Origin of the sequence: Pseudoramibacter alactolyticus ATCC 23263 (genome assembly GCF_000185505.1) — a bacterium.
Classification (GTDB): Bacteria; Bacillota; Clostridia; order Eubacteriales; family Eubacteriaceae; genus Pseudoramibacter; species Pseudoramibacter alactolyticus.
Genome location: NZ_GL622359.1, coordinates 365453 through 423123 on the forward strand (window position 1 = coordinate 365453; position 57671 = coordinate 423123).

Consider the following 57671-nt stretch of genomic DNA (forward strand, 5'->3'; position numbering starts at 1 on the left):
ATAAAATTGTCGAATTAGAGGCAGCGGCGGAAGCGGCTTACCAGAATTTGAAGCTGACCACAGATCTCGCGGAAGCCGTTAAAGATGTCGATTTGATCATCGAAAGTATGGCGGAAAACCCGGAAGCAAAACAAGACTTCTATAAAAAACTCTCGCCGTTATTAGCGGATAAAACCATTGTGGCCACTAACTCTTCCTCGATGGTGCCCAGTCAATTCAGAGATTTTGTGAAAAATCCCCAGCGCTATTTGGCCATTCACTTTGCCAACAATATCTGGCGCAGCAATACGGCAGAAATTATGGGGCATGACGGAACCAATCAGGCCGCCTTTGATGCAGCGGTTGACTTTGCAGAGGCGATCAACATGGTGCCGCTAAAGGTGTTAAAAGAGCAGCCGGGCTATATTCTGAATTCCATGCTGATCCCCTTCCTGAATGCCGGTGAAAGCTTGCTGGCCAACGGTGTGAGCGATCCTGAAACGATTGATTTGGCTTGGCGTTTGGGAACGGGCAGCCCTCTCGGGCCTTTTCAGATTTTGGATATCATCGGTTTGACAACAGCCTACAATGTGATGATGAACTATCCGGATGCCTCGGATCCGCAGTCGACCCATGGGAAGATCGTTGCCATCCTTAAATCGTATATCGACGAAGGTAAGCTCGGCATCAATGCCGGCGAAGGTTTCTATCAATATCGCTAAAAAATTATAAAATAATCGTAAATATGGAGGATAAAAAATGAGTATTGTTGATGCAGTGAAAAAACGGCGCTCCGTTTATGATCTGAATAAAAAACTGCCGGTGCTGGAAGACCAGATAGTGAAGCTGATCTGCGATTTAACCGAATTGGTTCCGGATGCCTTTAATATGAAAAGTCAGCAGGTGGTCGTGGCGCTTAGCGACAAACAAAACGCCCTGTGGGACACGATTGATGATGCGTTTGGCGGCAAGGTCGCCAGAGAAAAGATCGACGGCTTCAAGGCCGCTGCCGGCACCGTGCTCTATTTCTATGATGAAGCCGTCGTGAAAAAATACCAGGAAGATTTTCCGCTTTATGCTGTGAACTTTCCGATTTGGGCGCAGCAATCCAATGGGATGCTGCAGTTTTCGATCTGGGCAGGACTTCGAGAATTAGGCATCGGCGCCAATGTGCAGCATTATAATCCGGTGATTGACAACGCCGTGAAAAAATTGTTCAATGTGCCGGAAAATTTCGTACTGGTTGCCCAAATGCCCTTTGGCGGCATCAGCTCTGAACCGGCTCCAAAAGAAAAAGAAGATATCGGGAAACGGGTTAAATTAGCATAAGATGATTTCCCTTCCGCTAAAAATAAAATAACAATCAAACAAAAATGCCGGTTGGATTTCGAACTGAATTTCCAACCGGCATTTTTTCTGATTAATGAGAGGCATTTATGGCGGCTCGTTAAAAGCTTCGCACGTCGTGGAATGGGTGAAGATCATATCCCGCAGCGTGGTGTAAGGCAGATGCGCATCCGTCATGATCTTGATAATATTGATGATTTCGTGATATTCGGCGCAGAAGAGGTGGGTTCCGAGAATCTGATCGTCATTCGCTTGCCCTTGGGAATGGCAGCGGCCGGCAAGGTCATCACGCGGATGTGATATCCTTTGAATCTGGCCTGTGCCTCGCTGTCGCCGATGCGGGAGAAAGGCGGATCGAGGAAAGTGGTGTAGGGAATGGCGCCGCGATTTTCGGTGGTGCGGTTGCCATTGCCGTTTAGATGACCGAAGACAATACGAAAATCATCCAGGGAAAGATAGGTGAACTGCATACCGCCGCGGCATCGTCGACTGCATAGCTATGGGCAACGTTGGTTTGCAGATGTGCGTTCATCATGATGGCACCGCGCGTCGGTTTGAACGCCAGTGTTTTCGAGGGTGCGTCCATCGGTATTAGGCCGGCGTCCGGTAGCAATCAAAATGGCATCGGCAGAAAGCTCGGAAGTCCCATCAGGTATCGAAAGGTTTAACGCGGCGGCCGCCTCGCGGTCGTGAATAGCCAGCACATCCATGCTTTCAAGAAGGGCAAAACGGCCGTGGATGCCGTCGGCGATTTCCCGGTCTTCCCGGGGCAGAAAAGTATCACCGCGTTGAATGATCGTCGAAATTGGTGAAAATGGACGCGAATTCCAAACCGATATAACCGATGATGACGATAATCGGGTGCTTGGGCAGGACCGCCAGATCCAGCAGGGCATCGCTGGTGAAAACGCGGTTGCTTTCAGCAAGGCCCGGAATCGGCGGCACGACAGACTGGGATCCGGTGTTGATCACAATGGTCTCCCCGAAAATACGTTTTTCCTGACCATCAGCAAAGCGCAGGACGAACATGTTCATCTTCAAAGGATGCCTGGGCGTGAATGATATCATCACCGGCACCGGTCATTTTGTCGTGGTTTTTCTGACGCGGGGCACGGATCGGTTGATCTTTATCGGTGATAGTCTTTTGATAAAAAGCCGGGGGATCCTGTTCAGTGGCAGAATGAGCATGGTTTTCAAGAAATTTCGTGGGAATACAGGCGACATTGATACCAGGTGTCGCCGTCGCGGCGATCGTCTTTTTCAATTAAAGCAACGGACTGACCGGCTGATGCCGATTTGGCGGTTAAGGTTTTGCCGGCCCAATTGCAATAAGTTTTTATCTTGTCATAATCCTTCGGAAATAGCAATTAAAAGCATATTAGAATGCTTTTAATATGAGATTTAAGCAAAATAAGCACGCCGAAGAGCGTGCTGCAAGTTAAATTTAAATTGAATTGGAAAATACAGGCGATTGGAGAAGGTTAAAGTGGATTTTATATTGCGGTTGCACCGTCGGCAAAATCAATCGCGTAGAGATAATCGAGGGGAACGGCGTCTTTTCCGTCGAGCGTTATGGTGTGCTGAACAGGATCAATGGCGGCGAGTTTTCCGGTTTGTTCTGCTGTTATTCCGCGATCGGGCAAATCCGAATCGGGAATAAAGTAGATAAGTTTTAATATCGGGGATTGCCCGTCGCTTAAAAGTGAACAAAGGTGCTGCAAACGGCGATTGATGGTCAGGCGTTCCTCATCGGCGAGCAAGCGCAGCGGTGCTGTGCGCCCTTTTTTGTGCGCCAGTGCCTGATCGTAGCCTTTTAAAGCGGCAAAAGGAGCGAAAATCTTGGCGCGACGGCAGATGGTCATCGGCGGATGACGGCGGGAAAAAGCATCGCTGTCATGTCGGGGACGGGTAGCCTCTAAAGGATAAATGCCGGTGTGAGATGCTTTTTTCATGCGTGGTGGCCTCCGATTTCTGCATTGCGCGCCAAAGTGGTGGCGTGCTTTTGAAGATCCATGGCTTTAAAAACAGCACTTTTGCCATATCGTCTGCGAAGGGTGTTCAGGGTTTTTTGCAATTTTAGATCCTGGGAATCATTGTCGGGATCGTCAAAAAAGCTAAGCTGATGAGGGGTAGTCTTGGCCTGAGAAACGCGATTGGCGGTGACCATTAATCGTTTAATGGTTAAGTCGGGATTGGCGATGCGTTCGTACAAAGCGAGGGTTTGACGGATGATCAGATCGGAACGGCAGGTTGGCGATGCAAAGTGGGTCGTACCATGTGCGTGCTTAGGAACACGCCGGCCATAACGATCGATATGGATTTCCCCGCGATAGCGCCCAGAGTCAACCGATTCCCGGTCATATCCCAAATCGATGGTAACGCCTTCTGCTAAAAGTGATTGATCCACAAGGTCGAGCACCAAAGCTTCCGCCATTTCCCGAAGGATCAGGGCGGCTTCTTCATAGCGATAGGGATGCTGGAGTACCTGACCGGAGCCAAGGGAACGGCTCGTTGGGTGATAGTGTTTGATATCGGACAAGGTACAGGGTTCAATGCCCCAAGCGTGATCGATGAGAATTTCCGCGTCGATGCCGAAATGCCGGTAGAGGGATTCCTCGTCGGTGAAGGAACGCGCGGCAATATCCCCCATGGTGAATAATCGTTGGGATTGGAGTTTCTGAAGCGTCCCGGGACCAATGCGCCAGAAATCGGTCAGCGGCTGATAATCCCATAATTTTTCGCGGTAACTGCGCTCATCTAAAGCTGCGATGCGCACGCCATCGCCATTCGGTGAAACATGCTTGGCCACGATATCCATCGCGATCTTTGCCAGATAAAGGTTGGTGCCGATACCGGCGGTGGCGGTGATACCGGTGGTCTGCAGGATATCGCGGATGATGCGCATGGCCAGTTCACGAGCTGTTAAACCGTAAGTTTTTAAATAAGGCGTCACGTCGATAAAAACTTCATTAATCGAATAAACGTGGATATCCTCCGGCGCGATATACTGAAGATAAATGGCATAAATATCAGCGGAGACCTGGATATAATGGGCCATCTGCGGCGGTTCAATGATAAAGGGAATGGCCCGGCCAGTGCGCCGGGAAAGGCGATCTAACCGCTGACGCACCTCGAAGAGACGGGGGCGTCCGGGAACGCCGAGGGCCTCTAATGCCGGTGAAACGGCCAGACAAATTGTTTTGTCGGTCCGGTTTTTGTTGGCGACCACCAATCTCGTTTTGAGCGGATCAAGGCCTCGGTCCACACAGGCGACCGAGGCATAAAAGGATTTAAGATCGATGCAAAGGTATTGTGGCTGTGTTGTCATGGCATCCCCCCCCAATAAAGTTCTTTATATAGAAATATATTATCATAAAAAATAATAAAAAGAAAAAATATTTTTGAATTTTAGTTTGGTGTGCAGTGGAAATCCGAATGCGCGTCGGGGGATGGATGAATCGCTTAAAAGAAATCGGAAAGGAACGAACGAATCGCCACGGCGGTTTAGAAAATAAGCCATAAAAAATCCACCTTGAAAGTGGATTGCCATGGTTAAAATTATTTCATGTTGGCAAAGCGTTCCACGGCTTTGGCAAAACTGGCAATGGTTTTGTCCGCATCGCCATGTTCGATGCCATCGCGCACGCAATGATGAAGATGCCCTTCCAAAACAACCTGACCGACCTTGTGTGTGGCAGATTTGACTGCGTTGATCTGGGCAAGGATGTCTTCGCAAGGGATGTCTTCGTCAATCATGCGGTCGATGGCCTGAACCTGACCGATAATTTTTTTTAAACGTCTGTGCAAATTTTCGGAGTCCATGCACTGTTTCATGTTATCACCACCATATCTCGTCAATGTTTTGAATTATTATATCATTTAAGGGAAAGGATGCAAGCACCGGGATTTAAGGCTTGGGATTAAAAGTTGTCGCGGTATTTGGCGCATGCTATAATAAATAATAAATTGGCTGAAAGGCTGAGAGGAAAAATGAAAATGCACATGACGATTCGGGAGATGGCAGCAGATGACAAACCCAGAGAAAAAATGATGGCGCATGGCGCGAAGACCATGAGCAGCGCAGAGCTTATCGCCATCATTATCGGTTCAGGCGAGCGTCGGGTGACCGCGGTGGATCTGGCGCGGAAATTGCTCCATGCCTATGACGATGATTTGAATCGTTTGTATCAGGCGTCGGTTTCAGAATTGTGCAACGATCAGGTGCTCAAGGGTATTGGCGTGGCTAAGGCCTGTAAAATCAAAGCAGCTCTGGAATTGGGGCACCGTATTCAGCGCCGACCTGATCATTTTCCCGTGGTTAAGAATCCGGACGATGTCGCCGCGTTTTTAAATGAGGTCATTTGGGACATCAGACGAGAACATTTTTTTGTTTTATTGCTGGACACCAAGCATAAAATTTTTAAAGCCGAGGAAGTCTCTGTCGGGACGCTCAATAGTTCTCTGGTGCATCCGCGGGAAGTTTTTTATCCGGCGATACGTCAAAGCGCTTCTGCAATTATTTTGGCGCACAATCACCCATCCGGGGATGTGACGCCGAGCGAGGAAGATCTGGCGCTGACGAATCGGTTAGTTCAGGTCGGCGAGATCATGGGCATTCCGATTCTTGATCATTTTATCGTTGGAGGTACGGTTTCTGCCGATTATTTTAGTTTTAAGCAAACCGGTTATATGGCATGAGTAGTTTTAATTTTTTTTGAAAATGAATTGATTTAACCGAGGCTTTACCATAAAATTAAATACTGTGAATAATAAAGGAATTAATTACTATCATTACGAAAACCAATGTGAAGAAGTAATGCCGCTGCGCGTTTATCTGCAGAAAATTCAGGGATACTCTAGTCGCATTTTGCGCCGAATCATTCGAGACGGCCGACTAATGATCAATGGAAAAGACCGCTGGCTTGTGGATGATGTTCACCGTGGCGACACGATAGAAGTGATGCTTCCAAGGGAATCTGTCGATGTGCGGCCGGTTCGGGGGATCGTGGATATTATCTACGAGGATGATGAAATTCTGGCAGTGAATAAGGATGCCGGATTGGTCACCCATCCGACCAAAAGTCATCAGTTGGATACGCTGGGGAATTTAGTGGCCGGTTATTTTGAATCGACTGGGCAGTACGCAAAAGTGCGGTTTGTGACACGGCTTGACAGTGATACCTCCGGGGTGATTGTGATTGCAAAGAACAAATATATTCATCATTATTTGCAATCTCACCAGTTAATTCCAAAACCGGAGAAGCGCTATCTTGCTTTTGTTAATGGTTGCCCGGAGGAAATGGTCGGCACCATTGATTTGCCCATCGGCAGGGCAGAAGATGGTATCCATCGCTGTGTCATGCCGGAGGGGAAACCTTCAATCACACATTACCGTGTGGTCGAGACCTTTCCCGAACAAAAGGCTTCGGCGATTGCGCTGCGATTAGAGACAGGAAGAACCCATCAGATTCGGGTGCATCTGGCCACAATAGGCTGCCCGATTATTGGCGATTCGCTTTACAATACGACGGCGGACGGGGCTTACGGCATTCGACGGACGGCTTTACATGCGCGATCGATTGCATTATCCCTTCCGAAAACCGGGCAGCATATTTTATATGCGCCTTTAAAATCAGATTTGGTTAACCTGCAGCACCAATTGCGGGGCAATTGTGAATAAGAGAAGAAAATAGAAGGATGAGCAAATGGATGAAGAAAAAACTAAGCGCGGAATAACGAACCAGCCGGAGGGCAGTAGAGGTCTGCCCAAACGGGGAGATGGCCAAACGCCCAAACATTTTTCTTTTAGTTCTTTTAAAGGGAAGGTGCCGTCAAACGACGAGGTGACAGCGGAAGAAACATCCCGGATGGCAGAGCCATTGACGCCTGAAATGACGGCAGACAACGATGTGATACCGAATGCTTCTGACAGTGAACCTTGGGAAAAGCAAGTTGAGCAAATGGATAATGTCGATGCACCGGAAGTAGGGGCCGCCATTGAAAATTTAAATGCGGCAGCAGGGAAAAAAGATGAATCGAAAGCGCCAAAGCGCCAAGGGTTGCCCAGAAGAAATGCAAGACAGGCATCAAGATCAATGCCGGAGCAGACAGCAGAAAAACAAGATGACACAACAATGAGCGAAACAGCAAAGAAAAAAACAGAAGCCAAGCGATCGACCGGGAAGGGGCGAAAAGCCAATTCGGGTAAAACGGTTAAAGCGAAGAAAAAACGCAAAGGCAGCAGCGATGGAAAAACACCGATGGGTTTGCCGAGCAAAAAGAAAAAGAAAAAAGGCATGCGGACCTGGATGAAAGTTTTGATTGTGCTGCTGATTCTGGCCTTGGCAGGCATTGCGGCCGTTGTCGGACTCTATCAATATAATCGCCAAGATATTTCCGATTATAAATATTCTCAGAAGCAAAAGACACAGATCATTTCAGCAGATAATCAAACTATTGGATCGCTGTTTTCAGAGAATAGAACGTATGTTTCTTTAAATCAAATTCCGGACAATATGAAAAATGCATTGATTTCGATTGAAGACAGTCGGTTTTACGATCATGGCGGCGTGGATTATTTTGGGATTGCGCGTTCCATGGTGTCCAATATGGTCAGCCGCAATGCAACCAATCAGGGGGCCAGCACCATTACTCAGCAATTAGCGAGACTGTTGTTCTTGCCGGATATTTCGACAGAACAGACGCTGGGCGACTCCATTAATCGTAAATTCAAAGAAATTTCCATTGCCTGGCAGCTCGAAGATAAATATTCTAAGAATCAAATTCTGGAAATGTATCTGAACGAATATTATTTTGGGTCATCAGCATATGGGATTGAAGAAGCGGCCAAGACCTATTTTGGCAAGGATATTTGGAGTTGCAATTTGGCAGAGTGCGCCATGCTGGCAGGATTGCCGCAGGCACCGTCTGCCTACGCGCCAAACGCCCACTATTCAGCAGCAAAGCATCGACAGGAACAGGTATTGGATCGGATGACCAAACTGGGTTATATCACCGAAAAGGAAGCGAAGGCAGCTAAAGCGACACAGATTAATGTTGCAAAATTTGATTCCAGTTCACTGAACAATCAAGTGAGATCGGGGTACGAAAAGTTTGTCAATCGAGCGTTGCAGCAATATGCAGAGGCACAGGCACCTTCTGTGATGAAAACTCAGGGAATTTCCAGAAGTGAAGCCATTAAATACACTCGCAAAAAAGTGGCGAGCGGCGGGTATAAAATTTACACGACGGTTAACACAGGCATGCAGCAGCAGGCACAGTCGATTTCGCAGAGCAGGTATCCGACGGGCAGCAGTGTGACGAACGCGATTGTGACGATGGATTTGGATGGCTCTGTCCGCGCCTATTATGGTGGCAACACGCAGATTGATATGGCCAATACCGCCAGACAGCCGGGCTCTAACATTAAACCGCTCTATTATAGCGGCGCGATCGATAAAGGATTGTTTACGGCTGGTTCAACCTTGCCCAATCATTTCAGTCTGGGCAACTGGACGCCGGCGTCCCATGGGAAAGGGGCATCGGTATCGCTGACCACGGCCATCGTGCAATCACTCAACGCGCCTTCGGCCTATGTGATGTATCGGATGGGTGTTAAAACTTCCATCGAGTGGATGAAAACCATGGGCATCACCACTTTCACCGATAATGATTATAATGTGGCGACTTCCCTTGGTGGGATGAGCAATGGGATTAAACCGATTGAAATGGCGGCAGCCTTTAACGTTTTTAATAATAGCGGGGTTTATAATCAGCCGAAGTTTATCACAAAAGTGGAAAATGACAATGGCACGACGATTTTTAAAGCGTCAGATCTGAATCTCGATTCGCATCAGGTGATGAAACAGTCGACGGCAACGACGATGAAGAGCATTTTGCGCCAGGTTGTTACCAGCGGGACAGGGACCGCAGCCAATGTTTATTCGACGGCTGGAAAAACGGGAACCACTGACGCTGGGAAGGATTTGTGGTTCACCGGGATTACTGGGAATCTCACCACTACTATTTGGGTCGGTAATTTGAATAATGTGGCCCTTGGCGGATATGGGAGTCTTTCTGCCGGTATTTATGGAACCTATATGAGCCGATTGGGCGCAAACGCCCTGATCACGGGCCTTAATTAAAAATCAATAGAATAGTAAAAGAGAGTAACAGCGAAAAAAGATCCTTGCGGGTTTCCGCAGGGATCTTTTTACAGGCTTAAACTTAATTGAGAGGAGACCAAATGAATCGGGCTGAAAGAGAAAAAGTTTTAGAGTTGCTTCAGGAACATTATGGGGATCAAAAATGCGGTCTGGATCATACGAGCCCTTTTGAACTGCTGATTGCCACCATGCTCTCGGCACAATGCACGGATGTGCGTGTTAATATTGTGACCGCCGAATTATATAAGGAACACAATACGCCGGAAACGATTTTGTCTTTGGGGGAAGCGGGGCTGTTGGAAAGAATCAAGACCTGTGGCTTAGCCAATACCAAGGCGAAAAATATCATCAAAACCTGTCATAGGCTGCTGGAAAATTTTGACGGCAAAGTGCCAAAAACCATGGCGGAACTGACCTCTCTTCCCGGCGTTGGGCGAAAAACGGCCAATGTGGTGATGAGCAATGCCTTTGGCATTCCGGCAATCGCCGTGGATACCCATGTATTTCGGGTATCCAATCGTCTGGGATTGGGAAAAGGAAAGAATGTGACAGAAGTCGAGCGGGCATTGCAGAAGAATATCCCGAAGTCGCGCTGGTCGGCTGCCCATCATCAGTTGATTTGGCATGGCCGCAAGATTTGCTCGGCACGCAATCCCAAATGTGATATCTGTCCTCTGGCGGACTATTGCGATATGCGCAAACACGATTTGAAGGCGATGCGAAAAACGCAGGCGGCCGAGGATGCCGCATCGGTTCTAAATATAGAAGAAAAATAAGTTTGAGAATCGCTGTTTTTTCGGCAAAACTGGCAAAGATTCAGGCTTGATTGAAAAAAATAGCTATGATATACTTTAAAAATTGAAAAGCCATAAATATTGTTGTTGGAGGATATAATGACAGCTAAGATTTTAAAGAATGAAAAAAACGTCGTGACTTTGGAAATGTCCATTCCGAAGGATGATTTTCAAAAGGCGATGGATCAGTCTTACAAAAAGAACAAAAAACACTTTACCGTTCAGGGGTTTCGTAAGGGAAAAGCGCCAAGAAAGGTGATCGAAGCGCACTATGGCAAGGGTGTTTTTCTGGAAGACGCCATTGAATTTGCTTTTCCGGAAGCTTATCAAAATGCTATTGAAGAAACCAAGATTGAACCGGTGACCCGCCCGGCGCTCGATAAAGTGGATGATGTCAGCGATGATGGTGCTGTTTTCGTGGTGAGCGTCGCGGTTAAGCCGGAAGTGACCCTGGGCGACTACAAAGGGGCAGAAATCCCGGTGCTTGAGCCCGCGGTTGAAGATACCGATATTGAAGAACGCCTGAAGAAAATGCAGGATCAGAATTCCCGTTTGGTGACTGATGACGAAGCGGAAGCCGCTAACGGCGATACCGTTGTGATCGATTATGAAGGCTTTGTCGACGGCGAAACTTTTGACGGCGGCAAGGACGAAGGCTACAGCCTTGAATTGGGCAGCAGCACCTTTATTCCGGGATTTGAAGACCAGCTGGTCGGAGTAAAATCCGGCGATGACAAAGAAGTCAATGTGACGTTCCCGGAAAACTACCATTCGGCAGATCTTCAGGGTAAAGATGCGACATTTAAAGTGCACGTGGTTGAAGTCCAGCGCAAAGAGCTGCCGGAACTCGATGACGAATTTGCCAAAGACGTCAGTGAATTTGACACCTTAGACGAAGTGAAGGACGATTTGCGCAGCAAAATTGCGGAAGAAAAGAAAAACGCACAACTCAACGTGGCACGCACGCAGGCGCTTGAACACGCCGTCGAAACCGCCGAAATTGACGTGCCGGATATGATGGTGGAGGAAGAAGTCGACCGCCAGTTTGACAATATGCGCCAGCAAATGAGCGGACAAGGGCTCTCCATGGATGACTATTTTAAATTCACCGGTCAGAGCCGCGAAGTCTTTAAAGAATCCATCGCACCGGATGCCGTCAAGAACATCAAGGCAGACCTAGTGCTTGAAGCCATCGGCAAAGCGGAAGGCATTGAACCGACCGAAGAAGAAACCGACGATGAAATCAAAGAATATGCCCAGGCTTTTAATCAGGAATTTGATAAATACAAAGAATCCCTGGATGACCGCATGAAGGAATATATTGTCGATTCCATCAGGCGCCGGAAGACGTTGGATATGCTGGTAGACACTGCCAAACAGGTTGAAAATTTTAAAGAAAAGCAGCAGGCTGAAGCAGCGCCGGCAGACGCCGAATAATTGAGGCTATCGATATTATGAATTTAGTGCCAATGGTGATTGAACAAACGGGGAGAGGCGAAAGATCTTTCGATATTTATTCCCGCTTGCTCAAAGAAAGAATTGTTTTCTTGGACGGTGAAATCACCGACGAGACAGCGAGTCTCGTGGTGGCGCAACTGGTGTTTTTGGAGGCAGAAAATCCGGATGAGGATATTTTTATGTATATCAACAGTCCGGGCGGCTCTGTTACGGCCGGCTTCGCCATTATGGACACGATGAATTTCATCAAGTGTGACGTATCGACCCTGTGTTATGGGATGGCTGCCTCCATGGGCGCATTTTTGCTGGCGGCCGGCGCCAAGGGCAAGCGTCAGGCACTGCCGAATGCAGAAATCATGATTCACCAGCCGCTGGGCGGTGCACAGGGGCAGAGCTCCGACGTAGAAATCCATGCGCGTCATCTGCTTGAAACCAAGGAAAAACTGAATCGGATTTTGAGTGAAAATTCCGGTCAGAGTTTCGAAACAATTGTGAAAGATACGGATCGCGATCATTTTATGAGTGCAGAAGAAGCCAAAACCTATGGCCTAATAGACCAAGTAATCACATCCCGTGATTAAAGGCGCAGCTGAAAAGGAGAAGAATAGCGATGTCAGATTACGATCATTCCGACGGCATTAACCAGGTTCGCTGTTCATTTTGCGGGAAAACGCAGGCGCAGGTCAAGCGAATGGTCGCAGGACCAGGTGTTTATATCTGTGATGAATGTGTATCGCTGTGTCAGGAAATTATCGACAGCGAAAGCGAATCAGAACCGATCCTTTATACGGAGGTGCCGACGCCGAAGGAAATTAAAGCGGCATTAGATACCTATGTTATCGGCCAGGATGAAGCTAAAAAAGCGCTGTCGGTTGCTGTGTATAACCACTATAAACGCATCAATGCGGCGGAAACCGATGACGATGATGTTGAAATTCAAAAAAGCAATATTTTATTGATTGGCCCGACGGGCTCGGGTAAAACGTTGCTGGCTCAGACCTTGGCCAGAATTTTGGACGTGCCCTTTGCCATTGCTGACGCCACGACTTTAACGGAAGCCGGCTATGTCGGTGAAGACGTCGAAAATATTTTGCTCAAGCTTTTGCAGGCAGCCGATATGGATATTGAACGTGCCGAAAAGGGCATTATCTATATCGATGAGATTGATAAAATCTCCAGGAAGAGTGAAAATCCGTCGATTACCCGCGATGTGAGCGGTGAAGGCGTGCAGCAGGCTCTGCTCAAGATTTTGGAGGGGACGGTTGCCAATGTGCCGCCGCAAGGCGGGCGCAAGCATCCCCAGCAGGAATTCATCCAGCTGGATACGAAGGATATTTTGTTTATCTGCGGCGGTGCTTTTGACGGTATTGAAGAAGTTATTGCAAAGCGGCTTGAAAAAGGGTCGATTGGCTTTGATGCCACCATTCGAAGCCGTGTCGAAAAAGAAGACGACGCGATGATGGAAAAAATCGTTCCTCACGATATTTTGAAATACGGCTTGATTCCTGAATTTATCGGGCGGATTCCCGTCATTGCGACGCTCAAGCATTTGGATGAAGAGGCGCTGATTAATATCCTGACAGAGCCTAAAAACGCGTTGGTCAAGCAATTTCAAAAGCTTCTCAGACTCGAAGATGTCGATTTGACATTTGAGCCGGAAGCCTTGTCTGAAATTGCAAAAAAAGCCATGGCGACAAAAACCGGTGCCCGGGGATTGCGCGGAATTATCGAAAGGGTCATGATGGATTTAATGTATGAAGTGCCCTCAGAGTCGGATATTTCACACATCACCATTACCAAAGACATGATCATTGATCAAGGCGGACCGATGATTGAACGCAATCGTGCGACGGAAAAAGAGGATGCCGAAACCATTGAATCGGCGACGGATTCCCATGTGTCTTAATTAATTTCATCTCGATCGAAAAGGCAATCACCATGATTGCCTTTTTTCGCATCGCGAAATAACCAGACAGGTGGCAGATGGACGAGGAGCAAATATATGAATTTAGAAAAGATAAATGCATCTGAAGACAATGTGATTCCGCCTTCAGAACTGTTGATGGTTGGCCCGGATGACGACCAATTATCTTTACCGCTAATTCCAGTGCGCGGAATGGGCGTGTTTCCAGGTATGGTTTTGCATTTTGATGTGAACCGGCCGAAATCCATGGCGGCTTTGGAAGCAGCGATGGAAGCCAATCAGGTGGTTTTTTTAGCAGAGCAGAAGAATCCAGAGACCGAATCACCCGAAATTGACGATTTGTATGACGCGGGTTGTGTGACGCGGATCAAGCAAATGCTCAAGATGCCGGGACACGCTGCTCGCGTATTGGTGGAAGTTGTGGCCCGCGGTGCCATTGAGGCCTATCTTCAGACGGATCCTTATTTCGCGGTACAGTTTCACTATCTGGTCTCCGAATTTGAAATGACCCAGGAAAGTGAAGCCTTGCAAACGCTGGTGAAGTCGACTTTTGTGCGTTATATGCAGGAAACGCATAAGCTCCCCAATGATTTTGATGAGGCGTTAAGCATGAGCGACGATCCGGATCATCTGATTGATCTGATCTGCTCCAATTTGACGTTGGATTTGTCGGCGGCTCAGGAAATCCTGCGGGAGACGAACGGTGAACAACGTTTGATGCTGGTTTATCGGACTTTGGTCAGTGATTTATCAATGATTCAGATTGAGCGCGGCATCACGGAAAAGGTTCGAGACGAGATCGATAAAAATCAGCGGGAATATATCTTGCGAGAGCAAATTAAAGTGCTGCAAGACGAGCTGAACGGCGGCGAGGCCGGAGAAGATCTGATCGACCAGTACCGGCGGCGTGTGGCAGATAAAAATCTCAGTGAAGAAGTGCAGGCCAAGGCTGAAAATGAAATCAGTCGCCTGGAAAAGATCCAGGAGGGCTCTCCGGAAGCGGGTGTTATCCAGGATTACCTCGATTGGATTTTAGATTTGCCCTGGAATGACGCTTCGGAAGACCGCATTGATGTGAGCGTGGCGCGGAAGATTCTAAATCAGGACCACTACGCGCTGGATAAAGTGAAGGAACGAATTCTGGAATATATTTCCGTATTGCAACTGACGGGGACGATGAAGGCCCCCATTCTTTGCCTGGTGGGACCGCCGGGGGTCGGTAAAACATCTATTGCCAAATCCATTGCCAGGGCATTGGGCCGCAAATATGTGCGGATGTCTTTGGGCGGTGTGGGGGATGAAGCGGAAATCCGCGGGCATCGCCGGACCTATGTGGGGGCGATCCCCGGCCGGATCCTCTACCATCTCAAGCAGGCCGGAACCAATAATCCGCTGTTTTTGTTGGATGAGATTGATAAAATAAGTCAGAATTTTCGAGGAGATCCGGCGGCGGCGTTGCTTGAAGTGCTCGATCCGGAACAGAACAGCACCTTTACCGATCATTATCTGGAGCTGCCCTTTGATTTATCCCATGTGCTCTTTTTAACGACGGCCAATTCGCTTTCGACGATTCCGCGGCCGCTTTTGGATCGGATGGAAGTGATCGAGGTTAATGGTTATGTCGAAGAGGAAAAGCAGGAAATCGCCCGGCGTTATCTCGTGCCAAAACAATTGGAAGCCCACGGCCTGACCAAACAGCAGGTGAGCATGAGTAAGGGCGCGATCAAAGACATTGTTAATTATTATACGAGAGAATCCGGTGTACGCGAGCTGGAACGGGAAATCGCAAAGGTCTGCCGCGTCGCGGCCCGGGATATCGTCGAGAATCATAAGGATAAAATCGCGGTGTCTGTGCGCAATTTAGAAACATTTTTAGGCAGTCACCGCTACAGCTACGAGAAGATTCAAAAAGGAACGATTATCGGTTTGGTCAACGGTCTCGCCTGGACGGCCGTCGGCGGGGTCACCCTTGAAATCGAGGTGCTGGCGGTTGACGGCAGCGGCAAGACGATGATCACCGGCAAACTCGGCGACGTGATGCAGGAATCCATTAAGGCCGCAATGGGCTTTATTCGTTCGCGCGCCGAAGCTCTGGGGATTCAGCCGGACTTCTTTGCGAAAAAGGACATCCATCTGCACGTGCCGGAGGGAGCGGTGCCCAAAGACGGCCCGTCGGCCGGGATCACCATGGCGACGGCGCTTATCTCGGCACTGACCGGGCGGCCGGTGCCGCAAAATCTCGCGATGACCGGCGAGATCACGCTGTTGGGACGGGTATTGCCCATCGGCGGTCTGCGGGAAAAACTGACGGCGGCTCACCGTGCCGGGATTACCGAGGTAATCATTCCCGAAGAAAATCAAAAAGATTTGGAAGAAGTGCCGGATTCTGTTTTATCAGCGCTTGATATCCATCCTGTCAGCAAGATGGATGAGGTTATCGACTTGGTTTTTGGAGCGGCAAAATGAATGTCACGAAAGCGGAAATCATCATCAGTGCGGTTTCATCAAAGCAATACCCTCAGGATCACCTGCCGGAATTGGTGCTGCTCGGCCGCTCCAATGTCGGCAAGTCTTCGTTTGTGAACACGTTGATTCGGCGTAGAAATCTGGCCCGCACCAGCTCTCAGCCCGGGAAAACCCAAACGATGAATTTTTACCAGATCAACGATCTGTTTCGTTTCGTGGATATGCCCGGCTATGGTTACGCGCGGGTCTCAAAAAAATCCCGGGAAAAATGGGGCGCCATGATTGAGACCTATCTGCAGAAACGGGAAAACCTCGCCGGTGTATTTTTGCTGGTGGATTCCCGGCATGAGCCCAGCGAAGATGACGAACTGATGTTTAACTGGCTGACCTATTATGGCCTGGTGCCAATGGTGGTGATGACAAAATTTGACAAGCTTAATGCCATGCGCAAGCGCAAGGCACTTAACAATATCGCAGCGACTTTTCATTTGCCCACCAAGGATGTGATCCCCTTTTCTTCGGTGGAAAAAGACGGCTATGACACGGCTTGGGAGCGCATTGAAACGGCACTTGAGGCTTATTGCGCCCGAAACGAAGGCCGGAATCAATCGCAAGATCCGTCAGGCTATGTGTAAACGCATATTGGCAATTGTCGACGAGGCGCAGATTCGCGCCCTGGCCAGAACTTTAAATATTCCGCTGATCGGGATAACCGATCCGACGCCTTTAAACAATTTTTTGCCGCGGCTTCAAGCGCGACAAGGGGCTAACGGCAGAACCATCCCGTTTGTGCGTACTGAAGCGGAAAAACGCATTGATTTTCGCTCGGTCATGCCGACCGTTCAAACGGTGATTGTGATTGGCGTGCCCTATCCGCTTTTCCCGGAAAGAGCCGCCGTGCCGGGCGAGGGACGCATTGCGTCTGTGGCTTGCGGCGAAGATTATCATCGGGTGGTGGGGAGAAAGATGGCTGCTTTGGTGGCGGCACTGAAAGATTTGAGCCCGGAGCCTCATGCTTTTCAAACCTATGTCGACAACAGCTGCCTGATTGATAAAGCTTCGGCCTGGCGTGCGGGACTGGGTTTTTTCGGGAAAAATAATCTGCTGATTCATCCAGATTATGGGTCGGCTTTTAACATCGGTCAAATCTTGACCGATCTGCCGGTGGCTTTTACCAAGGCGGCGCCGATGCCTTGCCGGTGCGGTGATTGTGATCGTTGCTTGAAGGCCTGCCCGACGGGAGCATTGGGGGAAGGCTTTGCCTTGGATTACACGCGTTGCCTTTCCAATTTGACCCAGCAAAAGCGATTGTTGCCCGAAGAGGCAACACACATCCAAACTTTTGTTTATGGCTGTGACTATTGTCAGTGGAGCTGTCCTTTCAATCGAAAAGCGGCGACCATTTCCGCGACGCAGGCTTATGGTGACTTGGAAATGCTTTCAGAGATAGCCGAAGCGGATTTCGAAACAAATTTCGGTGAACGATCCCTTGCCTGGCGGGGGGCAGCCGTCCTCAGGCGCAATGCACGCTTGGTAAAGGCTAAAAATACGAAAAAATAATCAATTCGGTTGTATTAATGTTATAATAATGGCCTAATAAAATTTGAAATGTGATGAAGGAGTGGTTTGACGATGGTACGCGTTCGCTTTGCGCCGAGCCCGACGGGCAATGTCCATGTCGGGAGTCTTCGAACAGCGCTTTATAATTATTTATTTGCCAAACAAAATAATGGGCAGTTTTTGCTGCGTTTAGAAGATACGGATCGAACCCGCTATGAAGAAGGGTCAGTCGGAAATTTGCTGGATGCGCTTTACACCACCGGTGTTGTACCGGACGAAGGTTTGATGCTCGAAGACGGCAAGCCGGTTCAAAAAGGGGATTGCGGGCCCTATATCCAGTCGGAGCGGCTGTCGATTTATCAAAAATATATTCGACAGCTGCTGGACGAAGGCAAGGCTTATTATTGTTTTTGCACTAGGGAAAGACTGGACGATCTGCGGAAAAAACAAAAATCGGCCGGGGAAACCCCTCGCTACGATGGCCGCTGCAAACATCTTACGCCGGAAGAAATCCAGACACGCATCGATGCCGGTGAGCCCTATGTGATTCGCCTCAAGCTGCCTGAAGACACCGAAATCACTTTTGACGATATGGTCCGCGGGACGATTGCCATTAATACCAAAGAGTTGGACGATCAGGTGCTGATCAAAGCAGACGGTTTCCCGACCTATCACTTTGCCGTCGTGGTAGACGACCATCTGATGGGCATTACCCATGTGATTCGCGGGGAAGAATGGCTGCCTTCGACACCGAAGCATATCTATTTATATCAATGCTTCGGGTGGGAGCAGCCTCAATATGTGCATCTGCCGAATATTCTAAATGCGGATCACAAAAAGTTGAGCAAGCGCCAGGGAGATGTATCCGTCGAAGATTTTTTGCAAAAGGGATATTTGCCGGAAGCGCTGGTTAATTTCCTGGCGCTCCTGGGATGGAGCCCGGAGAGCGATCAGGAGATTTTCACGATGGACGAACTGGTGACCGTGTTTGACACATCGCGAATCAATAAGGCCGGAGCGGTTTTCGATCGGGAAAAACTCAACTGGATGAACGGCCAGTATCTGAAGAATTTGCCGGATGAAACGATCGCAAAAGGCATTGCCCCCTTTTTGATTCAGGCGGGGGTTATGGATGAAAAAACCGCTGCCGAAAAACAGGATTGGCTGGTTAAAGTGGCAGCGCTGCTGAAAGAACGTATTGCCTATTACGCCCAGGCGCCGGAGGCGTTGTCGGCTTTCCTCAATTCGGATTTTGTTATGGACGATTCTGAAGAGGCGCGGGCCATCATGTCGGCGGACACCGTGCCGATTCTTTATGACGCGCTGGTCGAAAAAATTCAAAAGGCGGATATCTGGTCGGCAGAAACCATTCAGCAGTCGGTCATCAAAGCCATTCAAAAAGAACATAAGGCTGAAAGAATTAAAGGCAAAGCTCTTTACATGCCCATTCGGCTGATGATCACCGGTGTGATGCACGGCCCCGATCTGGCGTTGATGATGGAAGTGCTCGGCCGGACGGAATGTCTGGCGCGGCTTGAGAAGTATCAGTTTTTGCGAAATGCGTAGTGCAAGGGGGAGAGGATGACAAAGAAAAAGATCAATGGAAAATATGCCGTTGGGTTTGCTGTTTTTATTGCGGCACTGGCCTTTTGTGTTTATGTGTTGTTTCACGGCATTACCGTCGGCATTTACGACATTGGCAATATCAACAACCATATGAGCTATGGGTTGGATTTGACCGGCGGTGTTAACGTGGTGCTGCAGGCCAAGCCGACTAAAGGCAGCAAGTTGACTAACGAGAAGATGGAAAGCACGGTGGCGGCGCTTAAAAACCGCGTCGACACGCTGGGCGTTTCTGAAGCGACAGTGACGAAGCAGGGCACTAATCGCATTCGTGTGCAGATTCCGTCTATTTCGGATCAGCAGGAAGCCCTGGATATGATCGGCAAGACTGCTCAGCTGAAGTTTAAAGATCCCAATGGCAAAACCATTTTGACCGGGAATCACGTTACCGCGGCGAAGGCGGTTAACCAAAAGAATAACAGCGGCGTGACTCAGGCTGTCGTCTCCCTTAAGTTTGACAAAAAAGGAACCAAGGCCTTTGCAAATGCCACGCGGAAATACCTGGGGCAGACCATCACAATTAAACTGGACGGCGAAACCATTTCGGCGCCGAAGGTGAATGCGGCGATCACCAATGGCGAAGCGGTGATTGAAGGCATGAAGAATATGGACGAAGCGTCCAACCTGGCGGAGCTGATCCGCGGGGGTGCGCTGCCGGTCAAGCTGACAACGGTGCAGGCGACGACCGTCGGTCCGACCTTAGGTGCTAATTCTCTGGAACAAAGCATCAAAGCCGGAGCCATCGGGATTCTGGCAGTGCTGGTGTTTATGCTCGTATTTTACCGTGGACTCGGCATCATTGCGGACTTAGCATTGATTATTTTTGTCATGCTGGATCTGCTCTTCATGTCGGCGATGAAAGTGACGCTTACCTTGCCCGGGATAGCTGGTATGATTTTAACCGTTGGGATGGCCGTTGACGCCAATGTCATTATTTTTGAGCGCATCAAAGAGGAAGCGCGTGGCGGCGGATCGCTGCAGTCTGCTGTGAATGCCGGCTTTAAAAATGCGATGCGGTCGATTCTTGATTCGAACATCACGACGCTCATCGCCGGGTTTGTGCTCTTTTTTATGGGGACCGGCTCGGCCCAAGGATTTGCGCTGACCCTGGTCGTTGGGATTATTTTGTCGATGTTAACGGCTGTGGTGATTACCCGGCAATTGATTAAACTGGTGCTGGGTTCTAACCTCATCGGCACTTCAGCATTTTATGGTATTTAAGGAGGCAGTCATGGCGAAAGAACAAAAGCAAAAGCGAATCCTTCCTTTTATTGAGCATACCAAAATCTGGCTGTCCATTTCCCTGATTTTAGTGATTATCGCCGTCGGGGCGCTGGGCGTCCGCGGGCTGAACTTCGGCATTGACTTTGCCGGCGGGACGACGGTGACGGTCAATTTGCACCAAGCCTTCAAAACAGAAGACATTCGAAGTATCACCAAGACGTTTGATAAGAATGCAGATATCACGTATTCGGGAAATGCCAAGCAAAGCGCTGTGATCAGCACCAAGGTGAGCCTGAACAACTTGCAGCAGAAAAAGCTGCTGGGGGATTTTCAGAAACGCTACCCGAAGGTTCAACAAAAAGACGTATCGGTGGATCGCATTACAGCCAGTGTCGGGCGAGAAACCACGCGCAACACAATTTTGGCATCTTTGGCAGCCATCGCGCTGATCTTGGTTTACGTGACAATCCGGTTTGAATTTTTCTTTGGCTTGGCGTCGGTCATTGCCCTGTTTCACGATATCATCGTGGTGATCGGGGTGTATGCCCTTTTCCAGATTCAGGTCAATTCGCCGTTTATCGCTGCGATTCTAACCATTCTGGGATATTCGATTAACGATACCATTGTCGTGTTTGACCGCATTCGCGAAAATGAAAACGAAATGGGAATGGCGAATATCGCAGAGATGACTAAACTGGTAGATGCCAGCATCACCCAGACTTTAAAGCGGAGCATTAACACCGTCGCGACAACGCTGGTGGCCATCATTGCGCTTTATATTTTCGCGGTGGATGCCATTCGCAATTTTGCCATGCCGCTCATTGTAGGGATTGCCTGCGGGTGCTATTCGTCCATTTTTGTGGCGAGTCCGTTGTGGGTGATTTTCCAAAAACACGCAAAAAAATCGCGTTTCAACACGAAGCAGCATAAAAGAGCTAAGAGACGGCGTGACCGAAAAGTTGAAAAAATTGAAGTTTGATCATGGTCGAAGCCAGGAAAACCGAGCAGAGTTTCTCTGTTCGGTTTTCTTTAACTGGTGCATTTTCAAAATGAAAAAAGAGAGCAAGGCAGATGATGGAAACCGTTTGGAAATTAAGACAGCCGCAGTCCTCGGAAAGTGAGGCGCAAATCGAGGAAATTGCAGAAATCTGCAATGTACCAAAGGCAGTGGCGCGCATTGCCCTTTCCCGGGGCTGTGAAGACGCGGAAGCCGCCATGGCTTATCTGGAACCGAATCCGGAAGATTTTCACGATCCGTGGATGCTGCCGGACATGCGTCTGGCGGTGACGCGCTTGCTGCAGGCCAAGGCTTTAAAGCAAAAAGTGTGCGTTTACGGAGACTACGATGTGGATGGCACCACCGCCGTCTCCATGTTGCTCAAATATTTGGGTGAGATGGGGCTGGACGTGTGCTTTAAAATTCCCAACCGTCTGACAGAAGGCTATGGAATGAATGCGCCGGCTGTGCGGACGCTGGCAGCCGACGGCGTCAAACTGATTGTCACGGTGGATAACGGTATCGCGGCGAAGGATGAAATTCTGTTGGCGAATGCATTGGGCATCGACGTGATTGTGACAGATCACCATGAATGCCAGGGCGATTTGCCCGAAGCCTTGGCTGTGATTGACGCCAAGCGGCCGGATTCTGCTTATCCCTTTTCGGAGCTTTGCGGTGCGGGGATTGCCCTCAAACTCATTCAGGCATTGCAGATGGCAGAGGGAACGGATGCCGATCTGCGGGAATATATCGAATGTGCGGCGATGGCCACGGTGGCGGATATCGTGCCTCTGCAGGATGAGAACCGGCTGATCGTCCGTCTGGGATTGACCTCGATGAATGAGGACTGCCAGAATCCGGGGATTAAAGCCCTTAAAATCGTTAGTGATATTGAAATGGTCACAGCGGGCAATGTGGGCTATGTGCTCGCGCCGAAGATCAACGCGGCGGGGCGGCTCGGTGTGGCGGATCGCGTGGTGGATTTATATACCGGTACGGATGCGGCGGCGATCACGGCGGCGGCCTCCTTTTTAAAAGACGAAAACGAGAAGCGCCAGGCCATCGAGAAAGATATTTACGACCAGGCTTATGCAGCGGTGCAGAGCAAAAAGCTGGACCAGAATGTGTTCATTTTGACAGCCGGCGAGGGCTGGCATTCCGGCGTGATCGGTATTGTGGCCAGCCGCCTGCAGGAAACCTGGTATCACCCGGTGATCGTGGTGGGCATCGACGACGACGGAATGGCGCGAGGTAGCTGCCGATCGGTGGAGGGAATCAACGTTTTTGAGGCGCTTTCGAGTTGTGCATCGCTGTTTGAGACTTACGGCGGTCATGCCATGGCGGCCGGGTTTTCGATCCGGAAAGAAAATATTGCCGAATTGACAAAGCGCCTGGCGGCTTGGGCAACCGACAACGGAGCGGCAGCGCATTTAAAAAAGACGATTTATTATGATGGCGATCTGACCAGTCGAGATCTCGATTGGGCGCTGATGGACGGACTGGCAACGTGCGAGCCCTACGGCGTGGCCAATCCGGGGCCAGTTTTTCAATTTGCGGCGACGGCGCCTTCGGATGTGCGCGCCATGGGCAAGGACGGTGCGCATTTGAGCTTTCGTTTGGGCAATACGCGCTGCATCGCTTTTGGCGCGGGAGATCAGGCAGCGGCAGCGGTGCGGGGAACCCTGCGTTTTCTGGCTGCGCCCAAGATCAACCATTTTCGCGGAAAAGACAATATAGAGCTTGTGGTGCGGGATTTGAAACCCGACCCGCTTTACGATAATCGTCAGTGCTGGCATTGGCTTCACATATTGACAAAGGGTCCGAAAGCGGCGGCTGCCGCATTGCCGATCCGGCAAATGGATGAGGAAGCTCTTTTGCCCGGCCGCGAGGCCTTGGTCGCGGTTTACAGCTTGTTGAAACATCAGGCAGGCCGGCCGGTCGCCTTTGACGTTTTGATGGATGAGGTGGCGGAGATCAACAGCTTTCAGCTTTTGCTGGCATTAGAAGCTTTCCGTGAAATCGGAATCATTCAGTATAGGCTCAAAAAAGGCGTGATTTTCTCAAAGATTTGCAAAACAGAACAAAAAAAGGATATTAAAAAGGCGCCGTTAGTGATAAAATTAAAAAAATATTTATTAAAAAAAGATTGAGGTTAAATATGGATTTAAAGAGTAAAATTGCGGTCTATCAGGATTTTCCAAAGGCAGGTATCAGTTTTAAAGATATCAACAGTTTGATTGCCGACGGCGACGCCTTCCGCTACGTTACCGATAAATTCTATGATATCGCTAAGGCACTGGATGTCAATATCGTTTGTATTCCGGAGGCTCGGGGTTATATTTTCGGCTCGGCACTGGCCTATAAGCTCGATGTCGGTCTGGTGCCGATCCGCAAACCGGGCAAACTGCCGGGCGAAGTGATGGCGAAGTCTTACACCTTGGAATACGGCAGCAACACCGTCGAAATTCAAAAGGACGCCATTAGAACCGGAGACCGCGTTTTGATCATAGATGACCTATTGGCGACCGGAGGCACCATGAAAGCCGCCATTGATTTGGTTGAACTTTTGGGCGGCGAAGTCTGCGGCGCGCTTTTTTTGATCGAATTGACTGATTTGAAGGGCCGGGAAACACTGAAAGATTATTATGTCGAATCGCTGGTTAAATACAATATTTAACGCTGGTTTTGTTTTGTGATAGAAGCTGATTGAAAGAGCGATCTGAATTTACTGTGAGAAGGAGGCACGTATGGCAACAGAAGCGGTTAAGCGCAAAATAAGCGACGTGATTGCCTTGGTTAAGAAAAACGAACCAGACGCGGATACGTCCATGATCATGCGTGCCTTCCAGTTGGCCGATGAAGCGCACGAGGGCCAGAAAAGAAAATCTGGAGAAGAATACATCATCCATCCGGTGGCGGTGGCTTATATCTTGGCAGAGTACAAGATGGACACGGAAACCATTTGCGCGGCTTTGATGCACGATGTAATTGAGGATACCGATTATACTCACAAGCAAATTGCAACCATTTTTAACGCGCGAATTGCCGATTTGGTGGAGGGTGTCACCAAAATCGGGAAAATTGAATATCAGTCGAAGGAAGAAAGTCAGGCCGAGTATCTGCGCAAAATGGTCATGGCGATGTCGAGGGATATTCGTGTCATCCTCATTAAATTGGTGGATCGCCTGCACAACATGCGCACCCTCGAATACATGAATCCGGCGAAACAGCAGGAAAAAGCGCGGGAAACCTTGGATATTTATGCTCCGATTGCCAACCGTTTGGGGATTCAAGCCATTAAAGGTGAGCTTGAGGATTTATCGTTAAAATATCTCGATCCGGAAGGTTATTACGATCTGGTTAAAAAGGTCAAAGCGCGTAAACAAGTTCGGGAAGAATATGTCGATCAGGTGATTGTCATCCTCAAGGCAAAGATTGACGAGACGGGCATCCCCTGCAAAATTTATGGCCGTTCGAAGCATTTTTATTCGATTTATCGCAAGATGAAGGCTCAGCATCGCCAGTTTGACGAAATTTACGACTTGATCGCCGTGCGGGTGATTGTGGATTCTATTAAGGATTGTTATGGCGTGTTGGGGCTGGTCCATACGGAATGGAAGCCGATTCCCGGGCGTTTCAAAGATTATATCGCGATGCCCAAGCCCAATATGTATCAGTCGATTCATACGACGGTGATTGGCCCCAACGGCGATCCTTTCGAGGTGCAGATCCGGACGAAAGAGATGCACCGGGTTGCAGAATATGGGATCGCCGCGCATTGGAAATATAAAGAAGGCAAAACCGGCGAAAAAAACGCGCATTATGAAAAACGTATCGCCTGGATTCGCCAGATTATGGAATGGCAGCAGGAGCTGGATAACGCCGGCGATTTGCTCGAGACGATTAAAGTTGATCTGTTAAACGAAGAAGTTTATGTATTCTCGCCCAAAGGACAGGTGTTTGAACTGCCGATGGGCTCCTGTCCGCTGGATTTTGCCTATCGCATTCACTCGGACATCGGCGATACCTGTGTGGGGGCGCGGGTTAACGGGAAAATCGTTCCGTTGAATTACACCCTTAACAATGGGGACATCGTCGAAGTGATGACCTCTAAGCACAGCAACGGTCCCAGCCGCGATTGGCTGAGTTTTGTGAAAAGCGCTCATGCGCGCAATAAAATCCGTCAATATTTCAAACGGGAAGAAAAAGAAGAAAATATTGCAAAGGGTCGGCTTGCGCTGGAGAACGAACTCAAGCGGCGAGGGCTGCAGCATTCCAAGTTGGGCCATCAGCACGAGCTGGAGGTACTCAGCGAAAAGCTCAATTACAAAACGGTGGATGATCTTTATGCGGCCATTGGCTATAACGGCATCAAACTCGGAACAGTTTTCACCAAGATGAGCCTGATATTTCCGGAAGTCTTCAAGGCGGATCCGGAGGAAGTGGTCATCAAGAAAAAATCAGATGACACCAAGAAGAATTCCAATATCATCGTGGCCGGCCTGCGCGATATCGAGGTGCATTTTGCCAAATGCTGCAGCCCGGTTCCCGGGGATAAAATCATCGGCTACATTACCCAGAACCGCGGTATCTCTGTTCATCGGACAGATTGCAAAAACGTGCTCAACATTGTGGACACCGATAAAATCGTCGAGGTCGAATGGAATAAATTCGGCGTGGCCGGCGATTTTACAGCCGAAATCAACATCAAGGCAGATGAAGACCCGCATGTGCTGATTGAGATCAACAAAGTTTTTATTGAAATGAACATTCCCCTCAACGCGCTGACTGCGCGCAATGAAAAAGGCAAGTTTAATTATTTTGAGGCCGTTTTCGAAGTAAAATCGCGGCGTGAATTGAATTTGCTGATGAAGAACATCGGAAAGCTGTCCAAGGTGCTTTCCGTGAAGCGGGTGTAGCGATGCGCGCGGTGGTGCAACGGGTGAGTCGCTCTTCTGTTTTGGTCGATGGTCAAGTGATTGGCGCCATTGGGCTGGGGATCAATTTGCTGCTGGGCATTGAGGCAAACGATACCGAGGCGGACATGCGCTATATCATCGATAAGACCGTTCATCTGCGGATTTTCGAAGATGAAGCGGGCAAGATGAACCGATCGCTTTTGGATGTGGACGGCGAGCTTTTGGTGGTGTCCCAGTTTACTTTATACGGCGATTGCCGAAAGGGACGGCGTCCCAGTTTTATGCGCAGCGGACCGGTGGCTGCAGCGAAAGAAAAGTATGAACAGTTTGCAGCGCTGGTGCAGGAAGCGGGAGTGCGCAAAGTCGCGTTTGGCGAGTTTCAGGCCGAGATGCAGGTGCTCATCCAGAATGACGGACCGGTCACTTTGCTTTTAGACAGCCAGAAAACATTTTAGGATATCCGGTGAAGGAGGAAGGCTTGGAAATTCAAAAATACATGGTGGGGCCGCTTATGGCCAATTGTTATATCGCTTGGTCGCAAGAGGATGGTCAGGGCGTGATCATCGATCCGGGCGGATGGCGTCCGGAGATTGCGCAGTTCATCACAGATCAGGCTATCAGTATCAAAGCGATTCTGCTGACCCACGGCCATTTTGATCATATCGGCGGATTGAATGAGGCGCGGGCCTTGACCGGTGCTCCGGTTTATATTCACGCAGACGACGCGGACTGTCTGAATTCGCCTGGGAAAAATATTGCGGCGCTGATGGGCATGACGGCGCGTTTTGATCCGGCGGAGGGTTTGCTGCGCGACGGTGACGATATCGTGATCGGCGATCATCTAAAGTTCAAGGTGATTCACACGCCGGGGCACACGCCGGGGGGCGTTTGTTTTTTAAGCGATGACGTGATTTTCACCGGCGACAGTTTGTTTTGCGCGTCGATCGGGCGAACGGATTTTCCCGGCGGCTCCTATCCCCAGCTGATTGCGTCGGTTAAAAAACTCATGACTTTGGACGAGGCGTTAACGGTGTTGCCGGGTCATGGCGAAAATACCACCATCGGTTTTGAACGAACGCACAATCCATTTATTCAGTAAAAGCATTTAAATGTGCATTTGGCGGCCTCGGGCCGCCTTTGTTATTGCTAAGAAATGAAACGGGAAAAGAAACGGGAAGGTTCAAGCGGACGCAAATGTGGGCATGAACAGGTGTATAAAAATGGGATTTCATATGAATAAAAGAAGAACACAAGCAAAAGAAACGACGTCTGCGGACTTGTCCCGTGTGAAGACAATCGGCCTGATCATGCCGGACTACGCGCCGTGGCGCACGGCGGCCCGGGAATTGCTGATGGCCTATTTGCCAAATGGCGATATTCAATTCGATGGCGAAGCAGACGCCATTATCCGAGTGGTTGATGCACCGGAAGGTCTGACCATCGAGGCGGAGATTTTTGACCAGCCCTTTAGCGAATGCACCTTTGAAGTGAAAGCCGACGAGACGCCGGACTCGGAGCGGTTCAAGACGTTCTTCTATCATTTTCTGAAAGACCTTTTTAATCGGCCCCTGGCGTGGGGAAGCCTCACCGGCATTAAACCGGTTAAAATTGCCCATCATTATATGGCGGGCGAGGGGCTCACTCGACGGCAAGCCATGGATAAGATGATGCGGATTTACGATGTCAGTGCGGAAAAAGCTGCGCTGGCGGCGGGAATTGCCCGTCGAGAAATGCCCATCGTCTATCCGCTGGATGATCATCTCGTGTCTGTTTACGTGGGGATTCCCATCTGTCCGGCCAAGTGCAGTTATTGTTCGTTTGTTTCCACCATTGCGGATAAAAAAGGCGTGCTCTGCGCGGATTATCTGCAAGGGCTCATCTCGGAGATCCGGCAGATGGGAGCCTGGATGATCAAGCGGCAACTGCGCGTCGACACGCTTTATATCGGCGGTGGAACGCCATCGGTATTGTCGGTCAGACAAATCGAGCGATTGCTTGCGGCGCTGAAGGAAAGCCGTTTGGTTCATTCGAAGCTGCGGGAATTTACCTTTGAAGCGGGGCGTCCGGAGACCACAACGCCGGAAAAACTGGCGGTGCTCAAAGCCTTCGGGGTTGATCGCCTTTGCCTGAATCCGCAGAGTATGAATAACGAGACCCTGGCAGCCGTCGGGCGCTTTCACACCGCGGCGGATATCGAGCGGGTGTATCGTCAGATTCGCGGCGTCGGCTTTGGCTGCGTCAATATGGATTTAATCGCAGGCTTAAATCAGGAAACGCCAGCGCAGTTTTTGACCTCTCTGGATCGGGTCGTGGCGATGCGCCCGGAGAATTTGACAGTGCACAGCCTGGCCATTAAAAAGGGCTCGCGCATGAAGGCGGCCGGTGGTCATCGCTATACGCAGCTTTATGATGCAGCGTTTTACGATCAGGTTCATCAAAAGCTTGCCGTGGCGGGTTATGAGCCCTATTATATGTACCGGCAGAAATACGCCCAGGGCAATGGTGAAAACATTGGCTATTGCCTGACGGGGCATCCGGGGATTTACAACACGCTGATGATGGCGGAAAAGCAGACGATTATCGGGATCGGCGCCGGATCCTCCGGAAAGGTTTATCATGCGCAGACGGATCGCTTTAATAAGGTCTTTACTGTTAAGGATATCCGCACCTATAATCAGCGGGGTCAGCAGGTGATCGATCAGAAACGCACCCATTATCAGAATCTCATCAATCAGAAATGAGCGGGAACTTATGGCGGAATCAGGCGGTTAAACCTTGACGCCATAGGGCCTAAAGCATATAATAAAAAAACGTGAAATTGGCCGCCTTTGGGCAGCTTTTAATAGAAGCAGGAGGAATTTGGATATGATGGAAACCCATTTTAGATCCGCCGTGTGCGGGGATATTGATGCGAATAAAAACGGTCAGGCCGTCAAACTCGCGGGCTGGGCAGACAGCCGCCGCGACCTTGGTGGGGTGATTTTCGTCGATCTGCGCGATCGTTCGGGCATCGTTCAGCTGGTGATCAACGAAGAAGACGCCGGCGCGGATTTTGCCATTGCCGAAAAAGTCCGCAGCGAATATGTTTTAAATATCGAAGGCACGGTGCGCAAGCGCGAGGCCGAAAATGTCAACCCGAAGATGGCCACGGGGCAGATGGAGGTGCTTGTTTCAAGGCTGACTATTTTGGACACCTCAGCTACGCCGCCGATTTATGTCGAGGATGACGATAAATCGGGAGAAAATGTACGCCTGAAATACCGTTATCTGGATTTGCGCAAGCCCAAGAATCAGAAAATTCTAATGACGCGCGCCCGGGCGGCCAGCATTGTGCGGGATTATTTGAATCACGAGGGGTTCTGTGAAATTGAGACGCCGATTCTGGGGAAAACCACACCGGAGGGGGCCAGGGATTTCTTGGTGCCATCTCGCGTACAGAAGGGGAATTTCTTTGGTTTGCCCCAGAGTCCGCAGCTTTTCAAGCAGATTTTGATGATTTCCGGCATGGACCGTTATTATCAGATCGCGAAATGCTTTCGGGATGAAGATCTGCGTCAGGATCGCCAGCCGGAATTCACCCAGATCGATATGGAAATGTCTTTTGTGACCAAGGACGACATCATGCCGATTATGGAGGGGATGATCGCGCAGGTCTTTAAAGAAATCCGGGGCGTCGAATTGGAGCGGCCTTTCCCGCGCATGACCTGGCAGGAAGCCATGGATCGTTTCGGCTCCGATAAGCCGGATATGCGCTTTGGTATGGAACTGCACAATCTGTCGGATATTTTAAAGGATTCAGATTTCAAGGTGTTTTCCGACGCGATTCAGCGCGGCGGTTCGGTTCGGGCTGTCATTGCCAAGGATGCCCAGGGCAAACTTTCCAAAAAGACCCTGAAAAATCTGGAAAAATTCGCCAAGATCTATAAAGCCAAGGGACTAGCCTGGATCGATGTGAAAGACGAAGGCCAGAAATCACCGATCCTTAAATTCATTTCCGAGGAAGAAAAAGAAGCGATTTACAAAGAAATGGGCGCCGAAAACGGCGATTATATCTTTATGGTGGCCGATACCGATCAGATCGTGTGCACCGCATTGGGCCAGCTGCGTTTAGAACTGGCCAAGCGTCTTGGATTCGACCTGTCGGATCAGTTTAAATTCCTCTGGGTGATTGATTTCCCGCTGCTTGAATACGATGCCGAACAAGGCCGCTATGTGGCAGTGCACCATCCTTTCACGGCGCCGCTGGATGAAGATATTCCGCTGCTCGATACCGCGCCGGAAAAGGTACGCTCCGATGCTTACGATATGGTTGTCAATGGTGTTGAACTGGGAGGCGGCTCTATCCGTATCCACAACGGCGACATTCAGGACAAAATGTTTAAGGCGCTCAATCTGAACGAGGAAACCGTTCAGACGCAGTTTGGTTTTTTGATGGAAGCGCTGAAATACGGGACGCCGCCGCACGGTGGGCTGGCCTTCGGTTTTGATCGGCTGATCATGATGCTGCTTGATTTGGATAATATCCGCGACGTCATCGCTTTCCCGAAAACGCAGAACCATTCGGATCTGATGACGGAAGCACCGGCGCAGGCCAGTCTTGACCAGCTCATCGATTTAGGCATCAGCGTCGATGACGATATTGTCTAAAACAGAATGCGACCTCAAGGCAGAACTCCTGAATCAAACGCGGGAGTTCTTGTTTTAAGCAGAAATGGAGGTTTAAAAATGATTGAATACGGAACAGTCCAGAGAGTCAAAGGGGACCATGCTAAAGTCGTGATTCGGCGGCACGAAATGTGCGCCAACTGCCAGGCATGCGAAATGGCGACGTCCAATAAGACGATGACAGCTCAGGCGAAAAACAAAGCGCAGGCGAAAGTCGGTGATGATGTGGCTGTCGAGATGGAATTGGCGAGCTTGATGAAGGCGAGCGGTATTGCCTATGGGGTGCCACTCGTTGGTTTTTTTGTCGGTGTCTTTTTGGGGTATTATGCTTTGGCGCCGAGGCTCGGCTGGAATCCGCCGCTGGCAGGTTTGGGGTTTGGCCTTCTGTTAACCTTTGGGGTTTACGGTGTGATTAAATGGCTGGATTGGCAGGGATCGTTTGGCCGCGGAGAATACGAACCGGTGGTGACAGCTGTGCTCAATTCGGAAAACAATCCTTTAAAGCAAGGACCGGCACCCGTTAAGGAACGATGATATGTGCTGTGTCTTTTTTGATGTTGACGATACCATTTACGATCAATTTTCGCCCTTCAGGTCGGCTTTCAAAGGCGTCTTCGGCCATCGTTTCGATGCGCTGAATCTGGAACGGCTTTTTGTTTGCAGCCGGGCTCGCAGCGACGAGGTCTTCGAGATGGTGGCGTGCGGGGAATTGACGGAATCGGAAATGTATGCCTACCGCATCTGCAAGGCTTTTGAAGACTGCGGCGCTTTCCTGTCCCAAGAAGATGGTTTGGCTTTTCAGGAAGTTTACGCCACGGAGCAACAGAAGATCAAATTGCTTCCGGACATGGTGTGCATTTTCGATCATTTGCAGGCAAAAGGCGTGCCGATGGGAATTATTACCAATGGACCTGAAGCCCACCAGATGCGCAAAGTGCAGACGCTGGGCCTTAAAAAATGGATTGCGTCGGAGCATTTTCTGATTTCCAGTGAGGTGGGCGCCGCCAAGCCGGCCACCGCTATTTTTAGAGAGGCAGAACGGCGATTGGATGTGCCGCCGAAGGCTTGCACCTATATCGGCGATGCCTATGCCATTGATGTGGTGGGAGCGAAGTGCGCAGGCTGGCGTGCCATTTGGCTGAATCGTCGGGAGAATACGATCCCGGAAGACGCGGTGTATTTTCCGGATTACGAGGTGAAAAACGAAAGTGCATTGGCGCAGCTGCTTTTAAAATAAACAATCAATCGGCATATAAAAAGGCAATCTCATTGGAGATTGCCTTTTTGGCGTGTTGTTTGTTTATTTTATAAGGAGGGTTAGGCTTCTTTGAAGAAAAGGTTCATATCATCTTCGACAGTGCCGATGCCGGCGATGCCGAAGTTTTCCACCAACACATTGACCACGTTGGGTGAAAGGAAAGCCGGCAGGGTGGGGCCGAGGTGAATATTTTTCACACCGAGAGAGAGCAGGGCGAGCAGTACAATCACGGCCTTCTGTTCGTACCAGGCGATATTGTAGGCAATGGGCAGATCATTGATGTCGTCCAAATTGAAAATTTCCTTGAGCTTCAGGGCGATGAGGGCTAAAGAATAAGAGTCGTTGCATTGGCCGGCGTCAAGCACGCGGGGAATGCCGCCGATATCGCCGAGGTTGAGCTTGTTGTAACGGTATTTGGCGCAGCCGGCGGTTAAAATCACGGCATCCTGCGGCAAGGCTTTGGCGAAATCTGTGTAGTAGCTGCGGCCCTTTTGGCGGCCATCGCAGCCAGCCATGACGACAAACTTTTTGATGGCACCGGATTGAACGGCTTCGACGATTTTATCAGCCAGGGAAAAAACCTGTTCGTGGGCAAAACCGCCGACAATGGCACCGCTTTCGATCTCGGTCGGCGCGGCGCATTTTTTCGCGTGTTCAATGATGGTTGAGAAGTCCTTGACTTCGCCCGGTTCGCCGGGAACATGGGGGCAGCCCGGGAATCCGGCAGCGCCGGTGGTGTAAAGGCGGTTTTTGTAGCTCGCTTTGGGCGGGACAATACAGTTGGTGGTCATCAGAATCGGCCCGTTGAATTTTTCAAATTCATCCTTCTGCTGCCACCAGGCGTTGCCGTAGTTGCCGGCAAAATGGTCGTACTTCTTAAATGCCGGATAATACTGGGCCGGCAGCATTTCAGAGTGGGTATAAACATCGATGCCGGTGCCGGCAGTCTGTTCAAGCAGCATTTCGAGGTCGCACAGGTCGTGGCCGGAAATCAGAATGCCCGGATTTTTGCGCACGCCGATATCCACGGTGGTGATTTCGGGATTGCCATAGGCTTCGGTGTTGGCACGATCGAGCAGGGCCATGCCGTCGACGCCGTATTTGCCGGTTTCCAGGGTGAGAGCGACGAGGTCGTCAACACTCAAGCCGTCATCCAGCGTTTTGGCGAGTGCTTCCTGGATAAAGGCATCGACTTTGGCGTCGGTTTTGAGCAGAGCGTTGGCGTGTTTGCTGTAAGCCGAGAGCCCCTTGAGACCGTAGGTGATGAGTTCGCGCAGGCTTCGGATATCTTCATCCTTGGTGGCGAGGACGCCGACTCTTTCCGAGGCGGCTTTGGCTTCAAACTGATCGGCGGTTGCGTTCCAAGTGGCTGCGTCCGGAAGATCGACAGCCGCCTTGACCTGGGATCGCAAGGCTTCTTTAACGCGCAGGGTTTCTTCGATGCGGGCAACGATGGCTTCTTTATCGAAGTTAGCATTGGTGATTGTGGTGAACAGGTTGACGGTTACCAGACGATCGACCGTTTCGCTGACAGGCTGGCCTTCGGCGCGCAGCTCGGTGGTGATGGCCGAAAGCCCTTTGGTGACGTAAATCAGCAGATCCTGCATGGCGGCGGCATCGGGTTTTTTGCCGCAGACTCCAGAGACGGTGCAGCCAGTGCAGCCGGCCGTTTCCTGACATTGGTAACAAAACATTTGATTCTGAGTGGACATTCAATTTCCTCCTTGCGAGTGCATATGATTGATTTAATGACTTTATTATACGGACAGGAGGAAAAGAAAACTGTTGTTCTAACAACGGAATAAAAAAATACAGATCGTTATGCTGTAACAAAAGAATAAAGGAGGGGAAAATGGATCACATTAAAATCAAGCGTGTTTATGAACCGCCGGAAGATACGGACGGAAAAAGGATTCTGGTGGATCGTCTGTGGCCACGGGGCATCTCAAAGAAAAGGGCCGCTCTGGACAGTTGGGCAAAAGAAATTGCGCCCTCACCCGATTTGCGAAAATGGTTCGGACACGAGGCGAAAAAATTGAATGATTTTGGAAAGGCCTATCGCGGGGAATTGACACGAAACCCCGATGCAATGGCATGGGCTTCAAAGATCGCAGATTGGTTAAAACAGGGGGATGTTACCCTGCTTTATGCCGCCAAGAACCCGCAAGTCAACCATGCGTTGATACTAAAAGATTGGCTTGAACAGAAAATTTTAAAGATCGAAATTTAAAACAAAGTGACTTTTTTCGGTGATGAGCAGTCCTTCATCCTGCATTTTGGAGAGCTCGTGCGAAAGGGCTGAACGATCGACACTCAAATAATCGGCCAAATGCTGCCGATTGAAGGGAATGACAAAATCGTTGGTATTTTTTTTCTGCGCGACAAAGGAAAGATAGGAGATCAAGCGGCCGCGGATGGATTTGCTGGAAGTGTGGAAAATGCGCCGGGACAGATGCAGGTTTTTCTGGATAGAGATCATCAGCAAATTGTGAATAATGGTGTGACGGCGATTGGCAATGGAGGTATCGTGGGAGAAATCAAAGAGATGTTCTGTTTGTAAAAATAAAACAGTGGATTTTTTCTGGGCGATCACATCGACCATGAGCGGCTCGCCGGAAAGAAGCGCATAGGTTTCGGCAAAAACCGATCCCGGGGCGATATTGGCGAGAACGGACGTATTGCCCCAAAAGTCGTTGTTTTCAATGCGCACAGATCCCGAAAGGACGAGTCCGATGGCGTCGGCGGAATCGCCGGCCATGTAGATCACGGCCTCGCGGTCATAATTTTTGATGCGATATCCGAGATTGGAAAGCACTTTGGGAATGGCATCTGGTGCGATGCCGTGAAACAGTTTGGTTTGAGAGAGAAAATCAATATCCAAGTCATGTCCCTTCTTTTGGCTGTAAATTAAAAAAGAATGGTTTTATGTTGGCAGTACAACTTTTATCAACAGCCTCATTGTATTATACTGATTAATAGAAGTCAAAGGAGAATTCTCGGTCGCGGTCGGCTTTGCATCGGGCCGATGGCAAGAGCGGGGTTTCTCAAAAGGAGGAAACAAATGAAATATGTCGTGAAAGATGGTTGCATTGGCTGCGGTGCTTGTGAAGCCGCCTGCCCGGAAATTTTTTTCATCAACGATGAAGGTTTGGCTGAAGCCAGAGACATCGAAGTGCCGGCAGACATCGCCGAATCGGCAGAAGAAGCAATGGATGGCTGCCCGGTGGGCGTGATTGAGGAAGCATAATCGAACGTGATGATGCCCGGATAGCATTCGGAAGTTTTTCCGGATGCTTTTTTCTTTGAATGCCATGATTTTACATCCGCTGATTTTTGTTGTAGACTATGATCAAGCCAATGATAAGAGAATGGACATTGGCGAAAGAGGAGGGCTATGTGAAAAAGATTAAAAAAACGCGAACAGAGTTGTCTGACGATAGAGAACGGCCAAGTCTGTGGGCGTTATACAGCACGTTTTTTAAAATCGGGATCATGATGTTTGGCGGCGGATTAGCTATGCTGCCAATCCTGCAGCGGGAAATTGACGAGAACAAGCATTGGGCGACTGAAACGGAGCTTGCCGATTATTATGCCATCGGCCAGTGCACGCCGGGGATTATTGCGGTGAATACGGCGACCTTTGTGGGCAATAAAAAACGCGGTGTGATTGGTGCCATTGTGGCAACCCTCGGTTTGGTCTCGCCGTCGCTGTTGATCATTATGACATTAGCGGGTATTATCGAAAAATACGACGATTTGCCAATTGTTCAGGATGCCTTTGCCGGGATCCGCGTGGCAGTGGTGGTGCTGATCTTTAATGCGGTGGTAAAAATTGGCAAAACATCAATCATCGATATCCCAACCCTGCTGATTTTTATCGCAGTGGCGGCTGGTTCCCTATTTATTGATGTATCACCGGTGGTCTTTGTGCTTACTGCCGCAGCGGCAGGCATTGTCATCGCAAAGATCAAAGCGCAACGTTCGCGTTTGTCAAAAGGCGGTGAACAATCATGATGTATTTGCGGTTATTTTGGGAGTTTTTCAAAACCGGACTGTTTTCGATCGGCGGAGGTTTAGCGACCCTGCCCTTTTTAAAAGCCATCGGTCAATCGACAGGATGGTTTACCCAGAGCCAGCTGGCAGATATGGTGGCGGTGTCTGAATCAACGCCGGGTCCGATGGGGATTAATATGGCAACCTATGTGGGCTATACCGTCGGTGGGGTGCCAGGGGGCATCATCGCGACTATTGGCGAGGTCGCACCGGCGATTGTTATCATCATCATTATTGCCGCTTTTCTCAAAGCTTTTGAAGATAATGAATATGTGAAAGCTGGTTTTTATGGCCTGCGGCCGGCCTCGACCGGACTGATCGCAGCTGCGGGGCTTTCGGTGGCAGGGATTGCTCTGTTTAAGAGTCACAAAGTGTTAACCTGGCACAATTGGCTGGGGCTTATCAATATTCGCGCTGTGATTTTTGCCGTTGTGCTGCTGGTGGCAACCCGATGGATCCCTAAAGTCAAAAATTGGCATCCGATCTTATTTATCGTGGTGGCTGCTGCGGTGGGGATGTTGCTGCATTTTTCCGGCTGATTTGATAAATGGAAATAGCGCAAAATAAAAAAACCGAACTCAAAAGGTTCGGTTTTTTGGTGTCGATGATCCTTAAATCATGTAGAACCAGCTGTCGTCGAGGGGGATTTCTTTGGAATCGACACTGCCGTTAGGCTTTTGGCTGTAATTATAGGAAAGCTCCTGGTTTTTTATGGAAACGCGGGCGCCTTCCGGAATCGAAGTGGTGATAAAGGCGTTACCGCCGATTACGGCGTCTTTGCCCACAATGGTATCACCACCGAGCACCGATGCTCCGGCGTAAACTGTTACGTTGTCTTGAATGGTCGGATGCCGTTTGATTGCTTTAAGTTCCTGCCCGCCCTTTGTGGAAAGGGCGCCCAGAGTTACGCCCTGATAAATCTTCACATGGTCGCCGATGATGGTGGTTTCGCCGATGACGATACCCGTACCATGATCGATGAAGAAATATTTACCGATGGTTGCCCCGGGATGGATATCGATGCCGGTGACGCTGTGCGCATGTTCGGTCATTATGCGGGGGAGAACCGGAACTTTGAGCAAGTACAATTCGTGGGCGATGCGGTTGACCAGGGTGGCATAAAGCCCGGGATAGGAAAAGATGATTTCGTCTTTGTTAAAAGCGGCGGGATCACCCTCATAGGCGGCTTGAACATCTGTTTCGGTATATTCGCGGACGAGAGGAATGCGCTTGAGAAACTGAAAAGTTAAATCCTCGGCATCTTTACCGAGTTGGCAGTGGCTGTGATTTTGATAATCTGGCAGATAAGGCAGAACGATTTTGATCTGGCGAATGAGATTGTAAATAATATCTTCAAGCAGCATCTGCACATTGGTGCGCCGGGTATAGGCATGATAGACTTTGTTTTTATAATACCCCGGATAGACGATGATCATCAGGCGGCGAATCAAAGCAAGCACGTCATCCTTATCCGGGTGATCGTAGGGGAGAAGCTGATCGATTTTTTTGTTTTCGCCATAATCGAGCATGAGCTCGTTGGTCAGACGGTTAATTTTTTCTTCCATTTCGGAATGCTTCGGACTTTTCATATTAAACGTTCGGAACCTTTCTTAAATGTGCATAAGCATTGGATGTTCAGACGGTCAGGAGTCTGGATGGGTTGAATTGTAAATGATGATAAAAGTTTTGTCAAATCAAATGGCTTGAATGAATAAAAATAATGCTTGCCAGCAGCAAGCATATGCGATAGAATAAATTCCGTTATTAAATCAATCACCAAGGCTGTGAAGAAACAAAGTAGATCAGTGTGGAATCTTTTAGAGAACGTCCGGTTGGTGCAAGGGCGCAAGATCTGTCTGAGTCGAATACCTTTTGGAGCCGCTGACCGAAAGCCCTGCAAGTAGGATCAGACGGGTGCGCCCGATATTGCGCTAATGTGTGTTGGCACATGAAGAGGCATTGGCTGTGAAGTCAGTGCGAATTTGAGGTGGTACCGCGAATGCTCGCCCTCTGTTTGTTTTTGCAGACAGGGGGTTTTTATTTGGCGACAAAAATAGCATCAGAAAATGAAACGGAGGATAACGATGAAAATTTATGAAGAATTGGTGGCGCGGGGACTTATTGCGCAGGTGACGGACGAACCGCAGATCAAAGAGTTGATCGATAACGGCGGGGCGAAATTTTATATCGGTTTTGACCCGACAGCGGATTCGCTGCATGTCGGGCATTTCATGGCGCTTTGCTTGATGCGCCGGCTGCAGCAGGCCGGCAATCGTCCGGTGGTGCTCATCGGCGGCGGGACCGCCCATATCGGGGATCCTTCAGGCCGAACCGATCTGCGCCAGATGATGACAACCGAAACCATTGCGCATAATGTCGCATGTTTTAAAAAGCAGATGAGCCGCTTCATTGAGTTTGGTGAGGACAAAGCCATTCTTGTGGATAATGCGGATTGGCTGCTCGACTTGAATTACGTGGATACGATCCGGGATATCGGCGCTCATTTTTCGGTGAACAATATGTTGCGGGCAGAATGCTATAAGCAGCGTCTTGAAAAGGGGCTTTCTTTCCTGGAATTTAACTATATGATTATGCAAGCGTACGATTTTTATCATTTGCATAAAGCATACGGCGTGAACATGCAGTTCGGCGGCAACGACCAATGGTCGAATATGCTCGCCGGGACGGAACTGATTCGCCGCAAGCTCGGCGAAGATGCCTACGCCATGACCATTACGCTGCTACTCAATTCCGAAGGCAAAAAGATGGGCAAAACTGCCAAGGGGGCCGTTTGGCTCGATCCGGATAAGACGTCGCCCTTCGATTTTTATCAATACTGGCGCAATGTGGACGATGCGGATGTCATGAAATGTCTGAAGATGCTCACATTTTTGCCGCTGGATGAAATTGAAGCGATGGCCAATTGGCCGGATAACCGCATTAATGAGGAGAAGGAAATCCTCGCTTACGAATTGACGGCCCTGGTTCACGGTGAAGAAGAGGCAAAAAAAGCGCAGCATACGGCCAAAAGTCTTTTTGCCGGCAGCGGCAGCGATGCCGATATGCCGACATCGGAAATCGGTGAAGATGTGCTGACAGAAGATGCCATCGGCCTCATTGATCTTTTGGTGGCCACGGGACTGGCGCCATCCAAATCGGAAGCGCGCCGCCTGATCAAACAGAACGGCATTTCGGTGGACGGTGTAAAAGTCAACGATCAGAATGCCAGCATTGGTCGCGAGCGTCTGATGGCAGGCATCACGGTTAAAAAGGGGAAAAAGGTCTTTAGAAAAATGATTTTAAAATAAATACCAAGCGACCAAAAATCCTGATATGTACCCTTTTTACTGGATAACCAGTGGGAAGGGTATTTTTTATTTGGCTTTGACCAGTTGAGCAAGAGAGTTTTTCGAAGGGAAAAACGAACGAAAACGAAACAAAAATCCATCCGCCATGCGGGTGCGCGACGTTTGTTATACAAAAAAATCACCTTTCCGATTACAATAAAATTGTTCAAGTTATATTGCAGAAAGGAAAGGTAATTTATGGTGAAGCAATCAAATTCGCTCGCACACACAAAATGAATGTGCAAATATCCTATCGTCTTTATCGTCTTCTCACACCAAAGGATAGACGAAAAATAATTTACAATCAATATAAGGCGGATATAAGAGATATCCTCAAACAGTTATGTGGTTATAAAGGTGAGGAAATTCTGGAGGGGCGTCTGATGTCGGATCATATTCATATGCCCGTAAACATACCACCTAAAATCAGCGTTTCTTCATTTATGGGTTATTTTATAAGAAAAAAACGTATTAATGATGTTTGATAGATATGCAAATCTCAAGTATAAATCTGGAAATCGGCATTTTTGGCCAGTAGGTTATTAAGTCAGTATGGTCGGATTAAATGAGAAAATCATCAGAAAATGTATATGTGATGAGGAGAAGAACGATACCGTTCAGGATAAACTGAGTGTGAAGGAATAAGAAGATCCATTTAGGAGTTAAAGAAAGCCCCTTAAAGGGTGGCTAGTAACGAGTAGAGTGTGGTCCGAACGAAGAGAAAGCCTGCGCCTTGAGACGCTAAAGGCTTATCGCCCGTTACGCTGGCTGCCATTTTTAAGGGTGGGAGTGACTTTCAGGGCGATCATTGATACGAAATAAAAACGATAAAAGACTTGAATTAGGAAAAACTTTTCGCTATAATAATTGTATTGTCTGGGTGTGGCGCAGTTTGGTAGCGCGCGTGAATGGGGTTCACGAGGCCGGAGGTTCGATTCCTCTCACTCAGACCATTTCAATTTATACAAGGATGACAACGAATGAGTCAAGTTGCACGAAAAGAAAAGAGAAAAACCAAACGTAGACGCGTTCTTAAGATCGGTCTCGTTTTTTTTAATTGTGGTCGTGCTTGTTGCCTTCCATTATCGGAGGAACAAGAGCGGCCTGATTGAAAGAACGGACTATATCTATGAGACCAATGCAAAGGTCTATTTCTTTAAAAACATTGATTATATCGAATTGAATAATTTTAGCGCTGAGGATCTGGTGAATGTCCAGGGGAGCAAAGTCAATGGATACAGCGCCCTAACGAAGTCGAAAAAGATTGTCGATCAGACGTATATTAAAAATCAAATTAAAACGATCGATCGGATTTTAAGCGAAAAAGCATATAAAGATTGGCCGACGATTGTCGGACAGCTGCAAAGCAATTTTCGTGGATTAGATAAAATTTTCAGTCAGATGGGAAAGGATCAGAAGGAACGTAAAATTTTTTTGGTTAATTCCGCCAGTTATATGGGGATGACTAAGTCGGAATTAATCGCGAAGAAAAAAACTTTTGAAGCACTTCAGAATACTGGAAAACGAGACATTATTTTGGGTAAACTTGATATGTTGTCCACGGGTTATATTTACGGGACGGTGAATACCATGGAAAAAGTCGTTCGAGAGAGCACGTTGCCCTATGTTGATGTCAGTTTTCTCAATGATGTTTCCAAGATTGACCAGCAGAGCGAGTCAGTACTAAAAATTGTTGATAACGATAGACTTTTTGCCGCTTTTATTGTCGATCGTGATGAGTTGATCGGCGGTGAATCTCAGGCGCTGGCCATGAAAAAGAAAATTGTCGGCACAAAAGGGAAAAAGCAGAATGCCCAATATTACAATTATTTGGTTAAACGGGTTGATGTTTTATGGCAATATCCGCAATTAACCATTGAGAAAAACGGGAAGAATTACGATTGCTATTTGGTCGATGTCATGTATGATGGGGATCAAAAAATAGCGGTTGTTTTATTCAAAGATTATATTTCTGTTTTTGCCGGTGATAATACACTCAAAACGGATATTCATTTGCAAGCGTATACCGCTTATGAAGTTCCTCAAAGTGCAATCATTAAAAAATCCGGGCAGACCTATTTGAAGATCCTCAAAAAAAACTATTTTACCAGTTTACAGAAAGTAAAAGTTGATAAATACGAAAAGGGAAAAGCCATCATGCGGGTAGTGGAGAACCCGAATCTGACGGTGGGAACGGCTTATAAGATTTATCCATAAAAAATAACTTAAAAGTTATAAGAGAGAAGGGATTATATGCGCGTTGTGTCGGAAGCGACAGACCCAGAATTTCGAGAAATTATTGCGCGAAATGTTGCAAAAGTTCAAAGTCAGTTGCCCGATTCGGTCCGCTTAATTGCGGTAACCAAGAAACATACGATTGCAGAAACCCAGGCGGTGGTAGATGCGGGCGTCATGGATCTGGGTGAGAATCACGTTCAGGATTTAATAAAAAAGAAACTGGAAATTAAAGGCGATATTCACTGGCATTTTATCGGTCATTTGCAGACCAATAAAGTTAAATATTTGATCGGAGAAGTGGCTATGATCCATTCTGTTTCCTCATTAAAGTTGTTGAAAAAGATTGAGCAGGAAAGTGCTAAAAAAAATTTGGTGACGAATATCTTATTGCAGTTTAATTTGGCAGAAGAAGCGACAAAATCAGGATTTTCGGCCAATGAACTAACAAAGGCGACAGAAGAAGTCGCCCGGCTTTCACACATTAATCTGCGAGGCTTGATGTGCATGGGGCCGATGACAGAAAATTCTGATGAAATCCATAAAATATTTGGGCAATTAAAAGAAATGTATGATAAAATAAAAATAACTTATCAAAATGGTGAAAATCAAATCGATTGCCTATCCATGGGGATGACGAACGATTATCCGATCGCGATTGCAGAAGGCGCAACTTGCGTTCGGGTCGGTAGAAAAATTTTTCAGTGTGAGGAGTAAAAGATGGCAAACGAAAAATTCAAAGATAAAATCGTAAAAGTCTTTGGGATGGATGATGAAAATTACGAAGATGATTACAGAGACGCTTATGAAGATGAGCTGGACGGCGTAGAGGATGAATATGTCGAAGAAACAGAACCAGTTCGAAAGTCATCTCCTCGAAAGGTTGCGCCGCTGACGGGATCGGCCGAGGTTTTGGTGTTAAGTCCAGAATTTTTTGACGACGCTCCGAGCATTGTCAATAAAATCAAACAGAATAAAACGGTCGTCGTCAATTTGAAGAATACCGAATACGAAGATGGTCGAAAAATCTTTGACTTCTTAAATGGTGCGGTTTTTGCATTAGAAGGCACCATCAATAAAATTGCGGATAATGTTTTCATTCTCGCGCCAAAACAGGTGTCCGTATCAACAGAAATGGAAAAGAACAGCGATTCTGATTTTATTTCGACGCCGATTCTTGATTTCGATGCGGACAAGTAAATAAAGACTGTGCAAACGAAAGGCCGCAGGGTTTCTTCCTGCGGTTTTTCTTTTGTAATTTAAGATAGATATGATGAATGATTGGATTGAAGCCAAGAAGGCCAAAAAAGAGAAAATTATTCTGACACGGGTGAAAGATGCGGCACTGGCACAAGATTATCTTCATTTTTTTGATTTTTGCGATGAAATGTTGCAAATGCAAATAACAGATATTTTGAGGAAAAATCATGTTGATTATTTTTGGTACGGCGGATTTGACGATGCGACGCGAAAGATGCTATGTATTGTCCCGGATTATTTATCCGAGACGATTCGGGAACCGGAGGCTTTGGAATGGCCGATAATGGCAGCCCGGTTCTCGATGGATTTTGAATATAATCACCGACATGTGCTGGGGGAATTGATGAGTCTTGGGATTGCGCGAAACTGCATCGGCGACATTCATGTCAGCGGGGATGAAACTCAGGTGATTTTTCATGAAAAGATTTACCTATTTCTAAGAAATAATTTCACACGGATAAGGGGTAAAAGAATTGCGCCGTCTTTCTATCCGTCTCCGGAGATAAGAGCTTATGCGCCCAAATTTGAAGAAAAAATCATCACGGTATCGTCTCCCCGGATCGATGCCGTGATCGATCGTATTTGGGGTATTTCAAGACAGGACGCCGCTGAGGCGATTCATCAAAAAAGGCTTCGGGTCAATTATCGTGAAATCAGAAAAAAGGATCTGACTGTCAAGCCGGGGGACATCATCTCTTTTCGAGGGAAGGGAAAGGCAAAAGTATCGGATTTTGTCGGCGTTTCTAAAAAGGGCAGGCAGCGAATAAAAATTGAACGTTATATCTGAGAAAGCCAATGAATCAAAAAGAACATTACGTGCATGAAGAAGAAAAGAATATGCGTTTGGATGTGCTCTGCGCTCAAATTTGTCCGAATTTATCCAGACAGTATTTAAAAGAATTAATCGTAGACGGCGATATTCAAGTTGATTTTGCAAACAAGAAGCCGGCCTATCGCCTGAAGGCAGACGAGCGCATTGTCATTAAAATTCCGGATCCGGTGCCCTGTCAGGTGATGCCGGAGTCGATTGATCTGGATATTGTTTATGAGGATGGGGATGTGATCGTTGTGAACAAGCCGTCGGGAATGGTGGTGCATCCGGCGTCGGGAACGCAATCGGGAACTCTTGTGAATGCCTTGATGGCACATACCAAAGATTTGTCGGGCATCAACGGGGTGAATCGTCCCGGGATTGTTCATCGCATTGATAAAGATACGTCGGGAATTTTGGTTGTGGCCAAGAACGATTTAGCCCATCGGCATCTGGCCAGGCAATTGGCAGAGCATTCCATGGTGCGACAATATGTGGCGCTGGTTAAAGGAAATATTGTCGAGAACAGTGGCACGGTCGATATGCCGGTGGGCCGTCATCCAGTTGATCGGGTCCGCATGGCGGTGGTCGAAAACGGCAAATCAGCGGTAACGCATTTTGAAGTGATTGAGCGGCTCGGCGATTTTACATATGTCGCTTTTCGGCTTGAAACGGGGCGGACTCATCAGATTCGGGTGCATATGCAGGCCATTGGTCACCCCATTGCCGGCGATCCGGTGTATGGCGGCGATAAGCATCTGCCATTTAAGACGGACGGACAATTGCTTCACGCGCGGGAGCTTGGCTTTATCCATCCGCGGACGAAAGCATTTATGCGGTTTGAAGCTTCTTTGCCTGAGATTTTTCAAAAGGTATTAAATCAATTGAGGGGAAGTCTAAAAAGATAAGATTAAAACGGCAAAAAACAACAGTTGCTCGGTAGCAGCTGTTGTTTTTTATACGTCAAAGTTTAGTTTTTGAAAGAATGAACTGGAGCGGGAATCTTGCCGCCGCGATTGATAAAAACAGAGGCATCGCTGTTGTTTACCGGCATAATAGGAGCGCTGCCGAAGAGCCCGCCGTAATTAACTTCGTCGCCGAGTCCCTTGCCGATCGCCGGAATAAGACGGCAGGCGGTGGTTTTATTGTTGATCATGCCGATGGCGGCTTCGTCGGCAATCATCGCGGCAATGGAAGACGCCGGCGTATCGCCCGGAATGGCAATCATGTCGAGGCCGACGGAGCAGACACAGGTCATGGCCTCCAGCTTTTCAAGCGTAATGTGGCCGGCGCGGGCGTTGGCGATCATCCCTTCGTCTTCTGAAACGGGAATAAAAGCGCCGGAGAGCCCGCCGACAGAGGTGGAAGCCATAATGCCTCCCTTTTTAACGGCGTCATTGAGCATGGCGAGGGCGGCGGTGGTGCCGGGACCGCCGCAGTGTTCGACACCCATTTCTTCAATAATGCGAGCGACGGAATCACCGATGGCCGGGGTTGGCGCTAATGATAAATCTAAAATACCAAAGGGAACACCAAGACGATCGGCTACCGTTATGCCGACAAGTTGACCGGCACGGGTAATTTTAAAAGCGGTTTTCTTGATGATTTCGGCAAGCTGATCCATGGAAGCATCCTGATGTTTCTCGAGGGCAACCTTTACTACGCCGGGGCCGCTAACACCGACGTGCAAGACCGTATCTGGCTGACCGACGCCATGGAAGGCACCGGCCATGAACGGATTATCTTCGACTGCATTGCAGAAAATGACCAACTTGGAGGCAGCAATAGAGTCCTGATCCTTTGTGAGATAGGCAGCCTGTTTCACGATTTCGCCCATCATGCGGACGGCATCCATATTGATGCCGGTTTTCGTGGAACCAAGATTAACCGAACCGCAAACACGTTCGGTTGATGCCAGTGCTTCCGGCAGACTGTTGATGAGATTAAGATCGCCGCGGGTAAATCCCTTGGGAACCAAGGCAGAGAAACCGCCGATAAAATTAACACCGACTTCCTTGGCAGCATCGTCCAGTGTCCGTGCAAATTTGGTGTGGTTGGTATCGCCCGTCGCACCGGCGACCAAAGCAATTGGTGTGACAGACAATCGTTTGTTGACAATGGGAATGCCGAATTCTTCGGCGGTGCGATCTGCCTGGGCAACGAGGTTTTCGGCACAGCGTGTGATTTTATCGTATATTTTTTGCCTGCAGCGTTTTCCGTTGGAATCAATGCAGTCTAAAAGAGAAATCCCCATAGTAGTGGTGCGAATGTCGAGATTTTCACGGTCAATCATGCGGACTGTTTCAAGAATATCGTTGTATAAAGCCATGGAGTATCTCCTTAAATCTGGTGCATAGCGTTAAAAATGTCTTCGTGTTGAATGCGAATGGACTGTCCAATGGTTTTTCCGAGCGCTTCAAGATCATCCTTAAGTTCTGTAAAATCGCAGGTGATTTTTGAAAGATCAACCAGCATGATCATTGTAAAAATATTTTGCATGATGGTTTGACTGATGTCTTCAATATTGGCATTGCATTCCGATAAAATTTTTGAAACATGGTAAATAATTCCAGTTTGGTCTTTTCCAATAACGGTTACGACAGCTCTCATGTGGCACTCCTTTATTCTGCTTCATGCAGTAACTTAAAATATAAAAATATTATATGCAATTCGCAACGATAAAGCAAGAAAGTTTCATTTAAAACTATTCTGAGGGATAGCGCAATAAAAAAGGCAGACGGCATCATTAATCTATTGAAAAATTATCTTGAAAAGATATTAAAGTTGAGTAAAAATGCAATTTTTTGGACTTGCCAGAAAGTAAATGATGGTCTATAATAATTGTGTACCCGCCGGGATGAAAATGTTCCTGTGGACATCAAAATCGGGAGACATGAGATGGCAGACAGCAATTCAAAGATCAGCAAAAAACTGGTGGACCTTCAAAGATTGGTAATACCTGAGATAAGTACGCTCATCGAGCTGCGTTATAATATTTTATCCACCGTTAAAAGCGAGGCACCGATTGGAAGAAGAAATCTGGCATATGTGCTCGATATGAGTGAACGGCAGGTTCGAAACGAGATCGATTTTCTTCAGGAGCAAAAGCTGGTAGAGGTAGAGCGTCAGGGCATTATTTTAACACCCCTTGGTAACAATATCTTAAACGATCTCAAACAAATGCTTTACACTTACAACGGACTTGAACAATTGGAAAACCAATTGGTTGAGGCCCTTCATTTAAAAAAAGCTGTGGTCTGTCCCGGTGATATGAAGATTAATTACCAGGTGCTTAATTTCATGGGAAAGGCCGCCGCTAATGTGATTCTTACCGTCATGAAGTATCAGGATGTGTTGGCGTTGACGGGCGGGGCCAGCACCGCAGCTGTTGCCGCTCAAATGAAAGAAGCCCTTTATCCCGATGCCTATGTGATTCCTGCCAGAGGGGGGATCGGCAAAAGCCATGCCACCCAGGCCAATAACGTGGTAGCGGAAATTGCTTTAAAGTTGCGGGCAAAATATGAATTGCTGCACCTGCCGGATAATATCGATAAGAATTTGCTTAACGCCTTAAAGGATTACCCGGAAATTAAACGGGTATTTGACAAGATGAAGGAAATCGATGTGCTGGTGTTTGGCATCGGCCGAGCTGATGTATTGGCTGATTCGAGAAATACACCGATATCCGAAAAAGAAGCATTATTAGATCGCGGGGCGATCGGCGAGGCATTTGGTTATTATTTTGATGCACAAGGTCAAGTGATTCAGGCCGCCAGCACTGTGGGAGTTGATATCGAAGATTATCCGCAGATTACCAATCGTATCGGCATTGCCGGCAGCAAAGCAAAAGCGGAAGCGATTATTGGGGCCTGCAGGGTTGCGCCGGAGACGATATTAATAACGGATGAAAGCGCCGCAACGGAAATCGTCCGTTTATTAAATAAATAAGTTAATTATTTTTAAGGAGGCATATTATGTCTGTAAAAGTTGCTATTAATGGTTTTGGTCGAATTGGTCGTTTGGCATTCAGACAGATGTTTGGTGCTGAAGGTTATGAAGTTGTTGCCATTAACGACTTGACAAGCCCGAGCATGCTCGCACATCTGCTGAAATATGATTCTGCACAGGGCAGATATGAATTGGCAGATAAAGTTGAAGCAAAAGACTCTTCGATTGTTGTTGACGGCAAAGAAATTGAAATTTATTCCGAAGCAGATCCGTCCGATCTGCCCTGGGGCAAACTGGATGTCGATGTCGTTCTGGAATGTACCGGCTTCTTCACTTCCAAAGATAAAGCATCTGCGCATCTGAAAGCGGGCGCTAAGAAAGTGGTTATTTCTGCACCGGCTGGTAACGATCTGCCGACAATTGTCTACAATGTCAATCATGACGTGCTGACACCGGAAGACAAGATTATTTCGGCGGCTTCCTGCACCACTAACTGCTTGGCTCCGATGGCGAAGGCCCTTAACGATTTAGCTCCGGTTCAGTCCGGGATTATGTGCACCATTCATGCTTATACCGGTGATCAGATGACGCTTGATGGCCCGCACAGAAAAGGAGACCTCAGAAGAGCGCGTGCTGCGGCTGTCAACATTGTTCCGGCTTCTTCCGGCGCGGCAAAAGCCATCGGTTTGGTTATTCCGGAATTAAACGGCAAATTGATTGGCGCGGCTCAGCGTATTCCGACACCGGCTGGCTCCACCACGATTTTGACGGCTGTTGTCGATGGCCAGGTGACGGTGGATCAGGTGAATGCAGCGATGAAAGCAGCAGAAACTGAATCTTTCGGCTACAACACTGACGAAATTGTTTCTTCTGATATCATTGGCATGCGTTATGGTTCGCTCTTTGATGCAACCCAGACCATGGTTCTTCCGCTGGAAAATGGCACAACTGAAGTTCAGGTTGTCTCCTGGTACGATAATGAAAACTCATACACCAGCCAGATGGTCAGAACCATTAAATACTTTGCGGAATTAAATTAAGCGGATCGCGTTTTTAAAAAAGAACTGTTGATCAAAAATCTGCCCCTCCGGCGGATTTAGCGCCGGGGCCGTGTGAACGGCCCCTTTTTTGAAAGGAAATCAAGTAGATGAAAAAGACCGTTAAAGATATTGCGCTGCAAGGCAAAAAAGTGCTGATGCGCGCAGATTTTAATGTGCCGATAAATGATGCGTTGGAAATCACCGACGATACGAGAATTCAGGCTGCTCTGCCAACCATCCAATATATTTTGGATCAGGGCGCGGCTTTGATTTTGATGAGCCATTTGGGACGACCGAAGAACGAGCCGGATCCGAAGTATTCACTGGCCCCGGTTGCGAAGGCATTGGCTAAAGTATTAAATCGGGATGTGATCTTTAACGATGACGGCGAAGTAGTCGGTCAAGTGACAAAAGACGCAGCGGCAGCGTTGCAGTCGGGACAGGTGCTTTTGCTTCAAAACACGCGCTTCCGTCCGGAAGAAAAGAAAAACGAAGCAGGATTTGCCAAAGAATTGGCCAGCCTTGGCGATGTCTTTGTGGATGATGCATTCGGTTCTTGCCACCGTGCGCACGCTTCGACTGCCGGTGTGGCGAATTATTTGCCGGCTGTCTCAGGATTTCTGATTCAAAAAGAACTGGAATTCATTGGCGGCGCGCTGGATGATCCCAAACATCCATTTGTGGCAATTTTGGGCGGCGCGAAGGTTTCCGACAAAATCGGCGTGATCACCAATTTGCTCCAAAAAGTCGATGCTTTGATTATTGGCGGCGGCATGGCCTATACATTTTATAAAGCCCAGGGGTATGAAATCGGGACTTCATTATTAGAGGCCGATAAAGTTGAATTGGCAGCCGGATTATTAAAAGAAGCAAAGGCAAAGGGTGTGAAGCTCTATTTGCCGGTGGACAACGTGGTCGCGCCGGAATTTGATGCAAAAGCGACTCCGACCGTTGTTCCGTCTAACGCGATACCGAAGGATCAGATGGGCATGGATATTGGGCCAAAAACCCGGAAGCTCTATGCCGATGTCATTAAATCCGCCAAGACCGTTATTTGGAACGGACCGATGGGCGTTTTTGAATTTGATGCTTTTGCCGAGGGGACAAAGGCCGTTGCCCAGGCGATGGCAGATTCTGATGCGACGACCATTATTGGCGGGGGCGATTCTGCTGCGGCGGTTAAGCAAATGGGCTATGCGGATAAAATTTCGCACATTTCAACAGGCGGCGGTGCCTCGCTTGAATTCATGGAAGGCAAAGTACTTCCGGGCATTGACGTTTTAGAAGATAAATAAACGTAAAATCTGAGGAGGATGAATCATGTCGAGAAGACCTGTGATTGCCGGCAATTGGAAGATGAATAAAACCATCGGCGAAACAAAAGAACTTATTGAAACATTGAAGCCGCTGGTGAAGGATGCAACGGCCGAAGTGGTTTTCGCACCGACGTTTGTTAATTTAACAGCGGCGGTTGAAGCGACAAAGGGAACCAATATCGGCATTGCCGCTCAAAATATGTTTTATGAGGAAAGCGGCGCTTTTACCGGCGAAGTATCCGGCGAAATGCTCAAAGCGATCGGTGTGCGATATGTGATTTTAGGGCACAGCGAAAGACGTCAATACTTTGCCGAAACGGATGAAGCCGTCAATAAGAAAACTTTAAAGGCTTTAGCCTTGGGGCTGACACCGATTGTCTGCTGCGGTGAAACGCTGGAAGAAAGAGAAGCCGACAAGGCGGAAGAAAAAGTGGTCAGTCAGATTAAAGCCGGCCTTGCGGGGATCGACGACATCACGAAAGTGATCGTTGCCTATGAACCTATTTGGGCCATCGGGACGGGCAAAACCGCATCGAATGAACAAGCCGACGAAGCCTGTGGCTGGGTGCGCGCGGCCATTGCCGATATGTATGGCAAAGAAGCGGCTGAAGCCACGCGCGTGCAGTACGGCGGATCCGTCAAACCGGCCAATGTCAAAGAACTGATGGCGATGGATAATATCGATGGCGCTTTGGTCGGCGGCGCGAGCTTAACCGCGGATTTTGCAAAAATTGTTAACTATGACGCATAATGCATAAATACCTATAACGGGAGGGGACTCCCGTTATTTTTATGCCCATTTATTAATCGTAAGAGATTAATTCTTGAATTGACGGTGTGGATGTGCTAAAATCAAATCATTCTTCACTGGAGGTGAATCAAGTTGACATCTTTTATGATCGCATTGATGATCATTTCAAGTTTTACGCTGATCTTTAGCATTTTACTTTCGCCGGCCAAAACCGAAGGCCTGGGATCCATCGAAGGCGGCGCCGAAACGCTGTTTGGCAAACGCAAGGCGCGGGGGATTTATGCCGTGCTCGAAAAAGTGACCATCGTTTCAGCGATTGTTTTTATGGCTTCGGCTTTTATTTATTCCGTTATTGTGTAAAGTTTTTCCGGAGTGTGCGCGCTTCGGATTTTTTATTTTTTGCGAGCCAGATATGCGATCTCAATTAAAAACCAAACAGGCAATCCAAAAATGTTATGAAGATTTGCAGAAAAATGCTTCGAATTTAGAAGCTTTTAATCGGCTTTTAGCGTTGATGGTCGCGCGCATTTTGGGTGATCGAAAAATATTATCGATTCATGATTTTCGGGCACATTGTCCGACGTTGCCCCAGATAATGGCCGGTTGGAAGCAGGATGTTCTCGCGGCGGAAGAAGATTGGGGGGCCTCGGCGCTGCAGGGATTGACAAGGCCGCTGCCGAATTCCGGCGGAAGATTATTGCGTGATCCATCGCTTTGCTTGGCACCGGAGTTTCTGGGCGATTATTATCAGTGGCTGATTCCCAAAACGGAGCGGCAGACCAGAGGCATTTTTTATACGCCAAGCGATTTGGCGGAGCTGATGGCGAGTCATCTGGCGGACGCTCGGCGCGTTTTGGATCCTGCCTGCGGCGCCGGCAGTTTGTTATCGGCGGTTTACGATTTTCAAATGGCCCGATGCATGGATGAAAGCCAAAGAGACAGGCATCGCACATTACTTAAAGATGACCTCTGGGGAATGGATATGGATCCGGCGGCAGTCTGGCTGACGCGATGCCGGCTGGCGTTAAAATCCAATGAATATGTGTATCCCCGAAATATTCTGACCGGCGATGCCCTTTTTTCAGATAAAATAGCGACAAAACGATTTGATGGGGTAATTGTCAATCCGCCGTATATGGGGCATCGGCGGATGCCTTTTAAAAGGATGGCCGCTTTGCGCGAACGCTATTCGGCGGTGTACGGCGACAAAGGCGATTTGGCCTATTGTTTTTTTGCGCTGGCCCATCGCGTTCTCAAACCGAAGGGGTGTGCGGTCTTTTTGACTTCGCGCTATTTTATGGAGGCGCAAAACGGCGAGCCGCTGCGCCGTTTTTTAATGCAAAGGATGCATGTTGAAACGCTTATCGATTATTATGGCTATCGGCCGATGCGGGGGATCGGCATTGATCCGATGATTTCAGTTATGGCCAATCATGTGAAACCGAAAGCGACCGTAAAAATCTTTCGCCGACGCGTGGATGGCTGGCCCAAAAGCGGAAATAAGGCGGTCGAAGATGAAAAGTATTTTGAACGGTTTTCGCTGCCGCAGGCGGCATTAAACGCGGCGGGATGGCATTTATTGCCGCCGCAAACAAAAACGATTGTCGAGAAAATAGAAACGGCCTGCCGGTGTGCGCTGGGCGAAGTGGCCGCGTCTTTTCAGGGAGTGATCACCGGATGCGACGCGGCATTTATCAGTCGCGCGGACACACTGCCGGTGGACGGCAAACCCTGGCCCTGTACGGCGCCGTGGATTAAAAATCGGCAGGTGGATGCATTCCGGATTGAAAAACCGACAATGGTTTTGATCAATATTACGGATGAAGAAGATTTGATCCGTTATCCGGCCATCAAAGGCAAGCTCGTGCCTTATCGTGATCGGCTCGAGAAACGGCGGGAATGTCGGCTGGGAAAAATTCCGTGGTATGCGCTGCAATGGCCGAGAAATAAGAAAAATTTCGAATCTCCAAAGATCGTTTTTCCCTATAAGGCAGAAAAAAATCGCTTTGCTTTGGATAAAAATCGCTTTTATTTTTCAGCGGATGTTTACGGCATTACCAGCGAGGAGATCCCGCTTGCAGCATTAACGGTTTTGCTCAACACACCCATTTACGATTTTTATTTTAAAGCCATCGCGAAAAAACTCGGCAACGCGTTGTTCGAATACTATCCCAGCACCTTAATGCGGCTTAAGCTCCCATCGCCGGACAATTTGATTTTTTGCAAACTAAAAAACCTTTATGATATAATCATGAACGCAGAGAATACTGGAAAATCAGTGAGACTTCGCCAAGCGGATCTTTTATTGGCGAAGACATTTCATCTGACGACGTCTGAATTAGAAATGATAGAGGACCGTTATGCAGGGCAGTTTTTTTGACAGAACATTTGAAGATAACCAGGCTGCCAACGAACCGCTGACGGCCCGGATGCGCCCCGAAACGTTGGCGCATTTTTACGGGCAGGATCAAATTGTGGGAAAGGGTAAATTGTTGACCCGTTTGATCACTGCCGATAAATTGACTTCTGCCATTTTTTATGGCCCGCCGGGAACCGGCAAAACAACGTTGGCCAAAATCATCGCCAGCCAAACAAAAGCGGCGTTTCATAGCTTGAATGCGGTGACCTCCGGAAAGAAGGAAATATCGGAGGTGATTGCAGAAGCCAGACAGAACATGGCGTTTTATGGGCGAAAAACGATTTTGTTTATTGATGAAGTCCACCGATTCAATAAAGCGCAGCAGGATGCCCTCTTGCCGAGTGTTGAAGATGGGCTTATTATTTTGATTGGGGCCACGACGGAAAATCCGTACTTTGAGATCAATGCAGCGTTGATTTCCAGATCGACGATTTTTGAATTCAATCCCCTTTCGGATGCGGCGATTGAGACCATTTTAAAAGATGCGCTGACTGATTCTGAAAAGGGCTATGGTCAGATGCGAGTCGAGCTGACTGATGCGGCGAGAAAACATTTGGTGTCTGTGGCCAATGGAGACGTCCGCAAAGCACTCAACGCTTTGGAATTGGCGGTTTTAACGGCGGATAAAACACCAGAAGGCAAGATCCTGATAAATCTTGAAGTCGTTCAGGAATGCATTCGGACCAAGGCGCTGCAGTATGATAAAAACGGGGATAACCATTACGATACGATTTCCGCTTTTATCAAGAGTATCCGGGGCTCAGATCCGGACGCGGCGCTGTTTTGGATGGCTAAGATGATTGAAGCGGGGGAAGATCCCGGATTTATTGCCAGGCGCATGGTGATTTCCGCTTCAGAAGATATTGGCAATGCGGAACCCATGGCATTGACGTTGGCCGTTAGTGCAGCCCAGGCTGTTGACATGATTGGTTTGCCGGAAGCCAGAATCAATCTTGCTCAGGCCGTCGCTTATTTGGCGTCCTGCCCGAAAAGCAATGCCGCCGTTCGGGGGATTCAGGCTGCAACGCAGGCTGTTAAATACGAATCGAATGGGCAGGTTCCGGCTCACCTGCAGGATGCCCACTACACCGGGAGTCAGGCCATGGGCAGAGGTTTATCTTATTGCTATCCCCATGATTTTCCTAAACATTATGTGTCGCAGCAATATTTGCCAACGGATATTGACGGCAGTACTTTTTATCAGCCGACAGAAAATGGTCATGAAAAAGTGATGAAAGCGCGCTTAATGCGATTAAAAGAGATTGACCATTCAGAGGATGAGGAGCATTAATCAATGAATAAATTTCAAGAAAAGTTCAAATTAAATCAGACTTATCATGGCTTTACCTTGAAACGGCAAGAATATCTTGACAGTGTTCAGGGGACGGCCTATTATTTTGTTTACGGAAAAACACAGACACCATTGTTGTATATTGCGAATGACGATCATAATAAAGTTTTTCACATCGCATTTCGGACACCGTCGAACAACAGCACCGGCGTGGCCCATATTAATGAGCATACCGTGCTTTGCGGCTCCCGAAAATATCCGCTGAAAGAGCCCTTTGTAGAATTAATCAAAGGGTCGCTAAACACTTTTCTTAATGCGATGACCTATCCGGATAAAACGGTTTATCCGGTGGCCAGCACCAATGACAAAGATTTTATGAATTTGATGGATGTGTATTTGGATGCTGTCTTTTATCCAAACATTTATCAGAAGGAAGAAATTTTTAAACAGGAAGGCTGGCATTATCATTTAGAAAAACCGGAAGATCCCATCACCTATAATGGTGTGGTTTATAACGAAATGAAGGGTGTTTATTCCAGCCCGGAAGAAGTGCTTCACAATGAATTGCTCAAGCAATTGTATCCTGACTCGATTTATGGAAAGGAATCCGGCGGCTATCCGGATAACATTCCGGATTTAGCGTATCCGGATTTTCTGGATTTTCATTCGCGTTTTTATCATCCGTCCAATGCTTTTATATATTTATATGGCGACGGTGATATGGATGCGCATCTGGCTTATTTAGACGCAGAATATCTATCGCATTTTGAATATAAAGAAATTGACAGTCGTATTCGTCTGCAAAGACCGCTGACGGCTATGCGCCATGCGACGGCAACTTATCCGTTTTCCGGGGAAAAGGATTTGAAACAGAAAGATTACCTGACGATTGGTTGGGTTCTCAATGATCTGGGAGATGACTGGCTGGCCTTTGATATTTTGACCAATGTATTGTTGGGAGATAACTCCTACCCACTAAAAAAGGCGTTGCTGGATTTAGATATCAGCGATGATATCTCTTACTCTTACACGACTTCGATGGAACAGCCGTATTTCGCGATTTCTTTTAAAAATACCGATCACACCAAAGAAGAATTGATTGGCGCGACGATCGAAAAGACGTTAACAGACTTGGTCAAGAACGGCATTGACCCGAAAAATCTTGAAGCCGGGATTAATTCGGCAGCTTTTACCATCAAGGAACAGGATTTTGGTTCCTATCCCAAGGGGCTGATGTTTGGCCTTGAGCTGATGGATACCTGGCTTTACGGCGGAGATCCGCTGGATCATCTGCGATACGATGACGCGCTTGACCGCATTCACCAGATGCAGAAAAACCGCGGGTTTGAAGATCTCATTCAGCGGCTGCTGCTCAATAATCATCATGCGGCGACGGTCAGCATTACGCCGGATCCGGAGCTATCGGCCAAAAAAGAAACGGCGCTCTCCCAACAATTAGCCGATTATAAAGATCAATTATCCGATAATGAGATTAAGACTTTAGTGGATCAAACGCAGACGTTGCTCGCCTACCAAAGCAGTCCGGACACAAACGAAGCCTTGGAGACCATTCCCAAGTTGTCTTTGGATGATCTGGGAAAGGCTGCCAGAGAGATTCCATTCGCCAGAGGGACGATGGACCAACACTTGGTGCTTTGGCATCCGGCAGAAACGGCGGGTATTGTTTATGTCAAGCTGATGTTTGATGTGCGGACCATTGCGCAAGAAGATTTGCCGGTGTTGGGGCTGCTGAATAAACTACTCTTTAATGTCAATACAAAATCCTACGACGTTGAAACGCTCAACCGGGAAATTCAGATTAAAACCGGCGGGATCAGCAGCAGCATAGAGTCTTTTGACCACACCGTCAGGGCCGGGGACTATCGTCCTGTGTTGACGATCTCCGGAAAAGTGCTGCAGGAACATTTGCCGGATTTGATGGCTTTAATGATTGAGGGGATAACAGCATCGTTATTTGATAACCGCAAAATCATCGGTGACATCATTCAAGAACAACATATGGCTGCCGAATCTAAATTTTTGTCGGCGGGCAATACGGTGGCCGTTCAGCGCCTGCAGTCTTATTATTCTCAGTCGGCGGCTCTTTATCAGAAAGTTGGCGGCGTGGACTTCGGGCGTTATTTGGCAAGGCTCGATAAAGCGTTAGAAGATCAATTTGAAACTTTGGCAGCCGATCTTAATCGTGTGGCATATCAGGTGTTTAACCGCAATCACATGACGATCTCGATTACCTGTGAGCCGAGCATTCAAAATCGTGTTTATCATCAGGTTAAAACAGCGATGGATACCTTGCCACAGAAAGCGGTTTCCCTGCATACCTATCGCTTCGATACGGAAGTTTTAAATGAAGGATTTATGACCGCAGCAAAGATTAATTATGTGGCGAAGGGATTTAACATTAAAAAATTAGGACATTCATATAATGGCGCCTTCTTTGTATTGAAAACCATTATAGGGATGGACTACCTTTGGAATCGCATCCGCCTTCAGGGCGGTGCCTATGGCGCAGCGTTCGGGATTGCCCGTTCAGGGGAGCTTGCGTTCTCCTCCTACCGGGATCCACAATTGGCCAAATCGCTGGCAACTTATAATGGCGCCGGTCAATACATTAGGCGTCTCGATATGACACAGCGTGAATTAGAAAAGTACATTATTGGCGCTATTTCTGCAAAAGATCATCCGGTATCTCAAGCGATGACATCGCATATGGCAGACAGCATGTATCTCACCGGAATCACGGCGGAAGACCGGCAGCGGGAAAGAGATGAAATTCTCAGTGTCAAACTTCAGGATCTAAGAG

Annotated in this window: 53 protein-coding genes, 1 tRNA gene, 1 pseudogene and 1 other annotated feature (2 of these 56 running past the window's edge); of the genes and pseudogenes, 45 read left to right on the forward strand and 10 right to left on the reverse strand. The window is 48.2% G+C overall.

Translation table 11 applies throughout. The features are described from left to right. The 3 genes in view from HMPREF0721_RS01745 to HMPREF0721_RS11700 are tightly spaced (at most 51 nt apart) and all read left to right on the forward strand, a layout consistent with a single transcriptional unit that may run on beyond the window. Positions 1-701: the 3' portion of a 3-hydroxyacyl-CoA dehydrogenase gene (locus HMPREF0721_RS01745; protein WP_040639833.1), read on the forward strand. 253 nt of this gene lie to the left of the window's left edge; only the last 701 of its 954 coding nucleotides appear in the window; its start codon lies beyond the left edge, outside the window; it ends in the stop codon at positions 699-701. Positions 702-738: 37 nt separating this feature from the next. Continuing rightward, on the forward strand, positions 739-1308 hold the full coding sequence (locus HMPREF0721_RS01750; RefSeq protein ID WP_006597809.1) for a nitroreductase family protein: 570 nt from the start codon (positions 739-741) through the stop codon (positions 1306-1308). A 51-nt stretch (positions 1309-1359) separates the two neighbouring features. Continuing rightward, complete coding sequence (locus tag HMPREF0721_RS11700; protein ID WP_156788671.1) at positions 1360-1626, forward strand: hypothetical protein; 267 nt, start codon at positions 1360-1362, stop codon at positions 1624-1626. A 480-nt stretch (positions 1627-2106) separates the two neighbouring features. Here the strand turns inward: HMPREF0721_RS11700 and HMPREF0721_RS01760 are convergent, their stop codons facing one another. From HMPREF0721_RS01760 to HMPREF0721_RS01780, 5 genes are all read right to left on the reverse strand, one after another. After that, positions 2107-2355 carry an FAD-dependent oxidoreductase gene (locus tag HMPREF0721_RS01760; protein WP_006597811.1) on the reverse strand — a complete coding sequence of 83 codons (249 nt, stop codon included), beginning with the start codon at positions 2353-2355 and terminating at the stop codon, positions 2107-2109. Continuing rightward, the gene (locus HMPREF0721_RS12055; protein ID WP_169310192.1) at positions 2333-2590 is read right to left on the reverse strand and encodes a hypothetical protein; all 258 of its coding nucleotides are present in this window, start codon (positions 2588-2590) and stop codon (positions 2333-2335) included. Before HMPREF0721_RS12055 ends, HMPREF0721_RS01760 begins: the two co-directional genes overlap by 23 nt. Before the next feature lie 229 nt (positions 2591-2819). Beyond that, positions 2820-3278, reverse strand: coding sequence for a hypothetical protein (locus HMPREF0721_RS01770; protein WP_006597813.1), 459 nt, complete (start codon positions 3276-3278; stop codon positions 2820-2822). Next, on the reverse strand, positions 3275-4654 hold the full coding sequence (locus tag HMPREF0721_RS01775) for a Y-family DNA polymerase (protein WP_006597814.1): 1380 nt from the start codon (positions 4652-4654) through the stop codon (positions 3275-3277). Before HMPREF0721_RS01775 ends, HMPREF0721_RS01770 begins: the two co-directional genes overlap by 4 nt. Positions 4655-4884: 230 nt before the next feature. Continuing rightward, the gene (locus HMPREF0721_RS01780; protein ID WP_006597816.1) at positions 4885-5160 is read right to left on the reverse strand and encodes a metal-sensing transcriptional repressor; all 276 of its coding nucleotides are present in this window, start codon (positions 5158-5160) and stop codon (positions 4885-4887) included. Positions 5161-5316: 156 nt separating this feature from the next. On the opposite strand from HMPREF0721_RS01780, the gene radC reads away from it, so the two are divergent. The 22 genes from radC (at position 5317) to HMPREF0721_RS01890 (ending at position 32358) form a co-directional block, all read left to right on the forward strand. After that, a complete protein-coding gene (gene radC / locus HMPREF0721_RS01785; RefSeq protein WP_242821840.1) occupies positions 5317-6024 on the forward strand; it encodes a RadC family protein in 708 nt (235 codons plus the stop codon). Positions 6025-6142: 118 nt separating this feature from the next. Then, positions 6143-7006: an RluA family pseudouridine synthase gene (locus HMPREF0721_RS01790; RefSeq protein WP_006597818.1), complete on the forward strand. Its 864-nt coding sequence runs from the start codon at positions 6143-6145 to the stop codon at positions 7004-7006. Between the two features lie 25 nt (positions 7007-7031). Next, positions 7032-9470, forward strand: a complete 2439-nt coding sequence (locus tag HMPREF0721_RS01795) for a transglycosylase domain-containing protein (protein WP_006597819.1) — start codon at positions 7032-7034, stop codon at positions 9468-9470. 101 nt (positions 9471-9571) lie between these two features. After that, a complete protein-coding gene (gene nth / locus HMPREF0721_RS01800) occupies positions 9572-10267 on the forward strand; it encodes an endonuclease III (RefSeq protein WP_006597820.1) in 696 nt (231 codons plus the stop codon). Between the two features lie 117 nt (positions 10268-10384). Then, complete coding sequence (gene tig / locus HMPREF0721_RS01805; protein WP_006597821.1) at positions 10385-11722, forward strand: trigger factor; 1338 nt, start codon at positions 10385-10387, stop codon at positions 11720-11722. Positions 11723-11739: 17 nt separating this feature from the next. Continuing rightward, positions 11740-12324, forward strand: a complete 585-nt coding sequence (gene clpP / locus HMPREF0721_RS01810; RefSeq protein ID WP_006597822.1) for an ATP-dependent Clp endopeptidase proteolytic subunit ClpP — start codon at positions 11740-11742, stop codon at positions 12322-12324. Positions 12325-12353: 29 nt separating this feature from the next. Beyond that, positions 12354-13649, forward strand: coding sequence for an ATP-dependent Clp protease ATP-binding subunit ClpX (gene clpX, locus HMPREF0721_RS01815; protein WP_006597823.1), 1296 nt, complete (start codon positions 12354-12356; stop codon positions 13647-13649). 96 nt (positions 13650-13745) lie between these two features. Continuing rightward, positions 13746-16133 (forward strand): endopeptidase La, encoded by a 2388-nt coding sequence (lon, locus tag HMPREF0721_RS01820; RefSeq protein ID WP_006597824.1) that lies wholly within the window; start codon positions 13746-13748, stop codon positions 16131-16133. Next, complete coding sequence (gene yihA / locus HMPREF0721_RS01825; protein WP_006597825.1) at positions 16130-16768, forward strand: ribosome biogenesis GTP-binding protein YihA/YsxC; 639 nt, start codon at positions 16130-16132, stop codon at positions 16766-16768. Before lon ends, yihA begins: the two co-directional genes overlap by 4 nt. Continuing rightward, on the forward strand, positions 16761-17693 hold the full coding sequence (gene queG / locus HMPREF0721_RS01830; protein ID WP_006597826.1) for a tRNA epoxyqueuosine(34) reductase QueG: 933 nt from the start codon (positions 16761-16763) through the stop codon (positions 17691-17693). Before yihA ends, queG begins: the two co-directional genes overlap by 8 nt. Positions 17694-17765: 72 nt before the next feature. Then, on the forward strand, positions 17766-19259 hold the full coding sequence (gene gltX / locus HMPREF0721_RS01835; RefSeq protein ID WP_006597827.1) for a glutamate--tRNA ligase: 1494 nt from the start codon (positions 17766-17768) through the stop codon (positions 19257-19259). Between the two features lie 15 nt (positions 19260-19274). After that, positions 19275-20537, forward strand: a complete 1263-nt coding sequence (secD, locus tag HMPREF0721_RS01840) for a protein translocase subunit SecD (protein WP_006597828.1) — start codon at positions 19275-19277, stop codon at positions 20535-20537. A 10-nt stretch (positions 20538-20547) separates the two neighbouring features. Next, positions 20548-21519 carry a protein translocase subunit SecF gene (secF, locus tag HMPREF0721_RS01845; protein ID WP_156788674.1) on the forward strand — a complete coding sequence of 324 codons (972 nt, stop codon included), beginning with the start codon at positions 20548-20550 and terminating at the stop codon, positions 21517-21519. 92 nt (positions 21520-21611) lie between these two features. Continuing rightward, positions 21612-23687, forward strand: a complete 2076-nt coding sequence (recJ, locus tag HMPREF0721_RS01850) for a single-stranded-DNA-specific exonuclease RecJ (RefSeq protein ID WP_006597830.1) — start codon at positions 21612-21614, stop codon at positions 23685-23687. Between the two features lie 8 nt (positions 23688-23695). Then, a complete protein-coding gene (locus tag HMPREF0721_RS01855; RefSeq protein WP_006597831.1) occupies positions 23696-24214 on the forward strand; it encodes an adenine phosphoribosyltransferase in 519 nt (172 codons plus the stop codon). Between the two features lie 70 nt (positions 24215-24284). Further along, on the forward strand, positions 24285-26456 hold the full coding sequence (locus HMPREF0721_RS01860; RefSeq protein WP_006597832.1) for a RelA/SpoT family protein: 2172 nt from the start codon (positions 24285-24287) through the stop codon (positions 26454-26456). Positions 26457-26458: 2 nt separating this feature from the next. Continuing rightward, positions 26459-26911 carry a D-aminoacyl-tRNA deacylase gene (gene dtd, locus HMPREF0721_RS01865; protein ID WP_006597833.1) on the forward strand — a complete coding sequence of 151 codons (453 nt, stop codon included), beginning with the start codon at positions 26459-26461 and terminating at the stop codon, positions 26909-26911. 23 nt (positions 26912-26934) lie between these two features. After that, positions 26935-27555 carry an MBL fold metallo-hydrolase gene (locus tag HMPREF0721_RS01870; RefSeq protein ID WP_040639836.1) on the forward strand — a complete coding sequence of 207 codons (621 nt, stop codon included), beginning with the start codon at positions 26935-26937 and terminating at the stop codon, positions 27553-27555. A 133-nt stretch (positions 27556-27688) separates the two neighbouring features. Then, positions 27689-29197: a coproporphyrinogen dehydrogenase HemZ gene (gene hemZ, locus HMPREF0721_RS01875; protein WP_207635231.1), complete on the forward strand. Its 1509-nt coding sequence runs from the start codon at positions 27689-27691 to the stop codon at positions 29195-29197. A 124-nt stretch (positions 29198-29321) separates the two neighbouring features. Then, on the forward strand, positions 29322-31103 hold the full coding sequence (gene aspS / locus HMPREF0721_RS01880) for an aspartate--tRNA ligase (protein ID WP_006597837.1): 1782 nt from the start codon (positions 29322-29324) through the stop codon (positions 31101-31103). A 78-nt stretch (positions 31104-31181) separates the two neighbouring features. Further along, on the forward strand, positions 31182-31655 hold the full coding sequence (locus HMPREF0721_RS01885) for a SoxR reducing system RseC family protein (protein WP_006597838.1): 474 nt from the start codon (positions 31182-31184) through the stop codon (positions 31653-31655). A 1-nt stretch (position 31656) separates the two neighbouring features. After that, on the forward strand, positions 31657-32358 hold the full coding sequence (locus tag HMPREF0721_RS01890; RefSeq protein ID WP_006597839.1) for an HAD family hydrolase: 702 nt from the start codon (positions 31657-31659) through the stop codon (positions 32356-32358). Positions 32359-32438: 80 nt separating this feature from the next. Here the strand turns inward: HMPREF0721_RS01890 and hcp are convergent, their stop codons facing one another. Further along, entirely contained in the window at positions 32439-34091 is a 1653-nt protein-coding gene (gene hcp / locus HMPREF0721_RS01895; RefSeq protein WP_006597840.1) for a hydroxylamine reductase, read from the reverse strand. 140 nt (positions 34092-34231) lie between these two features. On the opposite strand from hcp, the gene HMPREF0721_RS01900 reads away from it, so the two are divergent. Then, positions 34232-34609 (forward strand): DUF488 domain-containing protein, encoded by a 378-nt coding sequence (locus tag HMPREF0721_RS01900; RefSeq protein ID WP_006597842.1) that lies wholly within the window; start codon positions 34232-34234, stop codon positions 34607-34609. On the opposite strand, the gene HMPREF0721_RS01905 is transcribed toward HMPREF0721_RS01900, so the two are convergent. Further along, positions 34592-35260, reverse strand: coding sequence for a Crp/Fnr family transcriptional regulator (locus HMPREF0721_RS01905; protein WP_006597843.1), 669 nt, complete (start codon positions 35258-35260; stop codon positions 34592-34594). The two genes, HMPREF0721_RS01900 and HMPREF0721_RS01905, sit on opposite strands and share 18 nt — an antisense overlap. A gap of 180 nt (positions 35261-35440) precedes the next feature. On the opposite strand from HMPREF0721_RS01905, the gene HMPREF0721_RS01910 reads away from it, so the two are divergent. The 3 genes from HMPREF0721_RS01910 to HMPREF0721_RS01920 all read left to right on the forward strand — a co-directional run bounded on the left by HMPREF0721_RS01910 (position 35441) and on the right by HMPREF0721_RS01920 (position 36971). Beyond that, positions 35441-35626 carry a ferredoxin gene (locus HMPREF0721_RS01910; RefSeq protein WP_040639837.1) on the forward strand — a complete coding sequence of 62 codons (186 nt, stop codon included), beginning with the start codon at positions 35441-35443 and terminating at the stop codon, positions 35624-35626. A 98-nt stretch (positions 35627-35724) separates the two neighbouring features. After that, on the forward strand, positions 35725-36393 hold the full coding sequence (locus tag HMPREF0721_RS01915; protein ID WP_006597845.1) for a chromate transporter: 669 nt from the start codon (positions 35725-35727) through the stop codon (positions 36391-36393). Then, positions 36390-36971, forward strand: coding sequence for a chromate transporter (locus HMPREF0721_RS01920; protein WP_006597846.1), 582 nt, complete (start codon positions 36390-36392; stop codon positions 36969-36971). Before HMPREF0721_RS01915 ends, HMPREF0721_RS01920 begins: the two co-directional genes overlap by 4 nt. A gap of 72 nt (positions 36972-37043) precedes the next feature. Here the strand turns inward: HMPREF0721_RS01920 and epsC are convergent, their stop codons facing one another. Next, complete coding sequence (gene epsC, locus HMPREF0721_RS01925; protein WP_040640173.1) at positions 37044-37997, reverse strand: serine O-acetyltransferase EpsC; 954 nt, start codon at positions 37995-37997, stop codon at positions 37044-37046. A gap of 210 nt (positions 37998-38207) precedes the next feature. Then, positions 38208-38446: a binding site (T-box leader), on the forward strand. A 70-nt stretch (positions 38447-38516) separates the two neighbouring features. On the opposite strand from epsC, the gene tyrS reads away from it, so the two are divergent. From tyrS to HMPREF0721_RS01960, 8 genes and pseudogenes are all read left to right on the forward strand, one after another. Next, complete coding sequence (tyrS, locus tag HMPREF0721_RS01930; protein WP_040639838.1) at positions 38517-39740, forward strand: tyrosine--tRNA ligase; 1224 nt, start codon at positions 38517-38519, stop codon at positions 39738-39740. A 276-nt stretch (positions 39741-40016) separates the two neighbouring features. After that, positions 40017-40424, forward strand: a pseudogene (tnpA, locus tag HMPREF0721_RS11410) (IS200/IS605 family transposase). A gap of 231 nt (positions 40425-40655) precedes the next feature. Beyond that, positions 40656-40732 (forward strand) — tRNA-Pro (locus HMPREF0721_RS01935). Between the two features lie 448 nt (positions 40733-41180). Beyond that, positions 41181-41996 (forward strand): hypothetical protein, encoded by an 816-nt coding sequence (locus HMPREF0721_RS01940; RefSeq protein ID WP_156788676.1) that lies wholly within the window; start codon positions 41181-41183, stop codon positions 41994-41996. A gap of 36 nt (positions 41997-42032) precedes the next feature. Then, positions 42033-42731 (forward strand): YggS family pyridoxal phosphate-dependent enzyme, encoded by a 699-nt coding sequence (locus HMPREF0721_RS01945; protein WP_006597851.1) that lies wholly within the window; start codon positions 42033-42035, stop codon positions 42729-42731. A gap of 3 nt (positions 42732-42734) precedes the next feature. Further along, positions 42735-43214 carry a cell division protein SepF gene (locus HMPREF0721_RS01950; protein WP_006597852.1) on the forward strand — a complete coding sequence of 160 codons (480 nt, stop codon included), beginning with the start codon at positions 42735-42737 and terminating at the stop codon, positions 43212-43214. 73 nt (positions 43215-43287) lie between these two features. Then, positions 43288-44061 carry a YlmH/Sll1252 family protein gene (locus tag HMPREF0721_RS01955; RefSeq protein WP_040639839.1) on the forward strand — a complete coding sequence of 258 codons (774 nt, stop codon included), beginning with the start codon at positions 43288-43290 and terminating at the stop codon, positions 44059-44061. An 8-nt stretch (positions 44062-44069) separates the two neighbouring features. Then, complete coding sequence (locus HMPREF0721_RS01960; protein ID WP_006597854.1) at positions 44070-44993, forward strand: RluA family pseudouridine synthase; 924 nt, start codon at positions 44070-44072, stop codon at positions 44991-44993. 62 nt (positions 44994-45055) lie between these two features. Here the strand turns inward: HMPREF0721_RS01960 and HMPREF0721_RS01965 are convergent, their stop codons facing one another. After that, a complete protein-coding gene (locus tag HMPREF0721_RS01965) occupies positions 45056-46414 on the reverse strand; it encodes a PFL family protein (protein ID WP_006597855.1) in 1359 nt (452 codons plus the stop codon). Positions 46415-46425: 11 nt separating this feature from the next. Next, the gene (locus HMPREF0721_RS01970; RefSeq protein ID WP_006597856.1) at positions 46426-46695 is read right to left on the reverse strand and encodes an ACT domain-containing protein; all 270 of its coding nucleotides are present in this window, start codon (positions 46693-46695) and stop codon (positions 46426-46428) included. 288 nt (positions 46696-46983) lie between these two features. On the opposite strand from HMPREF0721_RS01970, the gene HMPREF0721_RS01975 reads away from it, so the two are divergent. The 8 genes from HMPREF0721_RS01975 to HMPREF0721_RS02010 form a co-directional block, all read left to right on the forward strand. Then, entirely contained in the window at positions 46984-48033 is a 1050-nt protein-coding gene (locus HMPREF0721_RS01975) for a sugar-binding transcriptional regulator (RefSeq protein WP_040639840.1), read from the forward strand. A gap of 26 nt (positions 48034-48059) precedes the next feature. After that, positions 48060-49073: a type I glyceraldehyde-3-phosphate dehydrogenase gene (gene gap / locus HMPREF0721_RS01980; RefSeq protein WP_006597859.1), complete on the forward strand. Its 1014-nt coding sequence runs from the start codon at positions 48060-48062 to the stop codon at positions 49071-49073. 107 nt (positions 49074-49180) lie between these two features. Then, positions 49181-50368 (forward strand): phosphoglycerate kinase, encoded by a 1188-nt coding sequence (locus tag HMPREF0721_RS01985; protein WP_006597860.1) that lies wholly within the window; start codon positions 49181-49183, stop codon positions 50366-50368. Between the two features lie 25 nt (positions 50369-50393). After that, complete coding sequence (tpiA, locus tag HMPREF0721_RS01990; RefSeq protein WP_006597861.1) at positions 50394-51140, forward strand: triose-phosphate isomerase; 747 nt, start codon at positions 50394-50396, stop codon at positions 51138-51140. Positions 51141-51272: 132 nt separating this feature from the next. Then, a complete protein-coding gene (secG, locus tag HMPREF0721_RS01995; protein WP_006597862.1) occupies positions 51273-51500 on the forward strand; it encodes a preprotein translocase subunit SecG in 228 nt (75 codons plus the stop codon). A gap of 52 nt (positions 51501-51552) precedes the next feature. Further along, a complete protein-coding gene (locus HMPREF0721_RS02000; RefSeq protein ID WP_006597863.1) occupies positions 51553-53520 on the forward strand; it encodes an N-6 DNA methylase family protein in 1968 nt (655 codons plus the stop codon). After that, entirely contained in the window at positions 53501-54850 is a 1350-nt protein-coding gene (locus HMPREF0721_RS02005) for a replication-associated recombination protein A (protein ID WP_006597864.1), read from the forward strand. The genes HMPREF0721_RS02000 and HMPREF0721_RS02005 overlap by 20 nt, the downstream gene beginning before the upstream one ends. A gap of 3 nt (positions 54851-54853) precedes the next feature. Beyond that, a protein-coding gene (locus tag HMPREF0721_RS02010) for an insulinase family protein (protein ID WP_006597865.1) crosses the window boundary here: on the forward strand, positions 54854-57671 show its 5' portion. 119 nt of this gene lie beyond the right edge of the window; only the first 2818 of its 2937 coding nucleotides appear in the window; its start codon is at positions 54854-54856; its stop codon lies beyond the right edge, outside the window.

Coding starts and splice junctions, on each gene's coding strand:
- tig (WP_006597821.1), top strand. CDS start 10,385: ATGACAGCTAAGATTTTAAAGAATGAAAAAAACGTCGTGACTTTGGAA.
- gap (WP_006597859.1), top strand. CDS start 48,060: ATGTCTGTAAAAGTTGCTATTAATGGTTTTGGTCGAATTGGTCGTTTG.
- HMPREF0721_RS01890 (WP_006597839.1), top strand. CDS start 31,657: ATGTGCTGTGTCTTTTTTGATGTTGACGATACCATTTACGATCAATTT.
- HMPREF0721_RS01900 (WP_006597842.1), top strand. CDS start 34,232: ATGGATCACATTAAAATCAAGCGTGTTTATGAACCGCCGGAAGATACG.
- recJ (WP_006597830.1), top strand. CDS start 21,612: ATGATGGAAACCGTTTGGAAATTAAGACAGCCGCAGTCCTCGGAAAGT.
- radC (WP_242821840.1), top strand. CDS start 5,317: ATGAAAATGCACATGACGATTCGGGAGATGGCAGCAGATGACAAACCC.
- HMPREF0721_RS01760 (WP_006597811.1), bottom strand. CDS start 2,355: ATGTTCGTCCTGCGCTTTGCTGATGGTCAGGAAAAACGTATTTTCGGG.
- HMPREF0721_RS01885 (WP_006597838.1), top strand. CDS start 31,182: ATGATTGAATACGGAACAGTCCAGAGAGTCAAAGGGGACCATGCTAAA.
- HMPREF0721_RS01970 (WP_006597856.1), bottom strand. CDS start 46,695: ATGAGAGCTGTCGTAACCGTTATTGGAAAAGACCAAACTGGAATTATT.
- queG (WP_006597826.1), top strand. CDS start 16,761: ATGTGTAAACGCATATTGGCAATTGTCGACGAGGCGCAGATTCGCGCC.
- yihA (WP_006597825.1), top strand. CDS start 16,130: ATGAATGTCACGAAAGCGGAAATCATCATCAGTGCGGTTTCATCAAAG.
- HMPREF0721_RS01945 (WP_006597851.1), top strand. CDS start 42,033: ATGCGCGTTGTGTCGGAAGCGACAGACCCAGAATTTCGAGAAATTATT.
- HMPREF0721_RS01960 (WP_006597854.1), top strand. CDS start 44,070: ATGAATCAAAAAGAACATTACGTGCATGAAGAAGAAAAGAATATGCGT.
- HMPREF0721_RS01770 (WP_006597813.1), bottom strand. CDS start 3,278: ATGAAAAAAGCATCTCACACCGGCATTTATCCTTTAGAGGCTACCCGT.
- HMPREF0721_RS01775 (WP_006597814.1), bottom strand. CDS start 4,654: ATGACAACACAGCCACAATACCTTTGCATCGATCTTAAATCCTTTTAT.
- HMPREF0721_RS01915 (WP_006597845.1), top strand. CDS start 35,725: ATGATCAAGCCAATGATAAGAGAATGGACATTGGCGAAAGAGGAGGGC.
- aspS (WP_006597837.1), top strand. CDS start 29,322: ATGATGGAAACCCATTTTAGATCCGCCGTGTGCGGGGATATTGATGCG.
- clpX (WP_006597823.1), top strand. CDS start 12,354: ATGTCAGATTACGATCATTCCGACGGCATTAACCAGGTTCGCTGTTCA.
- HMPREF0721_RS01955 (WP_040639839.1), top strand. CDS start 43,288: ATGAATGATTGGATTGAAGCCAAGAAGGCCAAAAAAGAGAAAATTATT.
- HMPREF0721_RS01965 (WP_006597855.1), bottom strand. CDS start 46,414: ATGGCTTTATACAACGATATTCTTGAAACAGTCCGCATGATTGACCGT.
- epsC (WP_040640173.1), bottom strand. CDS start 37,997: ATGGAAGAAAAAATTAACCGTCTGACCAACGAGCTCATGCTCGATTAT.
- tyrS (WP_040639838.1), top strand. CDS start 38,517: ATGAAAATTTATGAAGAATTGGTGGCGCGGGGACTTATTGCGCAGGTG.
- HMPREF0721_RS01780 (WP_006597816.1), bottom strand. CDS start 5,160: ATGAAACAGTGCATGGACTCCGAAAATTTGCACAGACGTTTAAAAAAA.
- HMPREF0721_RS01975 (WP_040639840.1), top strand. CDS start 46,984: ATGGCAGACAGCAATTCAAAGATCAGCAAAAAACTGGTGGACCTTCAA.
- HMPREF0721_RS01950 (WP_006597852.1), top strand. CDS start 42,735: ATGGCAAACGAAAAATTCAAAGATAAAATCGTAAAAGTCTTTGGGATG.
- tpiA (WP_006597861.1), top strand. CDS start 50,394: ATGTCGAGAAGACCTGTGATTGCCGGCAATTGGAAGATGAATAAAACC.
- HMPREF0721_RS01790 (WP_006597818.1), top strand. CDS start 6,143: ATGCCGCTGCGCGTTTATCTGCAGAAAATTCAGGGATACTCTAGTCGC.
- secF (WP_156788674.1), top strand. CDS start 20,548: ATGGCGAAAGAACAAAAGCAAAAGCGAATCCTTCCTTTTATTGAGCAT.
- hemZ (WP_207635231.1), top strand. CDS start 27,689: ATGAATAAAAGAAGAACACAAGCAAAAGAAACGACGTCTGCGGACTTG.
- HMPREF0721_RS01795 (WP_006597819.1), top strand. CDS start 7,032: ATGGATGAAGAAAAAACTAAGCGCGGAATAACGAACCAGCCGGAGGGC.
- nth (WP_006597820.1), top strand. CDS start 9,572: ATGAATCGGGCTGAAAGAGAAAAAGTTTTAGAGTTGCTTCAGGAACAT.
- HMPREF0721_RS01910 (WP_040639837.1), top strand. CDS start 35,441: ATGAAATATGTCGTGAAAGATGGTTGCATTGGCTGCGGTGCTTGTGAA.
- clpP (WP_006597822.1), top strand. CDS start 11,740: ATGAATTTAGTGCCAATGGTGATTGAACAAACGGGGAGAGGCGAAAGA.
- lon (WP_006597824.1), top strand. CDS start 13,746: ATGAATTTAGAAAAGATAAATGCATCTGAAGACAATGTGATTCCGCCT.
- gltX (WP_006597827.1), top strand. CDS start 17,766: ATGGTACGCGTTCGCTTTGCGCCGAGCCCGACGGGCAATGTCCATGTC.
- HMPREF0721_RS01860 (WP_006597832.1), top strand. CDS start 24,285: ATGGCAACAGAAGCGGTTAAGCGCAAAATAAGCGACGTGATTGCCTTG.
- HMPREF0721_RS01920 (WP_006597846.1), top strand. CDS start 36,390: ATGATGTATTTGCGGTTATTTTGGGAGTTTTTCAAAACCGGACTGTTT.
- hcp (WP_006597840.1), bottom strand. CDS start 34,091: ATGTCCACTCAGAATCAAATGTTTTGTTACCAATGTCAGGAAACGGCC.
- dtd (WP_006597833.1), top strand. CDS start 26,459: ATGCGCGCGGTGGTGCAACGGGTGAGTCGCTCTTCTGTTTTGGTCGAT.
- secD (WP_006597828.1), top strand. CDS start 19,275: ATGACAAAGAAAAAGATCAATGGAAAATATGCCGTTGGGTTTGCTGTT.
- HMPREF0721_RS02000 (WP_006597863.1), top strand. CDS start 51,553: ATGCGATCTCAATTAAAAACCAAACAGGCAATCCAAAAATGTTATGAA.
- HMPREF0721_RS01940 (WP_156788676.1), top strand. CDS start 41,181: ATGGGAAAGGATCAGAAGGAACGTAAAATTTTTTTGGTTAATTCCGCC.
- HMPREF0721_RS01750 (WP_006597809.1), top strand. CDS start 739: ATGAGTATTGTTGATGCAGTGAAAAAACGGCGCTCCGTTTATGATCTG.
- HMPREF0721_RS01985 (WP_006597860.1), top strand. CDS start 49,181: ATGAAAAAGACCGTTAAAGATATTGCGCTGCAAGGCAAAAAAGTGCTG.
- HMPREF0721_RS02005 (WP_006597864.1), top strand. CDS start 53,501: ATGCAGGGCAGTTTTTTTGACAGAACATTTGAAGATAACCAGGCTGCC.
- HMPREF0721_RS01855 (WP_006597831.1), top strand. CDS start 23,696: ATGGATTTAAAGAGTAAAATTGCGGTCTATCAGGATTTTCCAAAGGCA.